This is a genomic window from Erwinia sp. AC075, from assembly GCF_979253995.1.
Map to the genome: position 1 here is coordinate 3,480,047 of NZ_CEEDEU010000001.1, position 57,671 is coordinate 3,537,717.

Below are 57,671 nucleotides of genomic sequence, written 5' to 3' on the forward strand. Positions count from 1 at the left end.
TGTTGCTGGTCACCGGCGAGCATCAGGCAAAAGTCGGCATGGACTACTTCCGCGAACATGTTCCCGCCATTCGTCAGCACTTCAGTTCCTTAATGATGGAAGTGCAGCCGATGAGTGAAGCGGAGTATGCCGAACTGAAAACATTAGGGCTGGATGGCGTGCTGGTCTATCAGGAAACCTATCATCCTTCGGTCTACAGCCAGCATCACCTTAAAGGCAACAAGCAGGATTTCTTCTTCCGGCTGGAAACGCCAGACCGGTTGGGCCGTGCCGGCGTGGATAAGATTGGCCTGGGCGCCTTGATCGGCCTGTCAGACAGTTGGCGCACCGACTGCTATATGATGGCTGAACACCTGTTATGGCTGCAGAAAACCTACTGGCAAAGCCGCTATTCGGTGGCCTTTCCCCGACTCCGGCCTTGCGCGGGCGGCATTCAGCCGGCGTCGATCATGGATGAAGCGCAGCTGGTTCAGGTTATTTGCGCTTTCCGGCTGTTTGCACCGGAAGTTGAGCAGTCGCTCTCAACCCGGGAATCACCCCAGTTCCGCGATAAGGTGGTGCCGCTGGCGATTAATACTGTCAGCGCCTTTTCGAAAACGCAGCCCGGCGGCTATGCCGACGGGCAGACGGAGCTGGAACAGTTCTCCCCACATGATAACCGTCACCCGCAGCAGGTCGCGGAAGCGTTGATTCAGTCAGGAATGCAGCCGGTCTGGAAGGACTGGGATGGCTATCTGGGAAGAGCCGCGAAGTAAAATGCCAGCGGATGTAACGGACCTCAAAAACGCTGGAATCCGCTTCGCATTGCGTTACGTCCTCACTGGCACCGTTCAGTGAGGACGGTAAACTCCCTCTCGTTGACTCCAACAGGGGAGTTAACCAGGGTCAGTATCAACCCCTCTCGCTGACCCTGCCTTCTTCCTCATCGGTGGAGGTGACCGGATGGTGCACCTTGATACCACAGCGTTCCATTGCCCGCTCCACCGCAGCACCAAGGATTTCCAGCGCTATGCCGGTTCTGTCGGTAAACGGTTGGGCATAGCTGAGGCGCAGACAGTTGCGGTATTTTCCAGAGGCGGAGAACAGCGATCCCACCGCGATTTGCAGTTTGGCCTCGCGCAACTCCTTGTTAAGCCTGACGGAGTCGAATGCTTCCGGCAATTCTATCCACATCAAAAAACCGCCCTGCGGCCGGGTGACGCAAATGCCGCAAGGGAAGTAATGGCGAACCCAGTGGGTAAATATTTCCAGATTACGCTGGTACTGCTGACGCATCCGTCGCAGATGCGCCGGATAGTAGCCCTGGCGAACAAATTCCGCCGCGGCCATCTGGGTTTGCGTGGCTGTTGAACCGGTCACGATGTATTTCATATGCAGTACACGATCGAGATATCGTCCCGGCACAACCCAGCCCACCCGCAGACCAGGGGCGACGGTTTTGGAGAAGGAACTGCACAGCAAAACCCGGCCTTCATCATCGAACGACTTGATGGTTGGCGGGCGGGGATATTCATACGCCAGTTCGCCGTAGACGTCATCTTCGACAATGGCGACGTCAAAACGCTGCGCCAGAGCCAGCAAGGCACGCTTACGTGGTTCGGGCATGATAAAGCCCAGCGGGTTATTGCAGTTGGGTACCACCACCACCGCTTTAATCGGCCACTGCTCAAACGCCAGCTCAAGGGCTTCAAGGCTGATCCCGGTTTCTGAATCGGTGGGGATCTCAATGGCTTTAATGCCAAAGCCCCGCAGGGACTGCATGGTGCCGTGGAAGGTCGGCGATTCTACCGCCACAATGTCGCCCGGCTGGCAGACAGCGCGAATCGATACCGACAAGGCTTCGTGACAACCGGTGGTGACAACAATCTCATCCGCCGTCAGATGACAACCGCCATCAATGGCCAGACGGGCAATCTGTTCGCGTAATTCCGGCAGTCCATAAATATTGTCGTAGTTCAGCATCCGCACATCCTGCTGATGGCCGATCCGACTCATGATCTTCCACAGCGGCTTGAGCGTTGGCTGGTTGAGGTCAGGCATGCCGCTGCCTAGTTGCAACACATCTTTTTCCTGACGGGCGTTTAACAAATCCAACACCGCATCCCACTGCGTAATTTCTACCGGACGCTGGGCCGGCCGGGTTAGCGGAGGAACGGGGGGTTCGGCTTTGCGCGGAGTGACAAAATAGCCTGAGCGAGGCTGCGGCGTGATCAACTGCCTCTCTTCCAGCAAATGATACGCCTGCTGAACGGTACTGATGCTTACGCCATGTTCAGTACTGAGGATCCTGACCGAGGGCAGGCGCTCACCACTGCGATAAAGCCCTTGTTCAATTCGCCCTGCCAGCAAATCTGCCAGATGTTGATAACGCGTCATCGTATCTTCTCCACACGGTATACAAGCCAGAAACCAGTACAGATCGCTCTGCATCTGACCATTCAGACCCACTATCTGCCAATCTGTATGTTAAATAAAGGTGTTTTTTGCATCTGTATTGAAATTCCGCTTCCGCGCAAAATAGCCCCATACCCCGTTGAGGAGAGCATCATGGAATTCAATGAAAATCGGGCTGCAAAGCCTTTCGCAGATTCACCGTTTCATCTGATCTACAAATTGCCTTACCGTTTGTGGAAAACCTGGCGGAGCCGGGTAGAGACACGCAAAATTCTCTCAAGACTTAGCGCAAGCCAGCTGAAAGATATTGGCATGACCTGTGAGGATGTTCGTCGCTATAAATGATGTGGTGTTGGGCTGACACTGCCCGTATTCAGGGTGGCTGGAGAAATCCGGCCACCCATTTTTTTGTCTGTAAATCGCAGGCATAAAAAAAACCGCTCCGGAGAGCGGTTTTTAGTGGCTTGAGGGTCAGAGACGATTAATCGTCTTTGCCGCCCATGCTCGCGTTCAGCAACTCTGCCAGGCTGGCAGAAGCTTCGTCCGCAGTCACCTGAGGAACAACCGGCGTTTCGCCAGCTGCTTTACGGCGCATACGATCCTGATGATAAGCGTAACCGGTACCGGCTGGGATCAGACGGCCCACGATGACGTTCTCTTTCAGGCCGCGCAGTTCGTCGCGTTTGCCCGCAACGGCTGCTTCGGTCAGTACGCGCGTCGTTTCCTGGAACGAGGCCGCAGAGATGAAGGACTCGGTCGCCAGAGACGCTTTGGTGATACCCAGCAGATCGCGTGCGAAGGTCGCTGCGATTTTGCCGTTGGCTTCGAGCTCACGGTTAGCAATTTTAACGCGTGAGAACTCAACCTGCTCACCGTCCAGGAAGTCTGCACTTCCTGCACTTGCGATGGTTGCTTTACGCAACATCTGACGCACGATGACTTCGATGTGCTTATCGTTAATCTTAACGCCTTGCAGACGGTAAACTTCCTGCACTTCGTTAGTGATGTAACGGGTCACCGCATGCACGCCACGCAGACGCAGAATGTCATGTGGAGACTCAGGGCCATCGGAAACAACATCACCACGTTCAACACGTTCACCTTCGAACACGTTCAGCTGACGCCATTTCGGGATCATCTCTTCGTAATGATCGCTGCCATCAATCGGGGTGATAACCAGACGACGTTTCCCTTTGGTTTCTTTACCGAAGGAAATGATGCCGCTGATTTCAGCCAGGATTGCCGGCTCTTTCGGACGACGGGCTTCGAACAGGTCAGCAACGCGTGGCAGACCACCGGTGATGTCCTTGGTACCGCCAGATTCCTGCGGTACACGTGCCAGGGTGTCACCAGAACTGATCTTGATGCCATCTTCCAGCTGCACAATTGCTTTGCCCGGCAGGAAGTACTGAGCAGGCATATCGGAGCCTGGGATCATTACATCGTTGCCATTAGCATCAACAATTTTCAGCGCTGGACGCAGATCTTTACCACCGGCAGTACGTTCAGCACTGTCCAGGATCACCAGAGAAGAAAGACCGGTAAGGTCATCTGTCTGACGGGTAATGGTCTGGCCGTCGATCATGTCAGTGAAGCGAATGAAACCGCTCACTTCGGTGATCACTGGCATGGTGTGCGGATCCCAGTTTGCTACGGTCTCGCCCGCTGCAACCTGCTCGCCGTCGCCTTTCGCCATGGTTGAACCGTAAGGAACTTTATAGCTCTCTTTGGTACGACCAAATTCGTCGATCATTTTCAGTTCAACGTTACGCGAGGTGATCACCAGCTTGCCAGCGGAGTTGGTTACCGACTTGGCATTGATCAGTTTCAGCGTACCTTTGTTCTTCACCTGGATGCTGGATTCAGCAGCCGCACGAGATGCCGCACCACCGATGTGGAATGTACGCATCGTCAGCTGGGTACCCGGCTCACCGATGGACTGTGCTGCGATAACGCCGATGGCCTCACCTTTGTTGATGATGTGACCACGTGCCAGATCGCGTCCATAACAGTGTGCACACACACCGAAGTCAGTTTCGCAACCTACTACGGAACGGACTTTCAGGCTGTCAACAGAGTGCTCTTCCAACAGATCACACTGCTGTTCGTGCAGCAGGGTGTTACGTGGCAGCAGAATGTCAGCAGTACCCGGCTTGATCACATCTTCAGCCGTCACACGACCCAGAACACGCTCACGCAGTGGCTCTTTAACATCGCCACCCTCGATAACCGGGGTCATCATGATACCTTCGTGGGTACCACAATCGTCTTCAGTGACAACCAGATCCTGTGCCACGTCAACCAGACGACGGGTCAGGTAACCGGAGTTAGCTGTTTTCAGTGCGGTATCCGCAAGACCTTTACGTGCACCGTGCGTCGAGATGAAGTACTGGAGTACGTTCAGACCTTCACGGAAGTTCGCGGTAATTGGCGTCTCGATGATTGAGCCATCTGGCTTAGCCATCAGACCACGCATACCGGCCAACTGACGAATCTGTGCTGCAGAACCACGCGCACCGGAGTCAGCCATCATAAAGATGCTGTTGAAGGAAACCTGACGCTCTTCTTCACCGTCACGGTTGATAACCACTTCGGTAGACAGGTTTTCCATCATCGCTTTAGCAACGCGTTCGTTGGCCGCAGCCCAGATATCGATCACTTTGTTATAGCGTTCGCCAGCGGTAACCAGACCAGACTGGAACTGCTGCTGGATCTCAGCCACTTCTGCTTCCGCTTCGGTGATGATTTCCACTTTCTTCTCTGGGATGACCATGTCGTCGATACCTACTGACGCACCTGAGCGCGCTGCATAGGCAAAACCGGTGTACATGGTCTGGTCCGCAAAGATAACGGTCGGCTTCAGGCCCAGGATGCGGTAACAGGTGTTCAGCATCTTGGAGATCGCTTTTTTGCCCAGCGCCTGGTTGACGATAGAGTACGGCAAACCTTTAGGCACGATCATCCACAGGATGGCGCGACCAATGGTGGTATCGATGATGCTGGTTTTAGCAACCCACTCATCCTGCTCGTTCTTTTCGTGCTCGGTGATACGGACTTTCACACGAGCGTGCAGAGAGGCCAGACCGGCGCGGTAAACACGCTCAGCTTCTTTCGGGCCAGTCAGCACCATGCCTTCGCCTTTGGCGTTAACACAGTCGCGGGTCATGTAGTACAGACCCAATACAACGTCCTGAGAAGGAACGATGATTGGCTCACCGTTCGCTGGAGACAGGATGTTGTTGGTAGACATCATCAACGCACGCGCTTCCAGCTGGGCTTCCAGCGTCAGCGGTACGTGAACAGCCATCTGGTCACCATCGAAGTCGGCGTTATAAGCCGCACAAACCAACGGGTGCAGCTGGATAGCTTTACCTTCGATTAGTACTGGCTCAAATGCCTGGATGCCCAGACGGTGCAGAGTTGGTGCACGGTTCAGCAGGACCGGGTGTTCGCGGATCACTTCGTCGAGGATATCCCAAACGATAGCTTCTTCACGCTCAACCATTTTCTTAGCAGCTTTAATGGTGGTAGCAAGACCACGCAGTTCCAACTTGCCGTAGATGAACGGTTTGAACAGTTCCAGTGCCATTTTCTTCGGCAGACCACACTGGTGCAGACGCAGGTATGGACCGACGGTGATAACCGAACGACCAGAGTAGTCGACACGTTTACCCAGCAAGTTCTGACGGAAACGACCCTGCTTACCTTTGATCATATCGGCCAAAGATTTCAGAGGACGCTTGTTAGAACCGGTGATCGCACGACCGCGACGGCCGTTATCCAACAGCGCATCGACCGCTTCCTGCAACATACGTTTTTCGTTACGTACGATGATATCTGGCGCAGCCAGATCCAGCAGGCGTTTCAGACGGTTGTTACGGTTGATCACGCGACGATACAGATCGTTCAGATCCGACGTAGCGAAACGACCGCCGTCCAGCGGTACCAGCGGACGCAGATCCGGTGGCAGTACAGGCAGCACGGTCAGGATCATCCACTCTGGCTTGTTACCAGACTGAACGAACGCTTCCAGCAGCTTGATACGCTTGGTCAGTTTTTTGCGTTTGGTTTCGGAGTTGGTTTCGGTCAGCTCTTCACGCAGCGTCTCGCATTCCTGCTCCAGATCCATGTTTTTCAACAGGGCCTGAATAGCTTCCGCACCCATCTTCGCGTCGAATTCGTCACCGAACTCTTCCAGCGCATCCAGATACTGCTCTTCAGTCAGGATCTGACGACGCTCGAGGTTGGTCATGCCGCCTTCAACCACAACGTATGATTCGAAGTACAGCACGCGCTCGATGTCACGCAGTGGCATATCCAGCAGCAAACCGATGCGCGAAGGCAGCGATTTCAGGAACCAGATGTGCGCAGTAGGTGATGCCAACTCAATGTGGCCCATGCGCTCACGGCGAACCTTGGTCTGTGTAACTTCAACGCCACACTTCTCACAGATCACACCACGGTGTTTCAGGCGCTTGTACTTACCGCACAGGCACTCATAGTCTTTTACCGGCCCGAAAATACGCGCACAGAAAAGCCCGTCACGTTCTGGTTTGAACGTACGGTAGTTGATGGTTTCTGGCTTTTTAACTTCACCAAAAGACCATGAACGGATCATGTCTGGCGAGGCCAGAGCAATTTTGATCGCACTAAACTCTTCGGTCTTAGTTTGCGCTTTCAGAAACTTTAGTAAGTCTTTCACGGATTAGCTCCCGTCGGAGTGAGACTTCTCAGCACGTCCAGGCGGACGTGCTGTAACCAGTACAAATTCGAGTGCTTTTCCCGTTATCTCTCAGGCTGCATCCACATGGGCTACAGCCTGAAAGTCACAGGGATTACTCGTCTTCCAGCTCGATGTTAATACCCAGCGAGCGGATCTCTTTCAACAGTACGTTGAAGGATTCCGGCATGCCCGGTTCCATCTGATGGTTACCGTCCACGATGTTTTTATACATCTTGGTACGGCCATTAACGTCATCAGACTTCACGGTCAGCATTTCCTGCAGGGTATAAGCGGCACCATATGCTTCCAGTGCCCACACTTCCATCTCACCGAATCGCTGTCCACCGAACTGCGCCTTACCACCCAGCGGCTGCTGAGTAACGAGGCTGTAAGAGCCGGTAGAACGTGCATGCATCTTGTCATCCACTAAGTGGTTGAGTTTCAGCATGTACATGTAGCCAACGGTAACCTGACGCTCGAACTGCTCGCCAGTACGACCATCAAACAGCGTGATCTGACCAGAAGAAGGCAGGCCGCCGAGCTGTAACAGCTCTTTGATTTCGCTTTCTTTCGCGCCGTCAAACACTGGTGTTGCGATTGGCATCCCCTTCTTCAGGTTTTCTGCCAGACGCAGCACTTCGTCGTCGGTGAAGGTGTTCAGATCGACTTTCTGACGTAAATCGGAGCCCAGATCGTACGCACGCTGAATAAACTCACGCAGCTTAGACACTTCTTCCTGCTTCTTAAGCATGGCGTTGATCTTCTCGCCAATACCTTTCGCAGCCATACCCAGGTGGGTTTCAAGAATCTGTCCAATGTTCATACGTGATGGTACGCCCAGCGGGTTCAGTACGATGTCGACCGGCGTACCGTTCTCATCGTATGGCATATCTTCGATCGGGTTGATCTTGGAGATAACACCTTTGTTCCCGTGACGACCAGCCATCTTGTCACCAGGCTGGATCTGACGTTTAACGGCCAGATACACTTTAACGATTTTCAGCACGCCAGGTGCCAGGTCATCGCCCTGAGTGATTTTGCGGCGCTTCGCTTCGAGTTTCTTCTCAAACTCGTGCTTCAGCTCGTCGTACTGCTCTGCCAGCTGTTCCAGCTGGTTTTGCTTGTCTTCGTCGGTCAGGCCGAGTTCCAACCAGCGCTCGCGAGGCAGCTTTTCCAGTTTTTCCGCTTCAACGCCACCGGCAACCAGCAGGTAGCTAATACGGCTAAACAGGCCAGCTTCGAGGATCTGCAATTCTTCAGACAGGTCTTTCTTCGCCTGCTTCAGCTGCATCTCTTCGATTTCCAGCGCGCGCTTGTCTTTTTCCACGCCATCGCGGGTGAAGACCTGCACATCAATAATGGTGCCTGATACGCCGTTTGGTACACGCAGAGAAGAGTCTTTAACGTCAGACGCTTTCTCACCGAAGATCGCACGTAACAGCTTCTCTTCTGGCGTCAGCTGGGTTTCACCTTTCGGCGTTACCTTACCAACCAGAATGTCGCCGCCGGTCACTTCAGCACCGATATAAACGATACCGGATTCATCCAGCTTGGAGAGCGCAGCTTCACCCACGTTAGGGATGTCAGCGGTGATCTCTTCCGGCCCCAACTTGGTGTCGCGAGACACACATGCCAGTTCCTGAATGTGGATGGTGGTGAAGCGATCTTCCTGTACCACACGCTCGGAGACTAAGATGGAGTCTTCGAAGTTGTAGCCGTTCCAAGGCATGAACGCGACGCGCATGTTCTGACCCAGTGCCAGTTCGCCGAGATCCGTTGAAGGACCATCAGCCAGCACATCACCACGTTCAATTGGCTCACCCAGGTTCACGCAAGGCATCTGGTTGATGCAGGTGTTCTGGTTAGAACGGGTGTATTTGGTCAGGTTGTAAATGTCGATACCGGCTTCGCCTGGGTACATTTCGTCTTCGTTAACTTTGATAACGATACGGGATGCATCCACGTACTGAACAGTACCACCACGTTTTGCTACGGCTGTAACACCGGAGTCAACCGCTACCGCGCGTTCCATACCGGTACCAACCAACGGCTTATCAGCACGCAGAGTTGGAACCGCCTGACGTTGCATGTTTGCACCCATCAATGCGCGGTTGGCGTCATCGTGCTCCAGGAACGGGATCAGTGACGCACCAACAGAAACGATCTGCTGGGTGGATACGTCCATGTAGTCAACCTGATCGCGGCTGAACAAGCTCGATTCGCCTTTACTACGGCAAGTAACCAGATCGTCTACGAAGTGACCTTCGTCGTCGAGGTTGGTGTTCGCCTGAGCGATAACGTAGTTACCCTCTTCAATTGCAGAGAGGTAATGAATTTCGTCGGTCACCACGCCTTCGCGAACGCGACGGTATGGGGTTTCCAGGAAACCGTACTCATTGGTCTGTGCGTACACGGACAAGGAGTTGATCAGACCGATGTTTGGACCTTCAGGCGTTTCGATTGGGCACACGCGACCGTAGTGCGTCGGGTGAACGTCTCGAACTTCAAAGCCTGCACGCTCACGCGTCAGACCGCCCGGGCCAAGTGCAGAGATACGACGTTTGTGCGTAATCTCAGACAGTGGGTTGTTCTGGTCCATAAACTGGGACAGCTGGCTGGAACCAAAGAACTCTTTCACTGCTGCAGAAATTGGCTTGGCGTTGATCATGTCCTGAGGCATCAGGGTATCCAGATCGCCTAAAGACAGACGCTCTTTCACCGCACGCTCAACACGGACCAGACCAACACGGAACTGGTTTTCTGCCATTTCGCCAACGGAACGAATACGACGGTTGCCGAGGTGGTCGATATCATCCACTTCGCCAATACCGTTACGGATCCCGATCAGTTTACGCATCACCTGGATGATGTCGTCTTTGCTCAGAATACCGGAACCTTCGATCTCGTCACGCAGCAGAGAACGGTTGAACTTCATACGACCAACCGCAGACAGATCGTAGCGGTCTTCAGAGAAGAACAGGTTCTCGAACAGGTTTTCAGCCGCTTCGCGCGTTGGTGGTTCACCAGGGCGCATCATGCGGTAGATCTCAACCAGTGCGCTCAAGCGATCGCTGGTTGGGTCGACGCGGACGGTTTCGGAAATATACGCACCGTGATCCAGGTCGTTGGTGAACAGCGTTTCGATGCGCTTGTGACCAGACTGGCTCAGCTTAGCCAGCAGATCCAGCGACAACTCCATGTTGGCAGCAACGATCAGCTCACCGGTGCTCTCGTCAACATAGTCTTTAGCAACGACTTTGCCGGCGATGTATTCAACAGGAACTTCGATGTGCTCAATGCCATCTTTTTCCAGCTGACGGATATGACGTGCAGTAATACGACGGCCTTTCTCAACGTAGATAGTACCGTTGGATTCGATATCGAATGAGGCAGTGTCTCCACGCAGGCGCTCAGGAACAAGTTCCATCTGCAGCTTGTTGTCGCGGATTTCATACACGATTTTGTCAAAGAACAGGTCAAGGATCTGCTCAGTGGTGTAATTCAGTGCACGCAGAATGATGGTCGCAGGCAATTTACGGCGACGGTCAATTCGAACGAACAGGTTGTCTTTCGGGTCGAACTCAAAGTCCAACCACGAACCACGGTAAGGAATGATACGTGCGTTATAAAGCACTTTACCCGATGAGTGGGTTTTACCCTTATCGCTGTCGAAGAAGACACCAGGACTACGATGCAGCTGAGAAACGATAACCCTTTCTGTACCGTTGATGACAAAGGTACCGTTATCGGTCATGAGTGGAATTTCACCCATGTAAACTTCTTGTTCTTTGATGTCCTTAACGGTGCCTTCCGGCGCTTCGCGCTCGTAGATCACCAGGCGCAGTTTTACGCGCAGGGGTGCAGAGTACGTGACGCCACGAATCTGACACTCTTTCACATCAAAAACAGGTTCGCCTAAACGGTAGCTGACGTACTGCAGTTCAGAATTACCGCTATAGCTTTGGATTGGGAATACGGAACGGAAAGCCGCTTCCAAACCATGTTGACCTTCCGGGTCTTGCTCGATGAACTTCTGGAACGAGTCAAGCTGGATAGAAAGGAGATAAGGAATGTCGAGCACCTGGGGGCGCTTTCCAAAATCCTTACGAATACGTTTTTTCTCGGTATAGGAGTAAACCATAGGGTTCCTCAGCTCGCTGAAAGGTAGAACCTCGCTGTCCGTCCAGAGGGGACAGTTCATGCAACACTATTTTGTGACGCGGAAAGAAGACTCCCCTTCCGTAATACCTCTTTCTATCACGCTTAAATCATTTCGTTGCCGTAGCAAAGCAGAGAAGCGCCGCAGGAGGGCAATATATTAAGTCGTCGATAGAGAAAGATATTAAGCAATTCAATGACTAAACAGTGTGAAACGTCATTGACGCTGTAGAGCGCAAAAAGGCTGGTGACTAAAAAGTCACCAGCCGTCAGCCTAAATCAGATTAGGCTGCAACCTGAAAGGTTGGCTTACTTAACTTCAACTTCTGCGCCAGCTTCTTCCAGTGCTTTCTTCAGAGACTCAGCGTCGTCTTTGCTGATGCCTTCTTTCAGGGCAGCAGGTGCAGACTCAACCAGGTCTTTAGCTTCTTTCAAGCCCAGACCAGTTGCGCCACGTACTGCTTTGATCACGGCAACTTTGTTAGCGCCGATAGCTTTCAGTACAACGTCGAACTCGGTTTTTTCTTCTACAGCTTCAGCAGCAGCGGCTGGGCCAGCAACTGCAGCAGCAGCTGAAACGCCGAATTTTTCTTCCATAGCGGAGATCAGTTCAACGATTTCCATTACAGACAGGGCTGCAACGCCTTCAATGATTTGTTCTTTAGTGATTGACATGTCAAATGTTCCTGAAATTCAGTTTAGGTGTAAATACGTTAGCAAGAGTACGGAAAATGAAAGGCCTGAGCTTATGCAGCTTCAGCTTCTTTCTGATCACGTACTGCAGCCAGAGTGCGAACCAGTTTGCCGGCAGCGGCTTCTTTCATGGTTGCCATCAGGCGTGCGACTGCTTCATCGTAAGTAGGCAGAGTTGCCAGGCGGTCGATCTGAGCCGCACTGATTAACTCGCCTTCAAAGGCCGCAGCTTTAACCTCAAATTTTGCATTCGCTTTAGCGAAATCTTTGAACAGACGAGCAGCAGCGCCCGGGTGTTCCATAGAATATGCAATCAAGGTTGGACCGACGAACGTGTCTTTCAGGCACTCAAACTGAGTACCTTCAACGACGCGGCGCAGCAAGGTGTTACGAACAACACGCATGTAAACGCCAGCTTCACGACCTGCTTTACGCAGTTCAGTCATTTTGCCTACTGGTACGCCACGAGAATCCGCAACTACCGCAGACAGCGCGCCTTTGGCTACTTCGCTGACTTCAGCAACAATCGCTTGTTTGTCTTGAAGATTTAAGGCCATTAGCTTTTGCTCCTGGATTTTGCCGGAGATGAATTTCTCCGGAACTCACTTCACCTGACCGCGTTTCCGAAGTCAGGCGCTTAACACGGTGAGCAGAATCCAGCAAAGACTATAAAAATATTCTTCAGGTTCTGTCACCGTCTACGCAGGAGATTAAGCCTCTTTCGAGACACCTGCGGTCTTGGACGGAGGCCTGGATAAGGCCAGGCTCCAACCGAAAATTCTGGTTCCGCAATTAACGGAACAACGGGCGTAAGATTCTAATAGAAACTTTCGCCCGCGTAAAGCAGATTAAACTGCAGCGTTCAGGCCAGCCTGATCGATTGCAACGCCTGCACCCATAGTGGTGGACAGGCTAACTTTCTTGATGAAAACGCCTTTCGCCTGTGAAGGTTTTGCTTTTTTCAGCGCAACCAGCAGGGATTCCAGGTTTTCTCTCAGTTTATCTGCATCGAAATCAACCTTACCGATAGTGGTATGGATGATGCCGTTTTTGTCGTTACGGTAACGAACCTGACCGGCTTTAGCGTTCTTAACCGCTTCAGCAACGTTAGGGGTTACGGTACCCACTTTCGGATTAGGCATCAGACCGCGTGGGCCCAGTACCTGGCCCAGCTGGCCAACAACGCGCATTGCATCAGGAGATGCGATAACAACGTCGAAGTTCATTTCGCCTTTTTTGATCTGGTCAGCCAGATCTTCCATACCTACCAGCTCAGCGCCTGCAGCTTTAGCAGCTTCAGCGTTTGCGCCCTGGGCAAATACGGCAACGCGAACAGAACGGCCAGTACCGTGTGGCAGTACAGTTGCACCGCGAACGTTCTGGTCAGATTTACGGGCATCAATGCCCAGGTTTACCGCTACGTCAACGCTTTCAACGAACTTGGCAGTAGCCAGTTCTTTCAGCAGAGCAACAGCTTCGTTGATGTCATACTGTTTAGTTACATCAACTTTGTCGCGGATCACGCTCATACGCTTGGTCAGCTTAGCCATTTCTTAGTCCTCTACAACCAGGCCCATGGAACGAGCAGTACCTTCAATTGAGCGAGCCATCGCTTCAATATCAGCACCAGTCATGTCCGCAGCTTTAGTTTCTGCGATTTCACGTACCTGAGCACGCGTTACTTTACCGACTTTGTCTTTGTTCGGCTTACCGGAACCAGACTTAATACCAGCCGCTTTCTTCAGCAGGATAGGTGCTGGAGGCGTTTTGGTAACGAAGGTGAAAGAACGGTCAGAGTAAACGGTAATCACAACTGGAGTAGGCAGGCCTTTTTCCAGGGATTCTGTTTTGGCGTTAAACGCTTTACAGAATTCCATGATGTTAACACCCTGCTGACCCAGTGCCGGACCGACCGGAGGACTTGGGTTTGCCATACCAGCTGCAACCTGCAGCTTGACGTAGGCTTGTACTTTCTTAGCCATGATAATTCCTCAATTGGGTTCAGACGCTCCGTGAAGAGCTCCCCGTGATTAATATTCCACACGCTGCGAACAGCGCATAAAAACAAAAGGCGCGAAATTGTATGGCAATTTCGCGCCTCTCGCAACCAATTTTCACTCACAGAGATCATTTTATATGCAGGGAGTGGTTACCCCACAGTCTGTCTCCGCACAGAGTGATTATCAGCCTTTTTCAACCTGACCAAAGTCCAGCTCAACCGGCGTAGCACGCCCGAAGATTGAAACCGACACTTTCAGGCGGCTTTTCTCATAATCCACTTCTTCAACCACACCGTTGAAGTCTGCGAACGGACCGTCACTAACACGGACCATTTCACCAGGTTCAAACATGGTTTTCGGACGTGGCTTATCACCAACCTGCTGCAGGCGGTTCATGATCGCATCGACTTCTTTATCGCTAATAGGTGCCGGACGATCGGAGGTACCACCAATGAATCCCATGACGCGAGGCACGCTACGCACTAAGTGCCAGCTTGCATCATTCATGAGCATTTGGACCAGGACATAACCCGGGAAGAACTTACGCTCGCTTTTACGACGCTGACCACCACGGATCTCAACCACTTCTTCAGTTGGAACCATGACATCGCCAAAAAGCTCTTCCATGTTATGTAACTTGATATGCTCGCGCAGCGATTGGGCTACGCGGCCTTCAAAACCGGAAAACGCCTGAACGACGTACCAGCGCATTTTTGGAGCTTCAGACATCTCAGAACCTCAGGCCAGTGATAAACGATACCAGACGGACCAGAATACCATCCAGTCCCCACAAAATCAGTGACATCACGGCAGTAACCGCGGCAACGATTAACGTGGTATGCAACGTTTCCTGGCGAGTCGGCCAAATGACCTTGCGAACTTCGGTGCGGGCTTCACGGGCAAACGCCAGTGTAGACTTACCTTTCGTGGTCAGCAGCGCAATGCCACCGGCTACAGCGATAAGGACAACGACGGCCAGCGCACGCAACGGCAGCGAGACTTCACGGTAAAAGTAGTTACCTACGATGGCCAGAATCAGTAGTAACACTACGACTAGCCACTTTACCGCTTCCAGGCCACGCCCGCTCCCTTGAGCTTCGGTATTAGCACTCATAAACCAACCTGCCACAATAAACAGAAACTATTTTGCCCCGTAATACGAGGCAACCAAACCGAATGAGGCTTTCAGGCGAAACTCGGCATATAACGCCGTGCTACAGAGCCTGCCTCAGCAATGATTATGGTTGAAAATCACTGATGAGCCAGGTTCTATGTTACAGCGTGCAAAAAGGGCATCAAATGATGCCCTTTTCATGTGCGTTGCGTCAAATATTATCCGCGATTATGCGATAACTTTAGCAACAACACCCGCACCAACAGTACGGCCACCTTCACGGATTGCGAAACGCAGACCGTCATCCATCGCGATTGGGTGGATCAGGGTAACCACCATCTGGATGTTGTCACCAGGCATGACCATCTCAACGCCTTCTGGCAGTTCGATGGTACCGGTCACGTCAGTTGTACGGAAGTAGAACTGTGGACGGTAGCCTTTGAAGAACGGAGTATGACGGCCGCCTTCGTCTTTGGACAGAATGTAAACTTCTGACTCAAATTTGGTGTGTGGCTTGATAGAGCCTGGCTTAGCCAGAACCTGACCACGCTGAATGTCTTCACGCTTGATACCACGCAGCAGAACACCACAGTTCTCGCCTGCACGACCTTCGTCCAGCAGCTTACGGAACATTTCAACGCCGGTACAAGTTGATTTAGCCGTATCTTTGATGCCGACGATTTCAACTTCTTCACCAACTTTAATGATACCGCGCTCTACACGACCGGTAACAACAGTACCACGGCCGGAGATGGAGAATACGTCTTCGATTGGCAGCAGGAATGGCTTGTCAATTGCACGCTCTGGTTCTGGGATGTAGTTATCCAGGTGGCCAGCCAGCTCGATGATTTTCTCTTCCCACTCAGCTTCGCCCTGCAGTGCTTTCAGTGCAGAACCGCGAACGATTGGCAGGTCATCACCAGGGAAGTCGTAGGCAGAAAGAAGTTCACGAACTTCCATCTCAACCAGTTCCAGCAGCTCTTCATCATCAACCATGTCGCATTTGTTCATGAATACGATGATGAAAGGAACGCCAACCTGGCGACCCAGCAGGATGTGCTCACGGGTCTGAGGCATAGGGCCGTCAGTTGCAGCAACAACCAGAATTGCACCGTCCATCTGCGCAGCACCGGTGATCATGTTTTTCACATAGTCGGCGTGGCCTGGGCAGTCAACGTGCGCATAGTGGCGTGATGGGGTGTCATATTCAACGTGGGAAGTGTTGATGGTGATACCACGCGCTTTTTCTTCTGGTGCGTTATCGATCTGGTCGAATGCACGAGCAGAACCACCGTAGGTCTTAGCCAGAACGGTAGTGATAGCAGCAGTCAGGGTAGTTTTACCGTGGTCAACGTGGCCGATTGTACCAACGTTGACGTGCGGTTTGGAACGTTCAAATTTTTCTTTAGACATAACTTGTCCCTCTAAGACACGGATAAATCGGTGATATCACCACATCAACCAGGCAAAGCCTGAACAGTTGAATTTTAACGTACAGAGAAAGAATCAGGGAGGGAGAATTAGAAGTGGTGCTGATACCCAGAGTCGAACTGGGGACCTCACCCTTACCAAGGGTGCGCTCTACCAACTGAGCCATATCAGCACGGCTTGGAGCGGGCAGCGGGAATCGAACCCGCATCATCAGCTTGGAAGGCTGAGGTAATAGCCATTATACGATGCCCGCATCCTGGAACTCGGCTACCTGTTCTGTCTGTAGCTTTTGAACAACAAGAAGATGCCCCCTTGCTATTCGAGTCAACCCGCATACGCTTGATGACCCTGACTGCGCTGGTGCTCAGTCTAAAATCTTCATTCATTTCAACCTTAACGTTCCGGGTCGAAATGGTGGTGGGGGAAGGATTCGAACCTTCGAAGTCGATGACGGCAGATTTACAGTCTGCTCCCTTTGGCCGCTCGGGAACCCCACCAGGGGTATTTCGTTACTTGATGGTGCCGGCTACCGGAATCGAACTGGTGACCTACTGATTACAAGTCAGTTGCTCTACCAACTGAGCTAAGCCGGCATCAAGTGGTGCGCATTCTAGGAAGACCTGGCCTCTGATGCAACAAAAAAATTGCGATAAATGTTCTTATGCTTACTATTTGTGCAATTCTTCGCAAATTATCGCATTGGGGCAGAAAAACAGTTCAAAGAAGCGCCATTTTAGCGATTTTTTCACCAGCATCCACGCGGATGATTTTGCGATTCAACTGCGCCGCTAAGTTTAAAAGATGCCTGATCGCGGCAAAAAAATTGCGATGGCAACACTCTACGCTTAAAAAGGCGACAATTGGCAGGCATCGTGCCATGACTGACTAAACAGAGGCGGCGTATAAGCGATTTTTTCTTGGCGTGTGTGATCAGTTTCTTTTGCTGATTGCCAGCACATTATTCAATAAATGCGGGTGCCGTTCCGTTTGCGCTCGCAGAATATATTTTTCCTTCAGCTACTGTCTCTCTGGTGGTAACCTCCTGCCCATTGTTTTCTGAAATTTACCTTAGTCACATGAGCTGGAAAAGGCGGGTTTATCCCCCTCGACAGAGTAGTTAACTCTACGACAGGCAAATTCTTGCTGGCAGAAGCATGCATATGAGCAAAAAAGACTCCTTGTTGACCACCCCCTATCTACAATTCAATCGTGATCAATGGGCTGCGCTCCGCGATTCAGTCCCAATGACCTTGAGTGAACAAGAAATTGCCCGCCTGAAGGGGATAAATGAAGATTTATCTCTTGAGGAAGTAGCCGAGATCTATCTTCCCCTTTCACGTCTGCTTAATTTCTATATCAGTTCTAACGTTCGTCGTCAGGCTGTACTTGAGCAGTTCCTGGGAACCAATGGCCAGAAGATTCCCTATATCATCAGTATTGCTGGCAGCGTCGCCGTGGGTAAGAGCACTACAGCGCGTGTACTGCAGGCTCTGCTGAGCCGCTGGCCTGAGCATCGGCGGGTAGAGCTGATCACCACTGACGGCTTCCTGCACCCTAATGAGGTGCTTAAAGAACGCGGTCTGATGAAGAAGAAAGGCTTTCCGCAGTCTTACGACATGCACCGACTGGTGAATTTCGTATCAGATTTAAAATCAGGCGCTTCGCAGGTCACGGCTCCGGTTTACTCTCATCTTATTTATGATGTGATCCCGCAGGGTGACAAGGTTGTGCAGCAGCCTGATATTTTGATTCTTGAAGGGCTTAACGTCTTGCAGAGTGGGATGGACTATCCTCACGATCCGCATCACGTCTTTGTCTCTGATTTTGTAGACTTCTCAATTTACGTCGATGCCCCGCAAGATCTGCTGCAGAGCTGGTACATTAACCGCTTCCTGAAATTCCGCCAGGGCGCCTTTACCGATCCAGACTCTTATTTCCACAACTACGCGAAACTCTCTGAAGAGGAAGCGGTGGGCGTGGCAACTCAGCTATGGGAAGAGATCAACCTTATGAACCTTAAGGAAAATATCTTGCCTACCCGGGAACGAGCCAGCCTGATAATGACCAAAAGCGTCGATCATGCGGTGGACCTGGTCCGCTTGCGGAAATAAAAAAAGGGGCGAAAGCCCCTTTTCTTGCAATTAATCTTGCGGACGAAGCGAAATTTCGCCCCCGACCCAGGATTTCCTTACCCCATCCTGCTCCAGAATTAATCCGCCTTGCTGATCGATGCCGCGCGCAATTCCCGGGATTTCTTTATCGCCAATCAGCAATTTAACCGGCCGGTTAATAAAGTTATCCAGCTCGCTCCAGCGATCGATAAAAGGTGCCAGTCCCTCGCGCTCAAATATCGGCAACGATTCACGCATATTGTTGATCAGATGCGCCGTTAGCTTATTTCGGTCCACGTTGACGCCGGCTTCCTGCAGGTTTATCCAGCCCTGGTTCACAATACCGGCATCGGGTGAGCGCATAGCAAGATTGATACCCGCACCGATCACCAACTGAGCGGCATCGCCGGTTTTTCCGGTCAACTCAACCAAAATGCCGGCCAGTTTGCGATCGTTCAGATAGAGATCGTTAGGCCACTTTACGCGAACGTCTTTAGCACCCAGTGATTGCAAAACTTCGGCAATGACAATCCCGATAACTAAACTCAGGCCCATTGCCGCCATTGGCCCCTGGTCCAGGCGCCAGTAAAGAGATAAATAGAGATTAGAACCAAACGGGGAGAACCACTGACGACCACGCCGTCCTCTGCCAGCCTGTTGATACTCTGCGACACAGGCATCACCTGATTGCAGTGAATCCATTCTTTCCAACAGATACTGATTAGTTGAATCAATCACCGGGATTACGGCCAGCCGTTTTTCCTTCAGCTGCGCCATAATCGTTTCTTCATCCAGCAGCTGCATCGGTGCCGGCAGGCTATAGCCTTTGCCGGTAACAGTGAAGACATCAATCCCCCAATCCTTCAGGGTCTGAATGTGCTTATTGATTGCGGCGCGGCTCATACCCAGCTGTTCGCCAAGCTGCTCTCCGGAATGGAACTCGCCATCAGCCAACAGGCCAATCAGCGTTAACGGGACGGTATTTGCTTTCATGCAATGACTCCAACTGCATCCTTTTCACCCTGCGCGCCAATAAAGCGCACCTCAGGCTCAAGCCACACGTTAAATTTCGTGCCCACTCGTTGGCGCACTTCATGCGCTAAAGCCACTATGTCGCTCCCTGTCGCCTTCTCTTTGTTGATCAAAACCAGCGCCTGCTGCTGATGCACCGCTGCGCCGCCAACGCTAACCCCTTTAAGCTCACACTGCTCAATCAGCCAGCCTGCAGCCAGCTTTACTCTTCCATCCGCTTGAGGATAAGCGGGCAGCGTTGGGTAGGCAGTGCGGATCGCCTCTGCGGCTTCAGCAGTGACAACCGGATTCTTGAAGAAGCTGCCAGCGTTACCTGTTATCGCCGGATCCGGCAGCTTACTGCTACGCATTGCGCAGACCGCATCGAAAATTTGTTGGGGAGTGACTGTCTGTGGATCTAATGCTCTCAGGTCGCCGTAAGTCATTACCGGGCACCACTGTTTGTTCAACACCAGTCCTACGGCAACAATGGCATAGCCCAGCTGATACTGATGCTTAAAGATGCTGTCCCGATAACCGAACTGGCATGCGGCTGCCGTCAGACGTTCGACTTCACCGGTGTTTAAATCCAATACATCAACATAAGCACAGACATCCTTTAGCTCGACGCCATAAGCCCCAATGTTCTGTATAGGTGCTGAACCAACACAACCGGGGATCATCGCCAGATTTTCCAGTCCCGGTATGCCTTTCTCCAGCAGGACCTGCACCAGATTGTGCCAGTTTTCACCCGCGCCGATATGCAGCTGCCAGTGATGCTGATCTTCCTCGATCTGTATGCCTTTAATTCTGTTGATGATCACCCGGCCAGAAAAGTCTTCCAGGAAAAGAATGTTGCTACCTTCTCCCAGTAGCAACACCGGCTGGTTGTGTAGCAGGCTCTGCTGCCAGCTTTGCAGAAGCGACTCTGCGCTGGTCGCTACATCAAGATTAGCGGCATGGGCGTCAAGGCCAAAAGTATTCCAGGATTGAAGGGAGTTATGTTGAGAGGACATGCTCAAACCTTAATAAATTAATCTACGGGAGAGTGTACCCCATCCATCCGCAAGCTTGCAGTGGATTTTGATTTAATAAAGACTTTTGTTGTAATACGGGAATGAGTTACGGATAACCCCTAAAAACCAAACTCTTGAATATTGCTTTATATTAAAATGCAGGGACAAAACCCCATCTCAATCAATCGACTGTTTCACCAAAACATTCACCCACCATTAAATAACCCCCTTTAACAATGATGAGGTTTAATTGAATGCATGATTGTAATAATGAATTTAGATCACATCAGACGACCCGATGATATTCATTCCATCTGAAGACTATTTGATACAGATTCAGGCAATGAAGGTCTACCAGACTACAACTGTTGATAGGATAGCTGATGAGATGGAATTATTTTAACGCTATTCAGGTTCAGTTTTTCATATTGTCTCGGGACGCCATTAGCAGGAGATTGGCCATAAAAACTGGCTAATATATAATGCGAGTGATTGGTGTTTACCACCAAGAAATCATTTAAATATTTTGAGCTCCCCTGTCTGTCTTACGTCATGTACAATGCGTGCAATGGAAGGTTAGGATATAGCAATATCAGTCGCTCAGTTATTTCACTCAACAAACCCTTCACTCAGTGTCTTTATCCTCTGCACTTTTATTCTCTCCTTAAAATTTAAATATTATCTGTAAAAAACCACAGTCAGAATAAATTTTTGCTAATTACTCTTATAGTTTGGTTATTCCATCGGGTTTATGGATCTCAATAAAATTACCATTATGTTCTCCTTAACAAGGTCGGGTAATTAACGCTTTCAGAACACGACGTTATCTGCCTGTCATTATCCTTTAAGGCGTCGTGCGGAAGGACGGCGTCTTCTTTTGTCTGGTTTTGGGATGGTTTGGGATGGTTTGGGATGGTTTGGGAGTTTTAGGGGGTGTTTGGGGCGGTTTTGGATTTCAGTGGCGGGTTTTGGATTTTAGTGGCGGGTTTCGGCCGTTATCAGGCGGGCCTGGGGAATCCGGGAGCCGTTTTGAGGCGGGTTTTGCCTTCTCACGCACACAAAAAAGCCCCATGCTTTCGCATGAGGCTTGTCTGCTTAATTGATGCCTGGCAGTTCCCTACTCTCGCATGGGGAGACCCCACACTACCATCGGCGCTACGGCGTTTCACTTCTGAGTTCGGCATGGGGTCAGGTGGGACCACCGCGCTAAAGCCGCCAGGCAAATTCTGTTATTCACGCCGCCATAGGGCCGCGCAAATTTATCCGGTTCAAGCTGAAAATATCTGTTCGTGTCTCTCAGACACCACCAGAACGCTTCTGGTGTTGTAAGGTTAAGCCTCACGGGTCATTAGTACCGGTTAGCTCAACGCATCGCTGCGCTTACACACCCGGCCTATCAACGTCGTAGTCTTCAACGTCCCTTCAGGGGCCTTAAAGGCCCAGGGAAGATTCATCTCGAGGCAAGTTTCGCGCTTAGATGCTTTCAGCGCTTATCTTTTCCGCACTTAGCTACCGGGCAATGCCATTGGCATGACAACCCGAACACCAGTGGTGCGTTCACTCCGGTCCTCTCGTACTAGGAGCAACCCCTCTCAATCTTCCAGCGCCCACGGCAGATAGGGACCGAACTGTCTCACGACGTTCTAAACCCAGCTCGCGTACCACTTTAAACGGCGAACAGCCGTACCCTTGGGACCTACTTCAGCCCCAGGATGTGATGAGCCGACATCGAGGTGCCAAACACCGCCGTCGATATGAACTCTTGGGCGGTATCAGCCTGTTATCCCCGGAGTACCTTTTATCCGTTGAGCGATGGCCCTTCCATTCAGAACCACCGGATCACTATGACCTGCTTTCGCACCTGCTCGAGCCGTCACTCTCGCAGTCAAGCTAGCTTATGCCATTGCACTAACCTCACGATGTCCGACCGTGATTAGCTAACCTTCGTGCTCCTCCGTTACTCTTTAGGAGGAGACCGCCCCAGTCAAACTACCCACCAGACACTGTCCCCACGCCGGATCACGGCGCCAGGTTAGAACATCAAACGTTAAAGGGTGGTATTTCAAGGTTGGCTCCACGCAGACTGGCGTCCACGCTTCAAAGCCTCCCACCTATCCTACACATCAAGGTTCAATATTCAGTGTCAAGCTATAGTAAAGGTTCACGGGGTCTTTCCGTCTTGCCGCGGGTACACTGCATCTTCACAGCGAGTTCAATTTCACTGAGTCTCGGGTGGAGACAGCCTGGCCATCATTACGCCATTCGTGCAGGTCGGAACTTACCCGACAAGGAATTTCGCTACCTTAGGACCGTTATAGTTACGGCCGCCGTTTACCGGGGCTTCGATCAAGAGCTTCTCCTTGCGGATAACCCCATCAATTAACCTTCCGGCACCGGGCAGGCGTCACACCGTATACGTCCACTTTCGTGTTTGCACAGTGCTGTGTTTTTAATAAACAGTTGCAGCCAGCTGGTATCTTCGACTGGCTTCAGCTCCGGGAGCAAGTCCCTTCACCTACGCGCCAGCGTGCCTTCTCCCGAAGTTACGGCACCATTTTGCCTAGTTCCTTCACCCGAGTTCTCTCAAGCGCCTTGGTATTCTCTACCTGACCACCTGTGTCGGTTTGGGGTACGATTCCGTGTTACCTGATGCTTAGAGGCTTTTCCTGGAAGCAGGGCATTTGTTACTTCAGCACCGTAGTGCCTCGTCATCACACCTCAGCGTTAAAAAGAGTCCGGATTTACCTAAACTCTCCGCCTACATGCTTAAACCGGGACAACCGTCGCCCGGCTAACATAGCCTTCTCCGTCCCCCCTTCGCAGTAACACCGAGTACAGGAATATTAACCTGTTTCCCATCGACTACGCCTTTCGGCCTCGCCTTAGGGGTCGACTCACCCTGCCCCGATTAACGTTGGACAGGAACCCTTGGTCTTCCGGCGAGCGGGCTTTTCACCCGCTTTATCGTTACTTATGTCAGCATTCGCACTTCTGATACCTCCAGCAGACCTCACAGTCCACCTTCGACGGCTTACAGAACGCTCCCCTACCCAACAACGCATAAGCGTCGCTGCCGCAGCTTCGGTGCATGGTTTAGCCCCGTTACATCTTCCGCGCAGGCCGACTCGACCAGTGAGCTATTACGCTTTCTTTAAATGATGGCTGCTTCTAAGCCAACATCCTGGCTGTCTGTGCCTTCCCACATCGTTTCCCACTTAACCATGACTTTGGGACCTTAGCTGGCGGTCTGGGTTGTTTCCCTCTTCACGACGGACGTTAGCACCCGCCGTGTGTCTCCCGTGATAACATTCTTCGGTATTCGCAGTTTGCATCGGGTTGGTAAGCCGGGATGGCCCCCTAGCCGAAACAGTGCTCTACCCCCGAAGATGAGTTCACGAGGCGCTACCTAAATAGCTTTCGGGGAGAACCAGCTATCTCCCGGTTTGATTGGCCTTTCACCCCCAGCCACAAGTCATCCGCTAATTTTTCAACATTAGTCGGTTCGGTCCTCCAGTTAGTGTTACCCAACCTTCAACCTGCCCATGGCTAGATCACCGGGTTTCGGGTCTATACCCTGCAACTTAACGCCCAGTTAAGACTCGGTTTCCCTTCGGCTCCCCTATACGGTTAACCTTGCTACAGAATATAAGTCGCTGACCCATTATACAAAAGGTACGCAGTCACACCACGAAGGTGCTCCCACTGCTTGTACGTACACGGTTTCAGGTTCTGTTTCACTCCCCTCGCCGGGGTTCTTTTCGCCTTTCCCTCACGGTACTGGTTCACTATCGGTCAGTCAGGAGTATTTAGCCTTGGAGGATGGTCCCCCCATATTCAGACAGGATGTCACGTGTCCCGCCCTACTCATCGAACTCACAATAAGTGCATTTTTGTGTACGGGAGTATCACCCTGTACCCTGCGACTTTCCAGACGCTTCCACTAATGCACAAACTGATTCAGGTTCTGGGCTGTTCCCCGTTCGCTCGCCGCTACTGGGGGAATCTCGGTTGATTTCTTTTCCTCTGGGTACTTAGATGTTTCAGTTCCCCAGGTTCGCCTTGCAACACTATGTATTCATGTTGCAATGATGCACCAAAGTGCACCGGGTTTCCCCATTCGGGTATCGTCGGTTATTACGGTTCATATCACCTTACCGACGCTTATCGCAGATTAGCACGCCCTTCATCGCCTCTGACTGCCTAGGCATCCACCGTGTACGCTTAGTCACTTAACCTCACAACCCACAAGCGTCCCGAAAGACACATTGCTGTTGTAAGCATTTGAGAGACTCGAACATATCGTTGATTTCATTCTTATTACGGAGAATGAAAACGACATGTCGTTTCAATTTTCAGCTTGTTCCGGATTGTTAAAGAGCAAATATCTCAAACGTGACTCGTCCTTGCGGAGAGAATCAGTTTTGAGATACGGGTTGATAATGTCTTTCACTCATTATCAGGAGATGGCGTCCCCAAGGGGATTCGAACCCCTGTTACAGCCGTGAAAGGGCAGTGTCCTGGGCCTCTAGACGATGGGGACTCTGTTACTGTTGCTCATTACGTTTTCTATCAGACAATCTGTTGTGGACACTACGCGGGAAGGTATCTTCAGGTAAGGAGGTGATCCAACCGCAGGTTCCCCTACGGTTACCTTGTTACGACTTCACCCCAGTCATGAATCACAAAGTGGTAAGCGCCCTCCCGAAGGTTAAGCTACCTACTTCTTTTGCAACCCACTCCCATGGTGTGACGGGCGGTGTGTACAAGGCCCGGGAACGTATTCACCGTAGCATTCTGATCTACGATTACTAGCGATTCCGACTTCACGGAGTCGAGTTGCAGACTCCGATCCGGACTACGACGCACTTTGTGAGGTCCGCTTGCTCTCGCGAGTTCGCTTCTCTTTGTATGCGCCATTGTAGCACGTGTGTAGCCCTGGCCGTAAGGGCCATGATGACTTGACGTCATCCCCACCTTCCTCCGGTTTGTCACCGGCAGTCTCCTTTGAGTTCCCGACATTACTCGCTGGCAACAAAGGATAAGGGTTGCGCTCGTTGCGGGACTTAACCCAACATTTCACAACACGAGCTGACGACAGCCATGCAGCACCTGTCTCACGGTTCCCGAAGGCACTAAGGCATCTCTGCCGAATTCCGTGGATGTCAAGGCCAGGTAAGGTTCTTCGCGTTGCATCGAATTAAACCACATGCTCCACCGCTTGTGCGGGCCCCCGTCAATTCATTTGAGTTTTAACCTTGCGGCCGTACTCCCCAGGCGGTCGACTTAACGCGTTAGCTCCGGAAGCCACGCCTCAAGGGCACAACCTCCAAGTCGACATCGTTTACGGCGTGGACTACCAGGGTATCTAATCCTGTTTGCTCCCCACGCTTTCGCACCTGAGCGTCAGTCTTTGTCCAGGGGGCCGCCTTCGCCACCGGTATTCCTCCAGATCTCTACGCATTTCACCGCTACACCTGGAATTCTACCCCCCTCTACAAGACTCTAGCCTGCCAGTTTCAAATGCAGTTCCCAGGTTAAGCCCGGGGATTTCACATCTGACTTGACAGACCGCCTGCGTGCGCTTTACGCCCAGTAATTCCGATTAACGCTTGCACCCTCCGTATTACCGCGGCTGCTGGCACGGAGTTAGCCGGTGCTTCTTCTGCGGGTAACGTCAATCGATAAGGTTATTAACCTTATCGCCTTCCTCCCCGCTGAAAGTACTTTACAACCCGAAGGCCTTCTTCATACACGCGGCATGGCTGCATCAGGCTTGCGCCCATTGTGCAATATTCCCCACTGCTGCCTCCCGTAGGAGTCTGGACCGTGTCTCAGTTCCAGTGTGGCTGGTCATCCTCTCAGACCAGCTAGGGATCGTCGCCTAGGTGAGCCATTACCCCACCTACTAGCTAATCCCATCTGGGCACATCCGATGGTGTGAGGCCCGAAGGTCCCCCACTTTGGTCCGAAGACGTTATGCGGTATTAGCTACCGTTTCCAGTAGTTATCCCCCTCCATCAGGCAGTTTCCCAGACATTACTCACCCGTCCGCCACTCGTCACCCGAGAGCAAGCTCTCTGTGCTACCGTTCGACTTGCATGTGTTAGGCCTGCCGCCAGCGTTCAATCTGAGCCATGATCAAACTCTTCAATTAAAAGTTCGATTTGCTGAAACAAGTTCAGCGATGCTCAAGTGTAAAACGTCATAATGAATTTCATTATGTGTTCACTCTTAAGGCTTGATATTTTTTTGCGCCTTGCGGCGCTGATACCAATCCTGCGAGTGCCCACACAGATTGTCTGATAAATTGTTAAAGAGCATTGCGGTAAGTGCCTTGGCGCCTTACTGCGAGGTGGCGTATATTACGCTTTCCTCCTTCAGAGTCAACTTCTTTTTGGGAAGTTTTTCTCCGGCGATTCAGCTTCCTGAACCTCTGACCCGGTGACCGTGAAGTCGTTGTTCCGTGTCAGTGGATGCGCATTATAGGGAGTTCCTGACGGAGGACAAGTGTTTATTGCAGAAAAATGACTGACAGCGTCATTTTTCATCAAAGCGCCTTTTTTTCCTGCATTTTGCCTGATAATCCAGCAAATTCATGGGCAAAGCGACCCACCTGAACCCAATCTGTGTACTCAACTTCTTTACTGACATCGGTTTCGCCGCCGGTCATACGCATAATCAAGCGGATCATAAAGCGATCGAAGAAGCCATAGCGCGGATAACGCAGTGCGCCAGCGAATACCGCACAGCAGTCCGGCTGCCATGGCGACTGCAACAGGAACTTGCGGGTATACGCATTGGTCTGCGGCGTACGCTTCTCTGCTTTACGGGCGGTCAGGTTGACGGAGAAGAAGCCGCTTGGCCTTTCATTTAACTGGGCAAGGTTCTTCTTCACAAATTTGGTTACCGCCGGATGGAAGTGACCGTAGTGAATAGAGGCCCCGATCAACACCCGATCGTACTTAGACCAGTCAACAGCAGAGGCATGTTCGATATTCACTACCTCACACTCCTGCTGCTCTTTAAGTTGGTTAGCTATATAAGCTGCAATCTCGCGGGTTTGTCCCTCGCGGCTGGAAAACAGAATCAACGCTTTCATATTCATTACTCGTTTTAGTTACTCGCGCCAGAAGGTCGGCGTAAACAGGACTAGCAGCGTGAACACTTCAAGACGACCAAACAGCATCGTCAGGATTAAGATCCATTTCGCCGTATCATTCATGGTGGTGAAGTTATCTGCCACCACTCCCAATCCTGGGCCCAGATTGTTCAGGGTAGCTGCCACAGCCGCAAACGCAGAAAAATCATCAACGCCGGTCGCGATAATCGCCAGCATGCTCAACAGGAACACCAACGCATACGCAGAGAAGAATCCCCACACCGCTTCGAGGATACGTTCCGGCAGCGCGCGCTGTCCCAGCTTGATGGTGTAAACCGCGTTCGGATGCACCAGGCGCTTTAACTCACGGTTACCCTGTTTGAACAGCAGCAGGATACGGATGACCTTAAGCCCGCCGCCCGTCGAACCGGCACAACCACCAATAAAGGCAGAGCACAACAACAAGACCGGCAGGAACAGTGGCCAGCGCGCGATGCTGTCGGTGGTAAAACCGGCGGTGGTGGCCATCGACACGACCTGGAAGAAGGCCTGGTTCAGCGTTTGCAGTCCGGAATGATAGACATCGTGGAACCACAACACGATGGTGCAGATCACCACTAAGGTCAGCTGCACCCCAATAAACATGCGGAATTCTGGATCGCGCCAGTAAACGCGAAGATTGCGACCACTCAGCAGAGAGAAGTGCAGGCCGTAGTTACAGCCGGAAATCAGCAGGAAGATGGCAATAATCGTGTTAATCGTCGGGCTGTTGAAATAGCCGATACTCGCATCATGGGTGGAGAAGCCGCCGATGGCGATCGTTGAGAAGCTGTGGCCGATGGCATCAAACAGCGGCATACCCGCCAGCCAGAGTGCCAGCGCACAGACGACGGTCAGCAACACGTAGATCAGCCACAGGGTTTTCGCCGTCTCAGCAATACGCGGCCGCATCTTATTGTCTTTCAACGGGCCGGGCATTTCAGCGCGATAGAGCTGCATGCCCCCCACGCCCAGAATCGGCAGAATTGCCACTGCCAGCACAATGATCCCCATGCCGCCCAGCCATTGCAGCATTTGCCGGTAGAAGAGGATCGCTTTCGGGAGCGAGTCCAGCCCCACCAGCGTCGTGGCACCGGTCGTCGTCAGGCCTGAGAAGGATTCAAAGAAGGCATCGGTAATTGAAAGGTTGGGATGTTCCGCAAAGATAAAGGGCATCGCCCCCACACTGCCCAGCACTGTCCAGAACAGCACGACGATCAGGAAGCCCTCTTTAGGCTTCAGCTCTTTTTTCTGCTTTCGGTTGGGCCACCACAGCATCGAGCCGATCAGCAGTGCCATAAAGAAGGTCTGAGTAAAGGCTCGTCCGGCACCATCGCGGTAGATTAACGCGACCAGGCCCGGCACGATCATCGTCCCCGAGAACAAAATGACCAGCAACCCAACGATGCGGGTAATGGCACGATAATGCATGTAGCCTTTCCTTCCTGACGATGATGAGGTTAGTCGAGCGGTGTGAGCGTGAGCGCCCCTCGGCTAAAGTCTGTAAGATTTTGCGAAAACCCGGCCACCTGCGCATGGGGCAAGGCCAGCGTCAGCGAGACGCATGCCAAAAATTCTGTCTGCAACAGCTGGCCATGAAAGCGGCCAGTCATTCTTTCTATCTCTGCCAGTTGAGCATAGTCACAGGAGAGCGTGAAGGTCAGCATCGGGACTTTTTGCTGACGCGGCAGCAGCTTTAATGCCTGTTGAACACCTCCGCCATACGCCTTCACTAAGCCGCCCGTACCCAACTGGATGCCACCGTAATAACGCACGACGACGGCGGTCACTTCCCCGATGTTGTTTCCCATCAGCTGAGCAAGCATCGGTTTACCTGCCGTGCCAGAGGGTTCACCGTCATCAGAGAACCCAAGCTGTTGTGAGTCGGAAGGGGCTCCCGCCACCCATGCCCAGCAATGGTGGCGGGCAGAAGGATGCTCGCCTTTGACCTGCTGAACAAAGGCCCGCGCCGCTTCCACGCCGTCAGTATGGGCCAACAGTGTAATAAAGCGGCTTTTTTTAATCTCCTCGCTGACGCTGAAGCGCTCAGCGGGGATGTCATACGCGTCCATCAGTCCAGCTTCAGGTCACGCGTCATATTTTCCACGCCCTGTTCGCGAATAATCACGTTATCCTCGATACGAATGCCGCCATAAGGCTTGAGCGCATCAATGCGGTCCCAGTTGAAATGCTGGCTGAACTTACCTTCACGCCATGGCGCCAGCAGAGAATCAATAAAGTAGATGCCAGGTTCGATGGTGACCACCATCCGCGGTTCCAGAATGCGCGTGCAGCGCAGGTAAGGATATTGCGCAAGTGCGGCCTGATGGGTGCCCTCTTCATCCTGCATAAATCCGGCGACATCATGAACCTGAAGTCCCAGCGGATGACCAATGCCATGGGGCATAAACGGCCCGGTCAGATCTTCCGCCACCAGCGCTTCCTCACTCAGCCCTTTCACCAGCTGATGCTTAAGCAACAGTTTGGCAATACGCTGGTGCATTTGCAGATGGTATTCGGTGTAGCGAACGCCCGCTTTCATCGTGGCGATCAGCGCCAGCTCTTCTTCATTCATATCGCGGATCAGCTGGGCATAGTCATTGTCACTTTGCGCTGAATAGGTGCGGGTCAGATCGGCCGCATAGCCGTTGTATTCTGTTCCGGCATCAATCAGGAAGCTACGCGACTGCGCAGGGGGCAGATGATCCAACTTGGTGTAATGCAGCACCGCAGCGTGCTCATTCAGCGCAATGATATTGCCGTAAGGCACATCAATATCGCGGTGGCCGGTGGCACTCAGGTAAGCGCCATTGATATCAAACTCGCTCATGCCTGAGAGGAACGCCTCTTTGGCCGCACGATGACCGATCACCGCGGTTTTCTGCGCTTCGCGCATGCAGTACAGCTCATAGTCAGTTTTCAGCGAGCGATGGTAATGCAGGAAATCGATAGCGGCTTTCGGGTTAGTCAGCTCCGCTTTGATGCCTAACTGCGCTGCGCGCGCGGGCACAGGGCCGATATAAGCCACATTACCCAGCTGAGCAGGCAACAGCTGTTGAATCTCATCGGCATTTTTTAACGCCACGATGTCGATTTCGTCGGTCCAGAAGCTTTGCGGCAGCGGCTCAACGTTGTGCCAGTAATCAACCGGCGAGTAGAACCACAGCTTAGGTTTGTTTACGCCATCCACCCACAGCCAGCAGTTCGGCACAGAGGTCACCGGCACCCAGGCTTTGAATTGCGGATTCACTTTAAAGGGATAGGTATGATCGTCGAGGAAAACGGTGAGCAGTTCTCCCGAATGGATCAACATGGCATCCAGCTTGCTGCGAGCTAATACCTGCTGAGCACGCGCCTGTAGTGTTTTCAGGTGGTCCTGATAAAGAGTGACCAACGATTCCATAACTCCGTCTCCATTAACGTGAAATTGAGCGCATCTTATCACAGCCCTTTACCCGATGCCGTTTTGCCGCGCCTGTGATCTTGTTTGCAAATTAGCAAACTCTCGTTTGCAAATAATTAACATCCCTTCCACACTCTCGATCATCTGGTATGACCAGATCCCCTTAACGCGGCTTCAGGAGATCAACATGCTCTACAAAGGCGACACGCTTACCCTGGACTGGCTGGAAGATGGCATCGCCGAGCTGGCTTTTGATGCGCCCGGCTCGGTGAATAAGTTGGATACACAAACCGTGGCCAGCCTGGGTGAAGCTATTTCGGTTCTGGAGAAGCAGCCAGGGCTGAAAGCGCTGCTGCTCAGCTCCCGCAAACCGGCTTTTATTGTTGGCGCGGATATCACTGAGTTCCTTTCTCTGTTTGCGGCACCGGCTGAAAAACTGGAACAGTGGCTGGGATTTGCCAACGGCATCTTTAGCCGACTGGAAGACCTGCCCGTGCCGACGCTATCCGCGATCCAGGGCTATGCCCTCGGCGGCGGATGTGAATGCATTCTGGCGACCGATTTCCGTATCGCCACCCCGGACGCCCGCATCGGCCTGCCGGAAACCAAACTGGGCATCATGCCTGGCTTTGGGGGATCGGTACGCCTGCCTCGCCTGTTAGGTGCGGACAGCGCGCTGGAAATTATAGCCGCCGGCAAAGATGTCGATGCGCAAAAAGCGCTGGCCATCGGTCTGGTTGATGCCGTGGTCCCGGTTGAGAAATTGCAGCAGGCCGCGCTGGCCATCCTGCAGGAAGCGATGTCCGGCAAGCAGGACTGGCGCGCACGTCGTCAGCCGAAGCTTGCGCCGCTGAAACTGAGCAAAATTGAAGCCACCATGAGCTTCAGCATCGCAAAAAGTATGGTGCTGCAGACCGCCGGGAAACATTACCCGGCACCAATGATGGCGGTGAAAACCATTGAGGCCGCAGCAGGTCTGGGCCGTGATGCTGCGCTGAAGCTGGAGACGCAGGCCTTTGTGCCACTGGCCCGTTCTGACGAGGCTCGCGCACTGGTGGGGATCTTCCTCAACGATCAGGCGGTGAAGGCCAAAGCCAAAAAGCTGACCCGCGACGTTGAAACGCCAAAACAAGCCGCTGTGCTGGGCGCCGGTATTATGGGCGGCGGCATTGCTTATCAGTCCGCCTCGAAAGGCGTACCGGTGATGATGAAGGACATTAATCCGGCCTCGCTGGAATTGGGTATGAAAGAAGCCGCGAAACTGCTGAATAAACAGCTGGAGCGCGGAAAAATCGACGGCATGAAACTGGCTGGCATTATTGGCACCATTCAACCCACGCTGGACTATGCCGGCTTTGAGCGGGCAGACATTGTGGTTGAAGCCGTTGTTGAAAACCCGAAGGTAAAAGCCGCGGTGCTGGCAGAAACGGAAGGCTATCTGCACAGCGGTGCGATCCTGGCGTCGAATACCTCCACCATCCCAATCAGCCATCTGGCCCACGCGTTGAAGCGGCCAGAAAATTTCTGCGGCATGCACTTCTTTAATCCTGTTCACCGCATGCCGCTGGTCGAAGTGATCCGGGGTGAGAAAACCTCAGACGCGACGCTGGCAACCGTGGTGGCCTGGGCCAGCAAAATGGGCAAAACGCCGATCGTTGTTAATGACTGTCCGGGCTTTTTCGTTAACCGGGTGCTGTTCCCTTACTTTGCGGGCTTCAGCCTGCTGCTGCGCGATGGCGCAGACTTCCGCCAGATAGATAAAGTGATGGAAAAACAGTTCGGCTGGCCAATGGGCCCGGCCTGGCTGCTGGACGTGGTGGGGATTGATACCGCTCACCATGCACAGATGGTGATGGCTGACGGATTCCCTTCCCGCATGAAGAAAGATTATCGCGATGCGATTGACGTGCTGTTCGATGCCAAACGCTTTGGTCAGAAAAATCAGCTTGGCTTCTATCGCTGGGAAACTGACAGCAAGGGTAAACAGAAGAAGGTGGCAGATCCGGCGGTCGATGACCTGTTGCAGACGGTCTGTCAGTCAAAGCGGGTGTTCAGCGATGATGAGATCGTGTCCCGCATGATGATCCCGATGATCAATGAAGTCGTACGTTGCCTGGAAGAGGGAATTATTGCCTCCCCTGCCGAGGCCGATATGGCGCTGGTTTATGGACTCGGCTTCCCGCCTTTCCACGGCGGCGCTTTCCGCTATCTCGATACGCAAGGCAATGCGCGTTTTGTCAGCCAGGCTGAACCGTTCAGCGAGCTGGGTGCGCTTTATCAGCCGCCTGCTGGCCTGCGTGAAAAAGCGCAGAAAGACGAAAGCTGGTATCCACAGGCCGCGCCCATCGGCGATGCCACTCTGAAAACGGCGTGAGGGTAAGAAAATGGAAAAAGTCGTGATTGTTGATGCCATCCGCACGCCGATGGGTCGTTCTAAAGGTGGCGCTTATCGCCACGTTCGTGCTGAAGATTTATCGGCACATTTGATGCGCAACCTGTTGAGCCGCAATCCCGCGCTGGACGCGTCTTCGCTGGACGATATTTACTGGGGCTGCGTGCAGCAAACCCTCGAACAGGGTTTCAATATTGCCCGCAACGCGTCGCTGTTGGCGGAGATCCCGCACAGCGTGCCGGCGACCACGGTCAACCGCCTGTGTGGTTCCTCAATGCAGGCGCTGCATGATGCGGCGCGCGCCATTATGGTGGGCGATGCCCATGCCTGCCTGATTGGTGGCGTTGAACATATGGGCCACGTGCCGATGAACCACGGAGTGGACTTTCATCCGGGATTGAGCAAAACCGTCGCCAAAGCGGCTGGGATGATGGGATTAACCGCCGAGATGCTCGCGCGCATCCATAAAATCAGCCGTGAGCGTCAGGACGCCTTCGCCGCACGTTCCCATCAGCGTGCCTGGGCTGCCACCCAGGCCGGTCACTTTGCCAATGAGATTGTGCCAACCAGCGGACATGATGCGGATGGCGTGCTGCGCCGTTACGACTTCGATGAAGTGATCCGTTCAGATACCACCGTTGCGGGCCTCGCCGCATTACGTCCCGCTTTCGATCCGGTCAACGGCACGGTCACTGCAGGCACCTCTTCCGCACTGTCAGACGGTGCCGCAGCGATGCTGATAATGAGTGAATCCCGTGCGCGTGAGCTGGGCCTTAAGCCGCGAGCGGTTGTCCGCGCGATGGCGGTGGTGGGATGTGACCCTTCGGTGATGGGATACGGTCCGGTTCCGGCGTCAAAACTGGCGTTAAAAAGAGCCGGTCTGAACGTGACGGATATTGGCGTCTTCGAACTGAATGAAGCGTTCGCCGCGCAAACGCTGCCCTGTATTCAGGATCTCGGCCTGCTGGAAGTGATGGATGAAAAGGTCAATCTGAATGGCGGTGCAATCGCGTTAGGTCATCCGCTGGGCTGTTCGGGTGCCCGCATCAGTACTACCTTGCTTAATCTGATGGAAAGGCGCGATGCCCAATTTGGCCTGGCGACCATGTGTATTGGTCTGGGACAGGGGATCGCCACCGTCTTCGAACGCATCTGATACGTTGAACTGGCTGTTTCACTGATTCAATTCCCGCCCGTCAGGGGCGGGTTTTTTCGTTGCTCAGGTTCAGGGGCAGAGCGTCCTGCCCCCGGCAACCTCAGATAAAGGCGAAGGCATCGCCGAACATCTGATCTTCCTTCGCGCCGCGCTCGGCACAAAAACGCTCACGGGCGATTTTGGCCATCTCGAAACGGCCTGCAATATAGATGTCATGACTGGCAAGCGTGGCATAGTCATTCATCACGGCGGTCAGCACCGTACCACTGCGCCCATCCCAACCCGCTTCAGGCTGCTCGACAACCGGAATAATTTTCAGGTTAGGGTGCTTAATGGCCAGCGCGTCTAACTCTTCCAGATCGTAGAGATGCTTCAGCTCGCGTCCGCCCCAGTAAAGGGCGATATCACGATCCGGCTGCTGAGAAAGGGCGGTCAGCAGAATAGAGCGGGCATAGGAGAACCCGGTTCCACCCGCAACCAGCACCAGCGGGCGATCGCCCTCTTCCCGCAGCCAGGCATCACCATGGGGAATATCGACGGTGATTTTGCGCTGTTCCTGAATGCGTTCCATCACCGCCATGGCATACAGATTCAGTTCTGAGGCACCAATGTGCAGCTCGATAATGTCTTTTTCCATCGGAGTGGATGCCAGTGAGAATGGACGCTTGTCACGCTCGTCCATCACCACCATCAAATACTGGCCAGCACGGAAGCTAAAATCAGCCTCCGGCACCATTCTCACTCGGTACACAGTATCGGTAATCGCCTCTACTGAGGTCACTTTGCAGCTTAACGTTGTCATGCGTTCCCTCTGTCGGGTCTCTGGCAGTTATTTGCCGGGCGTGTTATTGCGCGTAGGTGGCTCACTGAAGATGCCCAGTTCGTCCCAAATCTCATCGATACGGGCTGTTACCGCCGGATCTTTACGGATCGGACGTCCCCACTCTCGCGTCGTTTCGCCTGGCCATTTATTGGTCGCATCCAGTCCCATTTTCGAGCCTAAGCCGGAAACAGGTGAAGCGAAGTCCAGGTAGTCGATCGGCGTATTTTCAACTAAGACAGTATCTCTCGCCGGATCCATTCGCGTGGTGATCGCCCAGATGACGTCGTTCCAGTCACGGGCATTCACATCATCATCGCAGACAATAACAAATTTGGTATACATAAACTGACGAAGGAAAGACCAGACGCCCATCATTACGCGCTTGGCATGTCCCGCATACTGTTTTTTCATCGTAACGACGGCCAGGCGATAGGAACACCCTTCCGGCGGCAGATAGAAATCGACAATTTCCGGGAACTGCTTCTGCAGGATCGGCACAAAGACTTCATTCAGCGCCACGCCTAACACCGCAGGTTCATCCGGTGGACGACCGGTGTAGGTCGAATGATAGATCGGATTGCGGCGCTGAGTGATATGCGTCACGGTGAACACCGGGAAACTGTCTACTTCATTATAGTAACCCGTATGATCGCCGTAAGGGCCTTCTGGCGCCATTTCGCCAGGCTCGATATAGCCTTCAAGCACAATTTCGGCGCTGGCGGGCACTTCCAGATCGTTGGATATGCACTTCACCACTTCCGTTTTAGTGCCGCGCAGCAGGCCGGCGAAGGCATATTCAGACAGGGTGTCAGGAACGGGGGTCACGGCACCCAGAATCGTGGCCGGATCGGCGCCCAACGCGACGGATACCGGGAAACGTTCCCCCGGATGCTGCTGCGTCCACTCCTGGAAATCCAGCGCGCCGCCGCGATGGGAGAGCCAGCGCATAATCAGCTTGTTCTTACCAATCACCTGCTGGCGATAGATGCCGAGATTCTGCCGCTCTTTGTGCGGACCGCGTGTGACGGTCAATCCCCAGGTAATTAGCGGGGCCGCATCTTCAGGCCAACATTTCATTACCGGGATTCGGTGCAGATCGACCTCGTCACCCTGCCAAATCTCTTGCTGGCACGGCGCATCACGCAGACGCTTGGTCGGCATGTTCAGCACCTGCTTCCACTGCGGCATCTTATCGAAGAAATCACGGAAACCGCGAGGTGGCTCAGGTTCTTTCAGGAACGCCAGCAGGCGGCCAACATCACGCAGCGCCGAGACATCTTTCTGTCCCATGCCCATGGCCACACGGTCCGGCGTACCGAACAGGTTGCACAACACCGGCATGTCGTACCCTTTTGGGTTTTCGAACAGCAGTGCCGGGCCGCCAGCTCGCAGGGTGCGATCGGCGATTTCGGTCATCTCAAGATCCGGGTCGATCTCTTGCGTAATACGTTTTAATTCCCCGCGCTGCTCAAGCAAGGCAAGGAAATCGCGTAAGTCGTGGTATTTCATGACTTCTCATCAATACGGTCAGTGAATCGGCCATTATAGGGAGGATTGTTACGCTATGCTTAGTTTTTTGGAGCGACCGCGATCTGCAAACCAAATTCTTGCCAGGGCCGCATCTCTGCTGGATCCCGCTATAACTCTGGCGATGAGTTTGGTATTCTTAGCGGCCCTGTAATCAAAAAGTGACGTTATGGAATCCTGGTATTTACTTTATTGCAAACGTGGCCAGCTGCTTCGCGCGAAAGAACATCTTGAGCGTCAATCGGTGCATTGTCTTAGCCCAATGATTGCATTAGAGAAATTGGTTCGCGGAAAACGCACCCAGGTGGATGAGCCGCTCTTCCCCAATTATCTGTTTATAGAATTTGATCCGGAAGCGATTCATACCACAACCATAAGCGCCACGCGGGGCGTCAGCCATTTCGTTCGCTTCGGCAGTCTGCCGGCAAGCGTTCCTCATGACGTGATTATGGCACTGCAAACCGATACGCCAATCACCATGGTCGATCCTGACGTGCCTCAGCCCGGCGACCGCGTGTTAATTACCTGCGGCGCGTTTGAAGGGCTGAAAGCCATCTTCACCGAGCCCGATGGGGAAGCGCGCTCAATGCTGCTGCTGAACCTGCTCAATAAGCAGATCACGCGCAGCCTCGACAACAAGCAGTTCCACAAGCTTTAACCCTTCCTGCCGCTGATGCCGGAATTACGCCGGCAAACGAAACAGCTTACGCGCATTAGCATCGCACTGACGTCCCAGCGCCTCGGGTTCTTCCCCACGTAATCCCGCCACTACCTGCACAATATGCGGCAGGAAGCAGGGTTCATTACGTCGTGAAGGCGGCCTCGGGCGCATGTCGCGGGGCAGCAAATAGGGCGCATCCGTTTCCAGCAGCAGACGGTCGGCTGGGATCAACGGCATTAACTCACGAAGCTCTACGCCACGTCGCTCATCGCACACCCAGCCCGTAATCCCAATTGAGAGTCCCGCCGCCAGGTAGGCTTCAAGCTCTTCGCGCGTGCCGGTAAAGCAGTGCACCACCGCACCAGGCAACGTTGGTAACCAGGGCGTGAGGACGGCGAGGAAACGGTCGTGGGCATCGCGACAGTGGAGAAACACCGGCATCGCCAATTCGGCAGCCAGCTCAAGCTGGGCATTGAACGCATAAACCTGCTGCTCAGGTTCAGAGATATTGCGGTTGAAGTCCAGACCACATTCGCCAATGGCGACCACTTCAGGGCTCTCCGCCAGCCGTTTCAGGGTCGCGGCGGTTTCGCCTGACCATTCACTGGCATGATGGGGATGGACACCGGCGGTGGACCAGCAATAACCCGGACGACGCGTGGCCAGGCTTTGCGCCTGCTGGCTTTCCAGCGCGTTGGTGCCGGTGATCAGTAAGCCGGTGATCCCGGCGTCTTTCGCACGTTTTACGACCTGATCGCGATCTTTCGCGAACTGCGTGCTGGTCAGGTTCACACCAATATCGAACATAGGATTATCCAAACAGTAACCGCCCTTTCGGGCGGTTACGTTACTTCATGTAAGGGAGCGCTGGACCTGCTTTACGCTACTCTGGGCCCGATTCTTCCGGGTCCATGTCCTGACGACGCTTGCCGACATAGAAGCGCGCGAAGAACACGCCGACTTCAAACAGGCAATACATCGGAATAGCCAGAAGCGTCTGAGAGAAGACATCTGGCGGGGTCAACAGCATTCCCACCACGAAAGCACCCACCAACACGTACGGGCGCTTCTTCTTCAGGTCTTCCGGGGTTGTCATGCCGGTCCAACAGATCAACACGATAGCAATTGGCACTTCAAAGGAGACGCCAAATGCCATAAACAGTGCCATTACAAAATCGAGATAGTTGTTAATGTCAGTGGCAATCAACACGCCCTGCGGCGCGGTCTTGGCGAAGAAGCCAAAGGCCAGCGGAAAGACAACAAAGTAGGCGAAAGCCATGCCGGTATAGAATAGGAATGAACTGGAAAACAGCAACGGCATAACCAGCTTGCGCTCATGGCGATAAAGCGCAGGGGCGATAAAGGCCCAGATCTGATACAGGATCACCGGTACCGCAAGGAATACCGAGACGATCATCGTCAGTTTTATTGGGGTGAAAAACGGGGACGCAACGTCAGTGGCGATCATGCTGGCGCCCGCTGGCATCTGCTTAATCAGCGGCGCGGAAACCAGCTGGTAGATGTCATTGGAAAAATAAGCCAGACAGATAAAGATGCCGACGACGGCAATAATACAGTTCAACAAGCGCTTACGGAGTTCAATCAAATGACTGATAAGCGGTTGGGTATCTTCAACAGCCATGTTTATCGTTCATCGCTCGGTAAATGGGTGGAAACAGGAGCACGGCTGGACAGGATTGGCGCGTCGCCATTCGTGGTCAAGGCCGGTTTCGGTTCAGGTTTCACTGTCGGGGCCTGAGCTGGCGCGGTAGCCACTTCGGGTGCCTGAACGGGCGCAGACGCCACGTCAGTAGCCGGAATGGGTGAGGTTGCCGCTTCAGATACCTGAACCGGTGTGGTCACCGCGTCAGGGGCTTTGACAGGGGAACTGGCCTGATGGTCGGCTTCCGCTGGCGTCACACCCTCATGCGTCTCGGCAGAGTTCTTCACAAGGGGGTTATGGATGGTGTTGGCTTCGTCATCGGCTTTTTCATTTTCGCCGAGGTAAGAACGCTTCATGGATTCTGCTGATTGCTTCAGCTCTTCCATTGACGCCTTCAGCTCAGGAGAAAGGCTGTTCTTACTGGCCTCTTCCACCTTTTTCAGGCTGTCCTGCAGCTCCTGCAATTTAAGTTCCTGAGCGAGTTCGTTCTGCACACTGGTCGCCAGTGAACGCAGAGCGCGGATCCAGCCAACGACGGTTCTGACCGCCACCGGTAAACGCTGTGGACCCAGCACGACCAGCCCGATAACGAACACCAAAATCAGTTCACTAAAGCCTATGTCGAACACGGTTTATACCTTGTCGTTCTTGACGTCTTCTTTCTTCGCTTCTGTCTGATCTTTTTCCGCCAGTTTGGCGTGGAAGTCAGCATCATTAGCATGGTCTTTATCTTTCTCGTTTTCATCGCCCATGGCTTTTTTGAAGCCTTTGATCGATGAACCCAAATCAGATCCCAGCGTACGGAGTTTGTTGGTACCAAACAGAAGAACAACAATTACGGCAATGATTAACAATTGCCAGATACTAATACCGCCCATGATTTTGCCTCTGATATTGAGTTGTGATGCCAGTTTTTCAGTATATACAGCTTGTGTTGCGCTGACGATGAGCAAACCATCACCAGCGCGGGATAACCTTCTGTTTACCTTTCATGACAATCAGCTGGTTTTACGCCAGCCAACCAGCCAGCTCACCAGACCGGCGGCGATCATCGCCGCGGAAATCAGATCCCAATCTGGCCGTGTCAGCAAGATGGCAGTGCCGCTGAGCAGCAAGGTCGCACCGACGCCGAACAGGTAACGGGACTTATGCTGTCTGATCCGTTCGCCTTTTAAATCGTTGGTCAGCTTGTCGACGCTGTGTTGCAAATGCTTGTGCTGGCGCAGGCTGTCATAGAAGAGTTCCGGCAGTTCTGGCAATTTCTCAGCCCAGAAAGGCGCTTTCTCTTTCAGTGCCCTGACAATGGCCGGAATACCGATTTGATCTTTGATCCAGTCTTCCAGGAACGGTTTGGCTGTTTTCCACAAATCCAACTGCGGATAAAGCTGCCGCCCAATGCCTTCAACATACAACAATGTTTTCTGCAGGAGAACCAGTTGTGGCTGAACTTCCATATTGAAGCGTCTGGCGGTGTTGAAAAGATTCAGCAACACGTGGCCAAAGGAGATCTCTGCCAACGGCTTTTCAAAAATGGGTTCGCACACGGTGCGGATGGCAAATTCGAAATCTTCCACGTTGGTGTCCGGCGGAACCCAACCAGAGTCGACGTGAAGCTCGGCCACCTTGCGGTAATCACGATTGAAGAAGGCGATGAAGTTTTCGGCGAGATAGCGCTTATCTTCTTTATTCAGCGAGCCGACAATCCCGCAGTCGATGGCGATATATTGCGGATCTTCTGGATGGTCGTAGCTGACAAAAATATTGCCCGGATGCATATCCGCATGGAAGAAGCTGTCGCGGAACACTTGGGTAAAGAACACCTGCACGCCGCGCTCAGCCAGCAACTTCATGTTCACGCCGTGCTTCTCCAGCGTCACCACGTCGGAAATCGGAATACCGTAGATCCGCTCCATCACCAGCATGGTTTCGCTGCCGTAGTCGGAGAAGATTTCCGGAACGTACAGCATTTTGCTTTTATCGAAGTTACGGCGAAGCTGGATGGCGTTAGCCCCTTCGCGCAACAGGTTCAGCTCATCAATCAGCGTTTTTTCGTAGTCTGCGACCACTTCCTGCGGACGCAAGCGGCGGCCGTCGGGTAACAGGCGTGGAACCCAGCGCGCCATGCGGTTGATCAGCTTCATATCGGCTCTGATCACTGGCAGGATGTCCGGGCGAATCACTTTGATCACCACTTTCTGGCCGTTTTCTTTCAGCGTTGCCGTATGCACCTGGGCAATCGACGCTGATGCCAGAGGTTTGATCATGAAATCATCAAAGCGGGATTCAACCGGGCAACCAAGAGACAGTTCGATCTGCTGCTTAGCCAGCACGCCGTCAAACGGGGCTACACGGTCCTGCAGCATCGCCAGCTGATCGGCAATCTGCGGCGGGAACAGGTCGCGTCGTGTCGACATCATCTGACCAAACTTGATCCATACCGGACCCAGTTGCTCCAGCGCCAGGCGAATACGGTCGCCAAGCGGCAGGTTTTTGTGTTTGTTGGGCAGCCAGAACAGGCACTTACGCCACATGCGGATCGGCAATGCCAGACGGGTTTTGGGGATCAGTTCATCCAGGCCGTAGGTGAGGAATACCCGGATAATCAAATAGAGTCGGCGCAATTCTCCTGGCGTCATTTGCCCTCCAGCGTTGCAAGGCGGCTTTCAAGCGCGGAAAGATCGCGCGATAGCGCATCAACTTCTTCAGCAAACCAGGCTGCTTCTAATCCGCCGGGTGCCAGCCGCCACTCTTCGGTAAGCGCCTGACCGAGATAGGCCTGCTTGCGTTCAGCATCACCACGTAACAGCTGGAAACCGCGACGGGCAAACTGGCTGATACCCTGCGCCACCACGTCCCCGGTCCAGGGCGCGAGGTATTCAGCGGGGTCCAGTTCGGCGAGATCGATAAGCGCAGAAAAGTGCTGCACAACCTGCAGATCGCCGTCGACTTCCAGCTCGCCACTGCGGATCACGCTGGTCAGCTGCTGGCGATCGCGCAGCTTGCGCAAGGTGGCAATCTGCGTTTTTACCGTGCAATCGGGCGTGTCATTCCACTCGCCCAGCACATCAACCTGATGCTCGCTGAAGATAAAGATCAGCGGCTGTTTCAGTTCAGCCAGCACGATGGCCAGGCTTTTGCCATTCAGGCGCTGACGTGCTGCTTTCAGGCCGCGATCGCGATAGAGGATCTGGTTAAGTGCCGTTTCCAGGCCCGCGGTTAACAGCGGCGTTAAAGTCATTCGCTTTCCTGTTTAGAACTTGAATCCACGGTGCAGTGCAACGATGCCACCGGTGAGATTGTGATACGTGGTGTTTTCAAAGCCCACGTCTTCCATCATCTGCTTGAGTGTGTCCTGATCCGGATGCATACGGATGGATTCGGCCAGATAGCGATAGCTCCCGGAATCCTTCGCCACCAACTCGCCGATGCGCGGCAGGATATGGAAAGAGTATGCGTCATAGGCCTTGCTTAGCGGTTCCAGCACCGGCTTGGAGAACTCCAGCACCAGTAAACGGCCGCCCGGCTTCAGTACGCGGAACATGGACGCCAGCGCTTTCTCTTTCTCGGTGACGTTACGCAAGCCAAAGGCGATGGTAATGCAGTCGAAATAGTTGTCCGGGAAAGGCAGTGCTTCAGCATTGGCCTGCACGTAGTTCACGTTGCCAATGATACCGTTGTTGCGTAATTTCTCACGGCCCACTTTCAGCATCGAGCTGTTGATATCAGCCAGCACCACTTCGCCCGTCTCGCCCACCAGGCGCGAGAACTTCGCGGTCAAATCGCCGGTGCCGCCCGCCAGATCCAGCACGCGCTGCCCACGGCGGACGCCGCTGCAATCGATAGTAAAACGCTTCCAGACGCGGTGGATGCCGAACGACATTAAATCGTTCATCAGGTCATATTTGGCCGCAACGGAATGGAAAACATCTGCCACCATTTCTTCCTTGTCGCTTTTCGCTACGGTACGGAAGCCGAAATGAGTGGTGTCCTTTGATTCATCTGCCATTTGTTTTGCCTGCTCTGCAATCAATTATCTGCCAAGTGTACCAGAGTCCAGCAGGTCAGGCACGCAGCCTGGCGGCTTATTCATTGACTCTTAATGCGCCGTTATCCTGCCCGGAATCGCCATCTGGCTGGGCTTCATCGTCCTCCAGCTCAGCGATATTTTCGGCCGATTCCGGCATGGCCTGTTCAACAAGCCGCGGATTAATCGGCCGTTTCACCTCGATACCCAGCTGACGGAAGCTTTCGGTCTGGGCGATCATATTGCCCCGCCCTTCCGACAGTTTTTTCATTGCCTGACGGTAACTGTCCTGCGCTTTGTCCAGACTTTGGCCCATTGAGGACATGTCATCGACAAACAGGCGCATTTTATCGTAGAGCTTCGCGGCACGATCGGCGATGCGTTGGGCATGGCGGCTCTGATGCTCATAGCGCCAAAGATTGTTAATCGTCCGTAACGCCACCAGCAGGGTGGTTGGACTGACTAACATGATGTTCAGGTTGAGCGCTTCGTTAATCAACTCCGGCTGACGATCGATCGCCAGTAAAAAGGCCGGTTCAACCGGGATAAACATCAACACATAATCCAGGGAGCGTAAACCGGGCAATTGTTGGTAATCTTTTCGGCTCAGCTGACGTAAATGCCCACGAATGGCGGCAATATGCTCGCTGATTGCCGCTTCGCGCTGCGCCTCATCGTCACCGTTGAAGTAACGTTCGTAGGCCACCAGCGTCATTTTGGCATCGATAACCACATCTTTGCCCTGCGGCAGACGCACGATCACATCCGGCTGCATCCTTCCGTTCTGTTCTAACTGAATGGTGACCTGGGTTTCATACTCATGGCCTTCCCGCAGCCCGGAGGCTTCAAGCACGCGGCTCAAGACCACTTCACCCCAGTTACCCTGGGTTTTATTGTCGCCTTTCAGCGCTTTGGTCAGGTTGATCGCTTCCTGCGCCATTTGCGCGTTCAGCTGCTGCAGGTTGCGGATTTCATGCGAGAGGGTATGACGTTCACGGGCTTCCTGGCCAAATCCGTCCTGCACCTGGCGGCGGAAGCCTTCCAGCTGTTCACGCAGTGGCGAAATCAGGCTGTTAAGGCTTTGCTTGTTTTGCTCATCAACGCGGCGGCCACTGTTTTCGAAAATCCGGTTTGCAAGGTTTTCAAATTGCGCGTTCAGCCGCTGCTCGCTGTTGACCAGCAGGCGCTGTTTCTCTTCAGCAGCCATGCGGGTTTCTTCAAGACGGATGGTGACTTCGCGCAGTTCGGCTTCCTGAGAACTGTTGATTTCCAGCTGGTTGCGTAATTCCCGCGTCAGCTGTTCAGTTTCATTGCGCCAGTGATCGAGGTGGTGAAGCTTTTCCTGGGCCGCAGACAGCGTCCCGTGTAGCTGGCGCAACTCGAGCTCATTCTGCCGTTGCGCCTGCTGACAGGTTTCGACCTGCTGCTGCAGCCGTTGACGCTCTTCGCGCAGCTGTTCCGCTGACTGCAGCAGCAATTGCCGTTCGGTTTCCTGCCGGGCTGAGACCTGCTGCCCGCGAAACCAGGCGATTGTCCAGCCTGCCAGCACACCGGCCAGCGCCAGACAAACGCCATAACTGATTGTTGCATCCACCTTTATTCTCCCGCATGGACTTATCTACGGGAAAAGGTAGAGGCCTACTGTATGAATGTCCAGATAAAAAGCGTCAGATTAGGCGGCGCGCCGCATCTACTACGATACGTACCGCATCACTCTCGGTTCTTTTCATCGTTTCCGCATCAGGAATTTCCTGCTGAGTGCGGTTGACGATCACACCCGCCACCATACCGGCCCGCAGTCCCTGACTGGCACACATGGTTAACAGCGTTGCCGACTCCATTTCATAGTTCAGCACGCCCATATCCTGCCATTCCTTCATTGAGTTCTGGAAACGGCTGACGACGCGGCCTGAAAAGGTGTCGTAACGCTCCTGACCAGGATAGAACGTATCGGAAGATGCGGTGATACCAATGTGGGTGGTTGCGCCTGCCGCTTTCGCCGCGTCGACCAGCGCCGTGGTGCAGGTAAAGTCCGCGACAGCCGGGAACTCCAGCGGGGCGAAGTGCAGGCTGGCGCCATCAAGACGCACTGAGCCGGTGGTGACCAGCACATCGCCGACGTTAATCTCTGGCTGAATAGCGCCAGTGGTACCGACGCGCAGGAAGGTGCGCACGCCCAGTTGAGCCAGTTCTTCCACTGCAATAGACGTTGAAGGACCGCCGATGCCGGTGGAACAGACGATCACCGCCTTGCCATCCAGCTCTGCACGCCAGCTGGTAAATTCACGGTGTGAAGCCAGATGGACCGGGTTTTCCATCAATGCCGCAATTTTTTTCACCCGCTCAGGATCGCCCGGCACAATCGCCAAGGTCGCGCCCTGCAAATCCGCTTTTGTTAAACCCAAATGAAAAACGTCTGAGTGTGCCATTTCAAACTCCTGTAACGGGAAAGGGGGATAAGGATCTGGCGGTCACAATAATGCAAAGCTGCCGAAAATTATGTGAATTGCATCACTTCGTCCAATGAAAGTTACATTGAATCAACAACAAGAAGTGACATACATCACATTTAAACACTCTTTCCTTTCGGATTGCCACAACTTGCCCTCACGGTCAGGTAATGGCAGTGTTAATGATGGGTAGAGAGCAACCCCCTGACCCAAACGTAATCCTGGCTATAGTTAGCTGATTGCGCTAATGCATGCATGGAGAGGACAATGAAAACCGACGAGAATACGACTCAAAAAATGAGCAATAATGGGTTCACTCCTGCGGTATCGCCTACCGCATCGACCACGATTATTACTGACAGTGACGCCATCCAGTCAGGTGAAACATCCATTCCTACTCAGGGCGAGAACATGCCCGCTTTTCACGCCAAACCGCGTCATGTCAGCGGCCCACTGCCGGTGATTCTGGTGGTTCAGGAGATTTTTGGCGTGCATGAACACATTCGCGATATCTGCCGTCGCCTGGCTGCCGAAGGCTATCTGGCGGTTGCGCCAGAGCTTTACTTCCGCCAGGGCGATCCTGCTGAATACGACGATATCCCGACGCTGTTTAAAGAATTAGTCAGCACCGTTCCGGATAATCAGGTGTTGGCCGATTTGGATCACGTTGCCAACTGGGCCTCCCGTCACGGCGGCGATATGCGCAATATGGGCATCACTGGCTTCTGCTGGGGCGGACGCATTACCTGGCTGTATGCAGCACACAATCCACAGCTGAAAGCCGCCGTGGCCTGGTATGGCAAAATGGTCGGAGAGAAGACGCTGAAGCAGCAGAAGCAGCCGGTTGATATCGCGGTGGATTTAACTGCGCCGGTGTTAGGACTTTATGGCGGCAAGGATGACAGCATTCCGCAGGAGAGCGTGGAGACTATGCGCCAGGCGCTGCGTGCAGCGAACGCCAAATCGGAAATTATTGTTTATCCGGATGCGGGCCATGCCTTTAATGCCGATTACCGCCCAAGCTATCATGAAGAGTCGGCCAAAGATGGCTGGCAGCGCATGCTCGCCTGGTTCCGGCAGAATGGCGTGAAGTAATAAAAAAAGGGGCGCCAGGCGCCCCACATCACTTCAATCACTCAGAAATCAGGCCGGTTTTTTAGTTTTGCGCAGATTCTGGGCGGCTTGCACCATGTTCGCTAACGCCTGACGCGTTTCTGTCCAGCCGCGGGTTTTCAGACCACAATCCGGATTCACCCACAGACGCTCAGTCGGGATGCGCTTCGCCGCCTTCAGCAGCAGTTCTTCCATCCATTCCACGCCGGGCACGTTTGGCGAATGAATGTCGTACACGCCAGGGCCGATCTCATTCGGGTAATCAAACTCCTCAAACGACTCCAGCAGTTTCATATCCGACCGTGAGGTTTCGATGGTGATCACGTCCGCATCCAGCGCCGCAATCGACCCCATGATGTCGTTGAACTCGCAGTAACACATATGGGTATGGATCTGCGTGTCATCCCGCGCCACGGCAGCGTTCAGGCGGAAGGCATCAACGGCCCATGCCAGATAGGCCGCCCAGTCGGACTGGCGCAGCGGCAGACCTTCACGCAGGGCAGGCTCATCGATCTGAATGATGCCGATGCCGGCTTTTTCCAGGTCCTCCACTTCATCGCGTAGCGCCAGGGCAATCTGCTTAGCGATGGTTTCACGGCTCACGTCTTCACGCGGGAATGACCAGCAAAGGATGGTAACCGGCCCGGTCAGCATGCCTTTCACCGGTTTCTCCGTCAGGGACTGGGCGTATTTCGCCCATTCAACGGTGATCGCCGCCGGGCGGCTGACGTCGCCGATAATAACGGGCGGTTTGACGCAGCGTGAACCGTAGCTCTGCACCCAGCCATTTTGCGTGAAGGCAAAACCGTCGAGGTTCTCGCCAAAATACTCAACCATGTCGTTACGTTCGGCTTCGCCGTGAACCAGCACATCCAGACCCAGACGTTCCTGCTCAGCAATGGCCTGTTTGATATGTCCGGCAATGCCGGTACGGTAGTGATTACTGTCGAGGCGACCCTGTTTGAAGTCCAGGCGCAGGCCACGGATTTCGGTAGTTTGTGGGAACGAACCGATGGTGGTGGTCGGCCAGGCCGGCAGGTTAAAGCGCTTGCGCTGCGCGTCAGCACGTACGCTATAGCCATGATCGCGCTGGCTGTCTTTCGCGGTGATCGCCGCAAGACGTTTGCTGACCGCCGCGTTATGCACCCGACCCGAATCACGGCGGGCACGGATCGGTGCGCTCCAGGCCTCCAGTGACTGCGGGTTATTGTTGTTCAGCGCGTTGCTCAGCAGTGACAGCTCAGCACACTTTTGCAGGGCGAAGGCGAACCAGCTTTTCACTTCGTCGTCCAGGCGGGTTTCGGTACTCAGGTCGATAGGGCTGTGCAGCAGCGAACAGGACGAACCGATCCACAGCTGTTTGCGCTGGGAAACCAGCGGTTGCAGGCGTTCAAACCAGCTACTTAAGTCGGCTCGCCAGACGTTACGGCCATTGATAACGCCGACGGACAGCAACCAGTCGGCAGGGATCCTGGCATTTAGCGCAACGATATCGTCTTTACCCTGCACCAGGTCAACGTGCAGCCCCTGCACCGGCAGCGTACGGAGGGTATTGATGTTAGTGCCGGCGCTGTCAAAGTAGGTGGTCAGCAGCAGTTTGGTGTTGCCCTGCAAGGCATCATAAGCCGGTTTGAAGGCGTTCAGCCATTCCTGCGGCAGTTCCAGCACCAGCGCAGGTTCATCAATCTGTACCCATTCAATTCCGCGGGTAGCCAGCTCGCCCAGCACCTGCTGGTAGACCGGCAGAATGTCTTTCAGCAGGCTCAGTCGGTCAAACTGTTCGCCTTTTACTTTACCCAACCACAGATAGGTTACCGGGCCCAGCAGCACCGGTTTTACGTTGTGGCCAAGAGCCAGCGCTTCATCGACTTCTTCCAGAATTTGTGTCCAGCTAAGTTTGAACTGCTGGCCCTGGGTGAATTCCGGCACCATATAGTGGTAGTTGGTGTTGAACCACTTGGTCATTTCGGCAGCGGCAGCGGGCTCACCCGTGGGTGCCCGGCCACGGCCAAGACGGAACAACGTATCCAGATCGACAGAGCCGTCTTTGTTTTGGTGACGGGCCGGCACGTTGCCCAACATCAGGCTGGTGGTCAGAACGTGATCGTACCAGGCGAAGTCACCCACCGGCACCCGATCAACGCCCGCCTGCTTCTGCTGCTGCCAGTGGCGGGCACGCAGTTCGCGGCCTACCGCCAGTAAATCGTCCTGAGTGCTGTTACCCGCCCAGTAGCTTTCCTGCGCTTTTTTCAGTTCGCGACGCAGACCGACGCGAGGGAATCCAAGTGTGTGGTTCAGAATGGTCATCAGTTCTTTCCTCAGTTGTTGCCCGCTGTCCTTGCAGATGCAATCAGGCTTTTAGACGTCCAGATGTTTACACATCTATAATCCGCAGGTACTGTAGTCACCACAAGCGCAAATTGTTCACTGTCGATGTGAAGGACTCTCATGATCGAACTCAAACACCTGCGGACGCTGCAGGCGCTGCGGACAACCGGTTCGCTGGCGGCCGCGGCGGCCCAGCTTCACCAAACGCAGTCGGCGTTATCTCATCAGTTCAGCGACCTGGAACAGCGTCTGGGCTTTCGGTTATTCGTGCGTAAAAGCCAGCCGCTGCGCTTTACGCCCCAGGGCGAAATCCTGCTGCAGCTGGCGGAACAGGTGTTGCCGCAGATCCAGCAGGCGCTTCAGGCCTGCCACGAGCCTCACCAGACTACGCTGCGCATCGCCATTGAATGCCATAGCTGTATCCAGTGGCTGACGCCGGCGTTGAGTAATTTCCGCCAGAGCTGGCCTCAGGTGGTGATGGATTTCAAATCGGGCGTCACCTTCGACCCTCAGCCTGCCTTGCAGCAGGGCGAGCTGGATATCGTGCTGACCTCCGATATTCTGCCGCGCAGTGGCCTGTTCTATTCGCCGATGTTTGATTTTGAAGTGAGGTTAGTGCTGGCCCAGGATCACCCGCTGGCGAAAGTGGACCATATCTCGCCGGAAGATTTGGCGAATGAAGTGCTGATGATTTATCCGGTGCAGCGTCAGCGTCTGGATATCTGGCGACACTTCCTGCAACCGGCTGGCGTCAGCCCGGCGCTGAAAAGCGTTGATAACACCCTACTGCTGATCCAGATGGTGTCGGCCGGAATGGGGATTGCGGCACTGCCACATTGGGTGGTGGAAAGCTTCGAACATCAGGGACTGGTGGTAACCAAAACGCTGGGTGATGGCCTGTGGAGTCGGCTGTATGCCGCCGTGCGCGATGGTGAACAGCGTCAGCCGGTGACCGAAGCCTTTATCCGTTCTGCCCGCCAGCATGCCTGCGATCATCTGCCGCTGGTCAGAGACGCTTCTCAGCCCGGTGCCGCACTGCCCTCTCCGCTGACCCACTCCTGATTTACCTGCCAGCCTGAATCGCTGGTGGGTTTTCCTGTATCAACGGCCATTTGTCACTATAATGCGCACAACAGCCTTTGATCCCTGATGAGATTTTTATGACTAATAACGACGTTCTGCGCAGCGTGCGCTTCATGCTTAACCTGAGCGATGCGCAGGTTGTGGCAATTTTGGCGCTGGCAGAAACAGAAGTCACCGAAGCCGAAATCAACAGCTTCCTGAAGAAAGACGATGAAGACGGTTTCCGTGAATGCCCGGATGTGATTATGGGCTACTTCCTGAATGGCCTGATTTTCCAGCGCCGCGGCAAAAGTGAAGATGCACCAGAGCCGTCCATCGAGCGCAAGATGACCAATAACATCATGATGAAGAAGCTGCGCGTGGCGTTCGATCTGAAAACCACCGACATTCTCGACATTCTGAAGATGGCGGATTTTGCGGTGGGACAGTCTGAGATTGGGGCGATTTTCCGCAAGCCGGGTCACAAAAACTACCGCGAGTGCGGCGATCAGATCCTGCGTAACTTCCTGAAAGGACTGACCATGAAAATCCGTCCTGCGGTTGTGCCAAAAGCCAAGTAAGTCATAACGGGCAGCAGCAGTCTGCCCGTTTTTCCTGCCCGTTATCCCCGCACGTTCCCCATGCTATCGGCCTTTCACGATCCAGTGTCGGTGCACCAGCAATGAAGCGAAAATAACCGCGGCACCAATAATAAAGCTCGGCCAGTGTGGCTGCTGCTGCCAGATCGCCAGGTTCACCAGCAGTCCGGCGGGCACATGCATGTTGTTCATGATCCCCAGCGTGCCGGCATCAACCTGCGTCGCACCATAGTTCCACATAAAGTAGCCCAGCCCAGACGCCACCACACCCAGCCAGATCAAAATGCCCCACTGCAGCGAAGTTGTCGGTAATTTTTGCGGATTTCCCCACATAAACCACGCCACAACGGCAATCATCGCCGCGCCCAGATAGAACCAGGAGAACGCGGTGTGCTGCGGTACCGGCCGGATTTCCTGCAGGCGCTTATACCCGACCATGCCAATGGCAAAGATGAGGTTCGCCAGTTGCACCAGCATCAGGCCGAACCAGAAATGATCGCTGACTTTGTCGTAGCGGATGATAGCCGCGCCGCCCACCGCCAGCATCGCGCTAAGGGCATAGCCCCAGCGCACGCCGCGGCCGGTCAGCAAATCATAAACCAGCGTCACGTACAGCGGCGTCATCACCGTAAACAGCAGGAATTCCTGCACGCTGAGGTAGAGATAGGCCTGGAAACTGATCAGATACATGATGCCGAGCTGCAATGCGCCCACCGCCATGTACATCAGGATGGTCGAGGCCCGATAGCCACGCCAGCGCAGAAACGGCAGGAACACCACCGCCGCCAGCACTAGGCGCACTAATACCGAAAATACGCTATCGACCTGGCCCGCCAGGTATTCGCCAATCAGGCTAAAAGAAAATGCCCACAAAATTGTGGTGACAATCAGTAACGTCACAATGGAAGACCCTGCTGCGAAAAGTGCGCCCAGTGTAACGAAATGACCGAAGTTGCAGGAAAGTATTTAGTTTACATCTGGCGCTTTTTCATCCTTTCGCACTGTCATAAAAATGTAACATTTGCGTAAACCTTCACAGTCTCAACAGCAGAAAACCCCTATCCTGTGCGCGAAATGGAACATCCCTACGCCCTTTGACGGACGGATCGATGACGTGAGGCGTCCGCGGAGGTTAAAACAACAAGAACGTCGCCATTGGAGGCTTATATGTTAAGTATTTTCAAACCGGCATCTCATCAGCCGCGCGTTGAAGCCAGCCAGGTGGATCCGCTCTACCGCAAGCTACGCTGGCAAATCTTCCTCGGTATATTCTTCGGTTACGCCGCCTACTATCTGGTGCGTAAAAACTTCGCGCTGGCCATGCCCTACCTGATTGAACAGGGATTCTCACGGGGCGATCTCGGCTTCGCGTTATCCGGTATTTCTATCGCTTACGGTTTTTCCAAATTCATTATGGGATCGGTCTCGGACCGCTCTAATCCCCGCTATTTCCTGCCCGCCGGTTTGATCCTGGCCGCTGCGGTGATGCTGTTTATGGGCTTTGTGCCCTGGGCTACGTCCAGCATCATGGTGATGTTTGTCCTGCTGTTTCTCTGCGGCTGGTTCCAGGGCATGGGCTGGCCACCGTGCGGGCGAACCATGGTTCACTGGTGGTCACAGAAAGAGCGTGGCGGCATTGTGTCGGTGTGGAACTGTGCACATAACGTTGGCGGCGGCATCCCACCGTTGCTGTTCCTGCTGGGCATGGCGTGGTTTAACGACTGGAAAGCAGCGCTCTATATGCCGGCGTTCGGCGCGATTCTGGTGGCTGTTTTTGCCTTTGCGCTGATGCGAGACACGCCACAATCCTGTGGTTTGCCGCCGATTGAAGAGTACAAGAACGACTATCCGGTGGATTACGATGAGAAGCATGAAGAGGAGCTGACCGCTAAGCAGATCTTTATGCAGTACGTTCTGCCGAACAAACTGCTGTGGTACATCGCGCTGGCGAACGTGTTCGTGTATCTGCTGCGTTACGGCATCCTCGACTGGTCACCGACCTACCTGAAAGAGGTTAAGCACTTCGCGCTGGATAAATCCTCCTGGGCATATTTCTTCTACGAATACGCCGGGATCCCAGGAACGTTGCTGTGCGGCTGGATGTCGGACAAAGTCTTTAAGGGCAATCGCGGAGCGACCGGGGTGTTCTTTATGGTGCTGGTGACCATTGCCACGGTGATTTACTGGATGAATCCCGCAGGCAATCCGGGGATCGATATGGCCTGTATGATCGTCATCGGCTTCCTGATTTATGGCCCGGTTATGCTGATTGGACTGCATGCGCTGGAACTGGCACCGAAAAAGGCGGCAGGCACGGCGGCAGGCTTTACAGGTTTGTTTGGTTACCTTGGCGGATCGGTCGCGGCAAGCGCGATTGTCGGTTATACCGTGGATTACTTTGGCTGGGACGGCGGCTTTATCATCATGATTGGCGGCTGCGTGCTGGCGGTGATCTTCCTGCTGCTGACCATGCTCAGTGAAAACAAACATAAACAGCAGCTGAAGTCGGCTGAATAACGTGAGACCGCCCCGGATGCGGGGCGGTTATTACGGCTTACACGTTGTACATCTTGCGCAGGTAATGCGGCACCGCGTTATCCGCGTTGCTGCCAATCACTTCCAGCTCCGGCAGGAAATCTTTCAGGCGCTGGTGAGAGTTGCTCATGATGCAGCCTTTGCCCGCCATGCTCAGCATCTCTTTATCATTCATGCCGTCACCAAAGGAAATGCAGTCCTTCAGGCTGTAACCCAGCGATTGCGAGACGGCATCCAGCGCGTGGCCTTTAGAGACGCCACCCGCCATCACTTCCAGACAGGTTGGCAGCGAGAAACTGACGTTAACCCGGTCACCCCAGCGTGCGATCAGCGCTTCTTCCAGCGGGATCAGCAGTTCGGGCTTACCACAGGTAAAGAACACCTTGCTGATGCCATCGGTTGGCAGCGAACCCGGCTGATAGATCTGATAGTTGAAGTCGGACTCACGGAAAAAATCCATCTCTTCAGGGCGATTGCGGTTCAGGAACCACTCTTCATCGCGATAGACGTTGGTGAAGATGTCCTGATGGTCGTGGTGCATCGCAAACAACTCACTGGCGATGTCTTCATCCAGGTTGTGGCTGAACACCAGCTCGCCGGCGGTATTGTGCACGCGAGCGCCGTTGGAGGTGATCATAAACGCATCAATCCCCAAGCTGTCGCGCATCTGGGCGACATCGATATAGTGACGGCCGGTGGCAAAAATAAAGTTCACGCCTTTGCGGGTCAGCAGCGGCAGCGTTTCACGGGCGAAGGAGGAGAGACGGTGATCCGGAGACAACAGGGTGCCATCAAGATCGGAAGCAACGATAGGGTACATAAAACCTCTGGTTTGTCTGTTATCGGGCATGCTTTCTTGCCCGCTAATGAGAGTCATATCTGAGTCGTGCACAATTAGGGATGTCTGGAAAAAAACGCGACGATCGCGTCCAGCGCTTCGGCACGCATGCTGTCTTTTTCAAACAAGATCTCATGACGCGCGCCGTCGATAACAAACGGTTTTCCCCCTTCGCAGGGTTGCCCCGCAGTGGTCATGGCCTGACAGAATAAATCCTGGGCCCGGTTATCCACCACCTTGTCCGCACCGGCCTGCAGCAGCAGCAGCGGCGTGGTGATTTCTTTCGCTTTCTCTAAAATGCTTTGTCCGGCCAGCACGCCTTCACGCACCCAATGGTAGGTTGGACCACCTACCCGCAGGCCGGGGTCGTCAGCGTAAAAGCGCAGATTGCGCCGGTAACGTTCACGGCTGTGGGTCAGCGCATTGATACCAAACGGGCGTGCGCGCCATTTTCCGGTGCCCATCGCATAACCATCACGGAATGCCGGACGTTTCTCTGCCCAGTTCAGGATCTGGTTGGCCATCCATACGGGCATCGGCAGATAGATACCGAACATTGGCGACGCCAGCACCACCGCATCGAACGCTTTCGGCTGTCTTGCCAGCATCAGCGTCAGGATCGCGCCACCCATCGAGTGAGCAAGCGCATAACGATAACGGTAATCGCGGCTGGCAATTTCCTTTTGATACAGCGTTTCCAGATCGTCGACATAGTGGTCGAAGGCTTCTACGTGCCCACGGTGCGAATCCTGCAGCAACCGGCCCGAACGTCCCTGCCCGCGGTGGTCGATAATCACCACATCATAGCCGCAGTGGAACAGATCGTAGGCCAGCTCAGGGTATTTCACGTAGCTTTCGATGCGCCCCGGGCAGAGCAGAATAACGTTATCGTGTTTTGCAGCGCTGAAGCGGACGTAGCGGATCGCCACGTCTTCCACGCCGGTAAATTCACCCTCTTCCCGGCGCTTCCAGAAATCCAGCAGCGGGCCTGTAGCAAAAGCGGCAAACGCCTTTTCACGCGTTGGCCAGCCGTTTTTTCGACCTGTCATCGGCTTCAGCCCTCACTCCCTTCATCCGCTGCGAAAGACCTCACGTCATCCCGTAGCGCAACCGCAAACAATGACGTATTGTGTCACACTTCTGCGCTATCAGGGAGCGTTACCCATGACCATCGAGTGGTGGCTGGCTTATCTTCTTACAACCAGCATTTTAAGTCTTTCCCCGGGTTCGGGTGCCATTAATACCATGAGCACCGGCATCAGCCATGGCTATCGTGGCGCGGTTGCCTCTATTTCTGGCCTGCAGGTCGGTCTGTCGCTGCACATTGTGCTGGTCGGCATTGGGCTGGGCGCGCTGTTCTCCCAGTCCGTTTTGGCGTTTGAAATTCTGAAGTGGGCAGGTGCAGCCTATCTGGTCTGGCTGGGCATCCAGCAGTGGCGCTCTGGCGGCGGTATCGATCTGCAAGCCGTGGCGAAAGCCATGCCACGTCGCAAGCTGTTTAAGCGGGCGGTGTTGGTTAACCTGACTAATCCGAAGAGCATTGTTTTTCTGGCGGCGCTGTTCCCGCAGTTCATCATTCCGCATCAGCCGCAGGCGATTCAGTATCTGGTGCTGGGCGTGACGACGGTGGTGGTCGATATCATTGTGATGATTGGCTATGCCACATTAGCAACGCGCATCGCGGGCTGGATCAAAGGGCCAAAGCAGATGAAGTTGCTGAACAGAACCTTTGGCGGGATGTTTATGGCGGTGGGTGCGTTGCTGGCCTCAGCCCGACGCATTGCCTGACAGGCGAAGCGAAAAGGCCGGGCAGCCAGCCCGGCCTCTGATTGCCTTACTCTTCGTCACCATCGACGTGATCCCGGATCATCACCATAAACGGTTTACCAAATCGCTCCAGCTTCTTCTGCCCTACCCCGTTGACGCCCAGCATCTCTGATGCGGTGATCGGCATCTGCTCGGCCATTTCAATCAGCGAGGCATCGTTGAACACCACATACGGCGGGACGTTGTTTTCGTCGGCAATCGCTTTGCGTAATTTACGCAGCTTGGCGAACAGCTTGCGATCGTAATTGCCGCCGTAAGATTTCTGGCTGCTGCTGCGGGTTTTGACCGTTACCAGCCTTGGCACCGCCAGCATCAGTGAGGCTTCGCCCCTGAGGACCGGCCGGGCCGCTTCCGTAAGCTGTAGGGCAGAGTGCATCGCAATGTTTTGCGTCACCAGCCCGAGGTGGATCAGCTGACGCAGCACGCTCACCCAGTGTTCATGGCTCTGATCTTTACCAATGCCGTAAATCGGCAATTTATCGTGCTGCATATCGCGGATACGCTGATTGTTCGCGCCTCTCAGCACTTCAACAATGTAGCCCATACCAAAACGCTGCCCAACGCGATAAATACCGGATAATGCTTTCTGCGCTTCCACCAGACCATCATAACGGCGTGGCGGATCCAGGCAGATATCGCAGTTGTCGCAAGGCTGCTGACGACCTTCGCCAAAGTAATTCAGTAGCACCAGTCGACGGCAGGTTTGCGCTTCCGCAAAGGCACCCATAGCGTTCAGCTTGTGTCGCTCAATGTCCTGCAACGGACCCGGCGCTTTTTCATCCAGGCAACGGCGCAGCCAGGCCATATCGGCCGGATCGTACAGCATCAGGGCTTCGGCAGGCAGGCCATCGCGCCCGGCGCGTCCGGTTTCCTGATAATAGGACTCGATGTTGCGTGGGATATCAAAGTGCACCACAAAGCGTACGTTGGGCTTGTTGATGCCCATGCCGAACGCCACCGTGGCGACAACGATTTGCAGGTCATCGCGTTGGAATGCTTCCTGAACCTGCGCGCGATGGGCATTGTCCATCCCGGCATGATAGGCGCCGACGCTCAGCCCACGGCTTTGCAACCTGGCGGCGGTGTCTTCCACCTTCGCCCGGCTGTTACAGTAAATGATGCCGCACTTGCCCCGTTGATCCTGCACGTAGCGGAGCAGCTGCTCGGTGGGTTTGAATTTTTCGACCAGCGTGTAGCGGATATTCGGGCGGTCGAAGCTGCTGATTTGGATCAGCGGATCGTCCAGCTGAAGCAGACGCGCAATATCATTGCGGGTGGTTTCATCCGCCGTGGCCGTCAGGGCCATCACCGGCACATCAGGCAGGCGCTGGCGTAGCTGGCCCAGGGCGCCGTATTCAGGACGGAAATCATGGCCCCACTGAGAAATACAGTGCGCTTCATCGACCGCCAGCATGGCTGGATTCCAGTGCAGCAGATTGTCGAGGAAGTTATCCATCATCAGGCGTTCAGGCGCGATATAC

Annotated in this window: 43 protein-coding genes, 5 tRNA genes and 3 rRNA genes (2 of these 51 running past the window's edge); 11 read left to right on the plus strand and 40 right to left on the minus strand. The window is 53.7% G+C overall.

The window, feature by feature from the left end; translation table 11 throughout:
* Positions 1–755, plus strand: partial view of a 2-iminoacetate synthase ThiH gene (gene thiH, locus AC0IXH_RS16380; RefSeq protein ID WP_471720729.1) — the 3' portion only. Its footprint begins 373 nt before the window's first position; 755 of the gene's 1,128 nt are visible here — the last part of the coding sequence; its start codon lies off the left edge, out of view; the stop codon is at positions 753–755.
* A gap of 136 nt (positions 756–891) precedes the next feature.
* On the opposite strand, the gene AC0IXH_RS16385 is transcribed toward thiH, so the two are convergent.
* Positions 892–2,376 carry an aminotransferase-like domain-containing protein gene (locus AC0IXH_RS16385; protein ID WP_013200300.1) on the minus strand — a complete coding sequence of 495 codons (1,485 nt, stop codon included), beginning with the start codon at positions 2,374–2,376 and terminating at the stop codon, positions 892–894.
* Between the two features lie 171 nt (positions 2,377–2,547).
* On the opposite strand from AC0IXH_RS16385, the gene AC0IXH_RS16390 reads away from it, so the two are divergent.
* A complete protein-coding gene (locus AC0IXH_RS16390; RefSeq protein ID WP_151038538.1) occupies positions 2,548–2,739 on the plus strand; it encodes a DUF1127 domain-containing protein in 192 nt (63 codons plus the stop codon).
* A 136-nt stretch (positions 2,740–2,875) separates the two neighbouring features.
* On the opposite strand, the gene rpoC is transcribed toward AC0IXH_RS16390, so the two are convergent.
* The 13 genes from rpoC to AC0IXH_RS16455 all read right to left on the minus strand — a co-directional run bounded on the left by rpoC (position 2,876) and on the right by AC0IXH_RS16455 (position 17,106).
* Positions 2,876–7,096, minus strand: coding sequence for a DNA-directed RNA polymerase subunit beta' (rpoC, locus tag AC0IXH_RS16395; protein ID WP_013200298.1), 4,221 nt, complete (start codon positions 7,094–7,096; stop codon positions 2,876–2,878).
* A 133-nt stretch (positions 7,097–7,229) separates the two neighbouring features.
* Positions 7,230–11,258, minus strand: a complete 4,029-nt coding sequence (gene rpoB, locus AC0IXH_RS16400) for a DNA-directed RNA polymerase subunit beta (protein ID WP_013200297.1) — start codon at positions 11,256–11,258, stop codon at positions 7,230–7,232.
* Between the two features lie 326 nt (positions 11,259–11,584).
* Positions 11,585–11,950 carry a 50S ribosomal protein L7/L12 gene (gene rplL, locus AC0IXH_RS16405; protein ID WP_013200296.1) on the minus strand — a complete coding sequence of 122 codons (366 nt, stop codon included), beginning with the start codon at positions 11,948–11,950 and terminating at the stop codon, positions 11,585–11,587.
* 71 nt (positions 11,951–12,021) lie between these two features.
* The gene (gene rplJ, locus AC0IXH_RS16410) at positions 12,022–12,525 is read right to left on the minus strand and encodes a 50S ribosomal protein L10 (protein ID WP_013200295.1); all 504 of its coding nucleotides are present in this window, start codon (positions 12,523–12,525) and stop codon (positions 12,022–12,024) included.
* A 291-nt stretch (positions 12,526–12,816) separates the two neighbouring features.
* Positions 12,817–13,518: a 50S ribosomal protein L1 gene (gene rplA, locus AC0IXH_RS16415; protein WP_013200294.1), complete on the minus strand. Its 702-nt coding sequence runs from the start codon at positions 13,516–13,518 to the stop codon at positions 12,817–12,819.
* A gap of 3 nt (positions 13,519–13,521) precedes the next feature.
* Complete coding sequence (rplK, locus tag AC0IXH_RS16420; protein ID WP_013200293.1) at positions 13,522–13,950, minus strand: 50S ribosomal protein L11; 429 nt, start codon at positions 13,948–13,950, stop codon at positions 13,522–13,524.
* Positions 13,951–14,151: 201 nt separating this feature from the next.
* On the minus strand, positions 14,152–14,697 hold the full coding sequence (gene nusG, locus AC0IXH_RS16425) for a transcription termination/antitermination protein NusG (protein ID WP_013200292.1): 546 nt from the start codon (positions 14,695–14,697) through the stop codon (positions 14,152–14,154).
* A gap of 1 nt (position 14,698) precedes the next feature.
* Positions 14,699–15,082 (minus strand): preprotein translocase subunit SecE, encoded by a 384-nt coding sequence (gene secE / locus AC0IXH_RS16430; protein ID WP_013200291.1) that lies wholly within the window; start codon positions 15,080–15,082, stop codon positions 14,699–14,701.
* Positions 15,083–15,310: 228 nt separating this feature from the next.
* Positions 15,311–16,495, minus strand: coding sequence for an elongation factor Tu (gene tuf / locus AC0IXH_RS16435; protein WP_013200290.1), 1,185 nt, complete (start codon positions 16,493–16,495; stop codon positions 15,311–15,313).
* Positions 16,496–16,609: 114 nt separating this feature from the next.
* Positions 16,610–16,685 (minus strand) — tRNA-Thr (locus AC0IXH_RS16440).
* Positions 16,686–16,691: 6 nt separating this feature from the next.
* Positions 16,692–16,766 (minus strand) — tRNA-Gly (locus AC0IXH_RS16445).
* Positions 16,767–16,925: 159 nt separating this feature from the next.
* Positions 16,926–17,010, minus strand: a tRNA-Tyr gene (locus AC0IXH_RS16450).
* A gap of 20 nt (positions 17,011–17,030) precedes the next feature.
* Positions 17,031–17,106 (minus strand) — tRNA-Thr (locus AC0IXH_RS16455).
* Positions 17,107–17,673: 567 nt separating this feature from the next.
* Here AC0IXH_RS16455 and coaA point away from each other — a divergent pair.
* Positions 17,674–18,624 carry a type I pantothenate kinase gene (coaA, locus tag AC0IXH_RS16460; protein WP_013200289.1) on the plus strand — a complete coding sequence of 317 codons (951 nt, stop codon included), beginning with the start codon at positions 17,674–17,676 and terminating at the stop codon, positions 18,622–18,624.
* 30 nt (positions 18,625–18,654) lie between these two features.
* Here the strand turns inward: coaA and birA are convergent, their stop codons facing one another.
* The 10 genes from birA to pepQ form a co-directional block, all read right to left on the minus strand.
* Entirely contained in the window at positions 18,655–19,617 is a 963-nt protein-coding gene (gene birA, locus AC0IXH_RS16465; RefSeq protein WP_471720730.1) for a bifunctional biotin--[acetyl-CoA-carboxylase] ligase/biotin operon repressor BirA, read from the minus strand.
* Positions 19,614–20,651, minus strand: a complete 1,038-nt coding sequence (murB, locus tag AC0IXH_RS16470) for a UDP-N-acetylmuramate dehydrogenase (RefSeq protein WP_013200287.1) — start codon at positions 20,649–20,651, stop codon at positions 19,614–19,616. Before murB ends, birA begins: the two co-directional genes overlap by 4 nt.
* 1,104 nt (positions 20,652–21,755) lie before the next feature.
* A 5S ribosomal RNA gene (rrf, locus tag AC0IXH_RS16475) occupies positions 21,756–21,871 on the minus strand.
* Between the two features lie 107 nt (positions 21,872–21,978).
* Positions 21,979–24,886: ribosomal RNA gene (locus AC0IXH_RS16480) — 23S ribosomal RNA — on the minus strand.
* Positions 24,887–25,115: 229 nt separating this feature from the next.
* Positions 25,116–25,191, minus strand: a tRNA-Glu gene (locus AC0IXH_RS16485).
* 73 nt (positions 25,192–25,264) lie between these two features.
* Positions 25,265–26,805 (minus strand): 16S ribosomal RNA (locus tag AC0IXH_RS16490).
* The 16S, 23S and 5S rRNA genes sit together here with 1 tRNA gene alongside, the layout of an rRNA operon.
* 393 nt (positions 26,806–27,198) lie before the next feature.
* Positions 27,199–27,750: a menaquinone-dependent protoporphyrinogen IX dehydrogenase gene (gene hemG, locus AC0IXH_RS16495; RefSeq protein WP_106382089.1), complete on the minus strand. Its 552-nt coding sequence runs from the start codon at positions 27,748–27,750 to the stop codon at positions 27,199–27,201.
* Positions 27,751–27,768: 18 nt separating this feature from the next.
* Positions 27,769–29,220, minus strand: a complete 1,452-nt coding sequence (gene trkH / locus AC0IXH_RS16500; protein ID WP_013200285.1) for a Trk system potassium transporter TrkH — start codon at positions 29,218–29,220, stop codon at positions 27,769–27,771.
* A gap of 29 nt (positions 29,221–29,249) precedes the next feature.
* The gene (locus tag AC0IXH_RS16505) at positions 29,250–29,861 is read right to left on the minus strand and encodes an IMPACT family protein (protein ID WP_013200284.1); all 612 of its coding nucleotides are present in this window, start codon (positions 29,859–29,861) and stop codon (positions 29,250–29,252) included.
* Complete coding sequence (pepQ, locus tag AC0IXH_RS16510; RefSeq protein WP_471720731.1) at positions 29,861–31,192, minus strand: Xaa-Pro dipeptidase; 1,332 nt, start codon at positions 31,190–31,192, stop codon at positions 29,861–29,863. The genes AC0IXH_RS16505 and pepQ overlap by 1 nt, the downstream gene beginning before the upstream one ends.
* Before the next feature lie 187 nt (positions 31,193–31,379).
* Between pepQ and fadB the strand changes: the two genes are divergently transcribed.
* Positions 31,380–33,566, plus strand: a complete 2,187-nt coding sequence (gene fadB / locus AC0IXH_RS16515) for a fatty acid oxidation complex subunit alpha FadB (protein WP_346568568.1) — start codon at positions 31,380–31,382, stop codon at positions 33,564–33,566.
* A gap of 10 nt (positions 33,567–33,576) precedes the next feature.
* Positions 33,577–34,740 (plus strand): acetyl-CoA C-acyltransferase FadA, encoded by a 1,164-nt coding sequence (gene fadA / locus AC0IXH_RS16520; RefSeq protein WP_134823198.1) that lies wholly within the window; start codon positions 33,577–33,579, stop codon positions 34,738–34,740.
* Positions 34,741–34,840: 100 nt separating this feature from the next.
* Here the strand turns inward: fadA and fre are convergent, their stop codons facing one another.
* Positions 34,841–35,542, minus strand: a complete 702-nt coding sequence (gene fre, locus AC0IXH_RS16525; protein WP_013200280.1) for an NAD(P)H-flavin reductase — start codon at positions 35,540–35,542, stop codon at positions 34,841–34,843.
* 27 nt (positions 35,543–35,569) lie between these two features.
* Positions 35,570–37,072: a 4-hydroxy-3-polyprenylbenzoate decarboxylase gene (ubiD, locus tag AC0IXH_RS16530; RefSeq protein WP_013200279.1), complete on the minus strand. Its 1,503-nt coding sequence runs from the start codon at positions 37,070–37,072 to the stop codon at positions 35,570–35,572.
* 187 nt (positions 37,073–37,259) lie between these two features.
* Between ubiD and rfaH the strand changes: the two genes are divergently transcribed.
* Positions 37,260–37,748 (plus strand): transcription/translation regulatory transformer protein RfaH, encoded by a 489-nt coding sequence (rfaH, locus tag AC0IXH_RS16535; RefSeq protein ID WP_013200278.1) that lies wholly within the window; start codon positions 37,260–37,262, stop codon positions 37,746–37,748.
* 24 nt (positions 37,749–37,772) lie between these two features.
* Here rfaH and tatD read toward each other — a convergent pair whose 3' ends face one another.
* The 9 genes from tatD to udp form a co-directional block, all read right to left on the minus strand.
* Entirely contained in the window at positions 37,773–38,558 is a 786-nt protein-coding gene (gene tatD, locus AC0IXH_RS16540; protein WP_471720732.1) for a 3'-5' ssDNA/RNA exonuclease TatD, read from the minus strand.
* A 76-nt stretch (positions 38,559–38,634) separates the two neighbouring features.
* On the minus strand, positions 38,635–39,393 hold the full coding sequence (gene tatC, locus AC0IXH_RS16545; RefSeq protein WP_013200276.1) for a Sec-independent protein translocase subunit TatC: 759 nt from the start codon (positions 39,391–39,393) through the stop codon (positions 38,635–38,637).
* A 2-nt stretch (positions 39,394–39,395) separates the two neighbouring features.
* Positions 39,396–40,043 carry a Sec-independent protein translocase protein TatB gene (tatB, locus tag AC0IXH_RS16550; protein WP_013200275.1) on the minus strand — a complete coding sequence of 216 codons (648 nt, stop codon included), beginning with the start codon at positions 40,041–40,043 and terminating at the stop codon, positions 39,396–39,398.
* A gap of 3 nt (positions 40,044–40,046) precedes the next feature.
* On the minus strand, positions 40,047–40,292 hold the full coding sequence (tatA, locus tag AC0IXH_RS16555) for a Sec-independent protein translocase subunit TatA (protein ID WP_013200274.1): 246 nt from the start codon (positions 40,290–40,292) through the stop codon (positions 40,047–40,049).
* 120 nt (positions 40,293–40,412) lie between these two features.
* Positions 40,413–42,050, minus strand: a complete 1,638-nt coding sequence (gene ubiB / locus AC0IXH_RS16560; protein WP_013200273.1) for a ubiquinone biosynthesis regulatory protein kinase UbiB — start codon at positions 42,048–42,050, stop codon at positions 40,413–40,415.
* Positions 42,047–42,652, minus strand: coding sequence for a ubiquinone biosynthesis protein UbiJ (gene ubiJ, locus AC0IXH_RS16565; protein WP_013200272.1), 606 nt, complete (start codon positions 42,650–42,652; stop codon positions 42,047–42,049). The genes ubiB and ubiJ overlap by 4 nt, the downstream gene beginning before the upstream one ends.
* Positions 42,653–42,664: 12 nt before the next feature.
* Positions 42,665–43,420: a bifunctional demethylmenaquinone methyltransferase/2-methoxy-6-polyprenyl-1,4-benzoquinol methylase UbiE gene (ubiE, locus tag AC0IXH_RS16570; RefSeq protein WP_013200271.1), complete on the minus strand. Its 756-nt coding sequence runs from the start codon at positions 43,418–43,420 to the stop codon at positions 42,665–42,667.
* 76 nt (positions 43,421–43,496) lie between these two features.
* A complete protein-coding gene (rmuC, locus tag AC0IXH_RS16575) occupies positions 43,497–45,032 on the minus strand; it encodes a DNA recombination protein RmuC (RefSeq protein WP_106382066.1) in 1,536 nt (511 codons plus the stop codon).
* A 73-nt stretch (positions 45,033–45,105) separates the two neighbouring features.
* A complete protein-coding gene (gene udp, locus AC0IXH_RS16580; RefSeq protein ID WP_013200269.1) occupies positions 45,106–45,867 on the minus strand; it encodes a uridine phosphorylase in 762 nt (253 codons plus the stop codon).
* Positions 45,868–46,155: 288 nt separating this feature from the next.
* Between udp and AC0IXH_RS16585 the strand changes: the two genes are divergently transcribed.
* On the plus strand, positions 46,156–46,983 hold the full coding sequence (locus AC0IXH_RS16585; RefSeq protein WP_053142074.1) for a dienelactone hydrolase family protein: 828 nt from the start codon (positions 46,156–46,158) through the stop codon (positions 46,981–46,983).
* Positions 46,984–47,031: 48 nt separating this feature from the next.
* On the opposite strand, the gene metE is transcribed toward AC0IXH_RS16585, so the two are convergent.
* Positions 47,032–49,308: a 5-methyltetrahydropteroyltriglutamate--homocysteine S-methyltransferase gene (metE, locus tag AC0IXH_RS16590; RefSeq protein ID WP_471720733.1), complete on the minus strand. Its 2,277-nt coding sequence runs from the start codon at positions 49,306–49,308 to the stop codon at positions 47,032–47,034.
* Positions 49,309–49,449: 141 nt separating this feature from the next.
* On the opposite strand from metE, the gene metR reads away from it, so the two are divergent.
* Together metR and AC0IXH_RS16600 are read left to right on the plus strand one after the other, a co-directional pair.
* Positions 49,450–50,391 carry an HTH-type transcriptional regulator MetR gene (gene metR, locus AC0IXH_RS16595; RefSeq protein WP_013200266.1) on the plus strand — a complete coding sequence of 314 codons (942 nt, stop codon included), beginning with the start codon at positions 49,450–49,452 and terminating at the stop codon, positions 50,389–50,391.
* A gap of 98 nt (positions 50,392–50,489) precedes the next feature.
* The gene (locus AC0IXH_RS16600; RefSeq protein ID WP_013200265.1) at positions 50,490–50,972 is read left to right on the plus strand and encodes a YehS family protein; all 483 of its coding nucleotides are present in this window, start codon (positions 50,490–50,492) and stop codon (positions 50,970–50,972) included.
* 63 nt (positions 50,973–51,035) lie between these two features.
* On the opposite strand, the gene AC0IXH_RS16605 is transcribed toward AC0IXH_RS16600, so the two are convergent.
* Positions 51,036–51,890, minus strand: a complete 855-nt coding sequence (locus AC0IXH_RS16605) for a carboxylate/amino acid/amine transporter (protein WP_013200264.1) — start codon at positions 51,888–51,890, stop codon at positions 51,036–51,038.
* Positions 51,891–52,157: 267 nt separating this feature from the next.
* Here AC0IXH_RS16605 and glpT point away from each other — a divergent pair, with 267 nt between their 5' ends.
* On the plus strand, positions 52,158–53,507 hold the full coding sequence (gene glpT, locus AC0IXH_RS16610; protein ID WP_013200263.1) for a glycerol-3-phosphate transporter: 1,350 nt from the start codon (positions 52,158–52,160) through the stop codon (positions 53,505–53,507).
* A 37-nt stretch (positions 53,508–53,544) separates the two neighbouring features.
* On the opposite strand, the gene yigL is transcribed toward glpT, so the two are convergent.
* Both yigL and pldB read right to left on the minus strand, forming a co-directional pair.
* On the minus strand, positions 53,545–54,345 hold the full coding sequence (gene yigL, locus AC0IXH_RS16615; RefSeq protein WP_053142069.1) for a sugar/pyridoxal phosphate phosphatase YigL: 801 nt from the start codon (positions 54,343–54,345) through the stop codon (positions 53,545–53,547).
* Between the two features lie 74 nt (positions 54,346–54,419).
* A complete protein-coding gene (gene pldB / locus AC0IXH_RS16620; RefSeq protein ID WP_471720734.1) occupies positions 54,420–55,412 on the minus strand; it encodes a lysophospholipase L2 in 993 nt (330 codons plus the stop codon).
* 115 nt (positions 55,413–55,527) lie between these two features.
* Here pldB and rhtB point away from each other — a divergent pair, with 115 nt between their 5' ends.
* Positions 55,528–56,151, plus strand: coding sequence for a homoserine/homoserine lactone efflux protein (gene rhtB, locus AC0IXH_RS16625; protein ID WP_013200260.1), 624 nt, complete (start codon positions 55,528–55,530; stop codon positions 56,149–56,151).
* Between the two features lie 46 nt (positions 56,152–56,197).
* Here rhtB and recQ read toward each other — a convergent pair whose 3' ends face one another.
* Positions 56,198–57,671 carry the 3' portion of an ATP-dependent DNA helicase RecQ gene (recQ, locus tag AC0IXH_RS16630; protein ID WP_013200259.1) on the minus strand. Its footprint extends 353 nt past the window's final position, so only the last 1,474 of its 1,827 coding nucleotides appear in the window; the start codon falls outside the window, past its right edge; it ends in the stop codon at positions 56,198–56,200.

Coding starts and splice junctions, on each gene's coding strand:
- hemG (WP_106382089.1), bottom strand. CDS start 27,750: ATGAAAGCGTTGATTCTGTTTTCCAGCCGCGAGGGACAAACCCGCGAG.
- fre (WP_013200280.1), bottom strand. CDS start 35,542: ATGACAACGTTAAGCTGCAAAGTGACCTCAGTAGAGGCGATTACCGAT.
- coaA (WP_013200289.1), top strand. CDS start 17,674: ATGAGCAAAAAAGACTCCTTGTTGACCACCCCCTATCTACAATTCAAT.
- glpT (WP_013200263.1), top strand. CDS start 52,158: ATGTTAAGTATTTTCAAACCGGCATCTCATCAGCCGCGCGTTGAAGCC.
- udp (WP_013200269.1), bottom strand. CDS start 45,867: ATGGCACACTCAGACGTTTTTCATTTGGGTTTAACAAAAGCGGATTTG.
- fadB (WP_346568568.1), top strand. CDS start 31,380: ATGCTCTACAAAGGCGACACGCTTACCCTGGACTGGCTGGAAGATGGC.
- tatD (WP_471720732.1), bottom strand. CDS start 38,558: ATGTTCGATATTGGTGTGAACCTGACCAGCACGCAGTTCGCGAAAGAT.
- metR (WP_013200266.1), top strand. CDS start 49,450: ATGATCGAACTCAAACACCTGCGGACGCTGCAGGCGCTGCGGACAACC.
- murB (WP_013200287.1), bottom strand. CDS start 20,651: ATGTCCTCTCAACATAACTCCCTTCAATCCTGGAATACTTTTGGCCTT.
- tatC (WP_013200276.1), bottom strand. CDS start 39,393: ATGGCTGTTGAAGATACCCAACCGCTTATCAGTCATTTGATTGAACTC.
- AC0IXH_RS16385 (WP_013200300.1), bottom strand. CDS start 2,376: ATGACGCGTTATCAACATCTGGCAGATTTGCTGGCAGGGCGAATTGAA.
- rplL (WP_013200296.1), bottom strand. CDS start 11,950: ATGTCAATCACTAAAGAACAAATCATTGAAGGCGTTGCAGCCCTGTCT.
- rfaH (WP_013200278.1), top strand. CDS start 37,260: ATGGAATCCTGGTATTTACTTTATTGCAAACGTGGCCAGCTGCTTCGC.
- pepQ (WP_471720731.1), bottom strand. CDS start 31,192: ATGGAATCGTTGGTCACTCTTTATCAGGACCACCTGAAAACACTACAG.
- AC0IXH_RS16600 (WP_013200265.1), top strand. CDS start 50,490: ATGACTAATAACGACGTTCTGCGCAGCGTGCGCTTCATGCTTAACCTG.
- rplK (WP_013200293.1), bottom strand. CDS start 13,950: ATGGCTAAGAAAGTACAAGCCTACGTCAAGCTGCAGGTTGCAGCTGGT.
- nusG (WP_013200292.1), bottom strand. CDS start 14,697: ATGTCTGAAGCTCCAAAAATGCGCTGGTACGTCGTTCAGGCGTTTTCC.
- ubiE (WP_013200271.1), bottom strand. CDS start 43,420: ATGGCAGATGAATCAAAGGACACCACTCATTTCGGCTTCCGTACCGTA.
- ubiD (WP_013200279.1), bottom strand. CDS start 37,072: ATGAAATACCACGACTTACGCGATTTCCTTGCCTTGCTTGAGCAGCGC.
- pldB (WP_471720734.1), bottom strand. CDS start 55,412: ATGACAGGTCGAAAAAACGGCTGGCCAACGCGTGAAAAGGCGTTTGCC.
- trkH (WP_013200285.1), bottom strand. CDS start 29,220: ATGCATTATCGTGCCATTACCCGCATCGTTGGGTTGCTGGTCATTTTG.
- rplA (WP_013200294.1), bottom strand. CDS start 13,518: ATGGCTAAGCTGACCAAGCGTATGAGCGTGATCCGCGACAAAGTTGAT.
- birA (WP_471720730.1), bottom strand. CDS start 19,617: ATGAAAGCAAATACCGTCCCGTTAACGCTGATTGGCCTGTTGGCTGAT.
- AC0IXH_RS16505 (WP_013200284.1), bottom strand. CDS start 29,861: ATGGACGCGTATGACATCCCCGCTGAGCGCTTCAGCGTCAGCGAGGAG.
- secE (WP_013200291.1), bottom strand. CDS start 15,082: ATGAGTGCTAATACCGAAGCTCAAGGGAGCGGGCGTGGCCTGGAAGCG.
- yigL (WP_053142069.1), bottom strand. CDS start 54,345: ATGTACCCTATCGTTGCTTCCGATCTTGATGGCACCCTGTTGTCTCCG.
- ubiB (WP_013200273.1), bottom strand. CDS start 42,050: ATGACGCCAGGAGAATTGCGCCGACTCTATTTGATTATCCGGGTATTC.
- fadA (WP_134823198.1), top strand. CDS start 33,577: ATGGAAAAAGTCGTGATTGTTGATGCCATCCGCACGCCGATGGGTCGT.
- tuf (WP_013200290.1), bottom strand. CDS start 16,495: ATGTCTAAAGAAAAATTTGAACGTTCCAAACCGCACGTCAACGTTGGT.
- metE (WP_471720733.1), bottom strand. CDS start 49,308: ATGACCATTCTGAACCACACACTTGGATTCCCTCGCGTCGGTCTGCGT.
- rhtB (WP_013200260.1), top strand. CDS start 55,528: ATGACCATCGAGTGGTGGCTGGCTTATCTTCTTACAACCAGCATTTTA.
- rpoB (WP_013200297.1), bottom strand. CDS start 11,258: ATGGTTTACTCCTATACCGAGAAAAAACGTATTCGTAAGGATTTTGGA.
- AC0IXH_RS16390 (WP_151038538.1), top strand. CDS start 2,548: ATGGAATTCAATGAAAATCGGGCTGCAAAGCCTTTCGCAGATTCACCG.
- tatA (WP_013200274.1), bottom strand. CDS start 40,292: ATGGGCGGTATTAGTATCTGGCAATTGTTAATCATTGCCGTAATTGTT.
- AC0IXH_RS16585 (WP_053142074.1), top strand. CDS start 46,156: ATGAAAACCGACGAGAATACGACTCAAAAAATGAGCAATAATGGGTTC.
- rplJ (WP_013200295.1), bottom strand. CDS start 12,525: ATGGCCTTAAATCTTCAAGACAAACAAGCGATTGTTGCTGAAGTCAGC.
- ubiJ (WP_013200272.1), bottom strand. CDS start 42,652: ATGACTTTAACGCCGCTGTTAACCGCGGGCCTGGAAACGGCACTTAAC.